Consider the following 42,293-nt stretch of genomic DNA (forward strand, 5'->3'; position numbering starts at 1 on the left):
GCCCGGGGGCGCGTTTGGGCTGTAGGGCTGCTCAGCCAGGTGTAGGACCTGGATGCCCCTGTGCGGGGGGGCTCGGGGAGGTTCTACTACACGTGGTCGGGGGGGCGCTGCGAGGCCCCGCCGGTTCGGTAGCGCCCCGGTGTTCCGGTGCGCTGGAGTAAAGCCTCGTACCTCAAGATTGGTTGAGGTCAAGCCCGTCACCACGACGCGTCGTGCATCTCGGCGAAGCCCGCGCCGTCCCCCTGGCCCCCGGCCCGGCCCTCGTCCGCGAAACCGCAGGTCAGGACCGCTATAAGGAGAGTTCTACCGGGCCGGTGGTGTAGCGCGCTCCACCATGAGGACACCAGCAGGACGGCTCGTGACGGCCCCCCACCCGCCGGTTGACTGCTTCTCGCAGACGGAAACGAGCAGGCGGGACGTAACGATGACATCGGCTTGGCACCCCACGGCGGACACGCGCGGCGGTACGGATCCGGGCGCGCGCCCCGGACCGGACGCGTACCCCGGCTCGGACACGTACCCCGGACCCGACGCGTACCCCGGCTCGGACGCCTACCCCGGGCAGGGCGGCCCCGGCACGGCAGCCCCGGCCGCCGCCGGACACGCTCCCCCGGCCCTGCGCCTGGAGTCGGTCACCAAGACGTACGGCACCGGCGCGGGCGCGGTCACCGCCCTGAGGGACATCTCCTTCGCGGTCCCCCGGGGCACGTTCACCGCCGTCATGGGCCCATCGGGCTCCGGCAAGAGCACCTTCCTCCACTGTCTCGCCGGGCTCGACCGCCCCACCTCGGGACGGGTCTTCCTCGGCGACACCGAGGTGTCGGGGCTGAAGGAGGCCGCCCTGACCAAGGTCCGCCGGGAGCGGATCGGCTATGTCTTCCAGGCGTACAACCTGATGGCGGCCCTGACCGTGCGGCAGAACGTCACCCTGGTCCCCCGGCTCGCGAACACACCCGTCGACGAGGCCTGGCTGCGCGAGGTGCTGGAGCGGGTCGGGATGGCCGGCCACACCGAGCGCAGGCCCGCCCAGCTCTCCGGCGGCCAGCAGCAGCGGGTGGCCATCGCCCGCGCCCTGGTGACCCGCCCCGACGCGGTACTCGCCGACGAACCGACGGGCGCGCTGGACTCCCGTACCGGACGGGACGTCCTGCGGCTGTTCCGGCAGATCGTCGACGACACCGGCCAGACGGTCCTGATGGTCACCCACGACCCGGTCGCCGCCTCGTACGCCGACTCCGTGGTCTTCCTCGCCGACGGACGGCCCGCGGGCGCGCTGAACCGGCCGACCGCCGAGCAGGTCGCCGACCGGATGACCCACCTCGGGGACCGGTGAGAAGCGCCGTGTTCGACATCGCCTGGAGCACCATCAAGAACCGCAGGGGCGGCTTCGTCGCCGCCTTCGTCGCCCTGTTCCTCGGCTCGGCCCTCATCACCGCCTGCGGGGCGCTGCTGATGTCCGGTCTGACCTCGGGCATCGAGCCGCAGCGCTACGCCGGCGCGGCTGTCGTGGTCGGCGGGGAGCAGTCCAAGGACGTCCCCGAGGACTTCGACCCGGTGTACGCGGAGCGGGCCGGGGTGCCCGAGTCGCTGACCGCCGCCCTGGCGAAGGTCCCGGGCGTCCGGGCCGCCGTCGGCGACCGCACCGTCGCACTGAGCGCGGCCGACGACCGGGGCCGCCCCCTCGACCTCGGCGATCCGCTGTACGGACACGGCTGGTCGTCCGCCGTACTCGCCCCCTTCGACCTGACCGAGGGCGGCGCGCCCCGCACGGACCGCCAGGCCGTCGTCGACGCGCGCCTGGCGTCGGAGGCCGGGCTCGCGGTCGGCGACACGGCGCGCCTCTCGGTGGGGACGACCCCGGCGACGTACGAGATCACCGGCATCGTCGCCCCCGTCGACCGGCAGGTGTCGGTCTTCTTCACGGACGAGCGGGCGCGTGAGCTGTCGCCCCGCCCCGAGCGGCTCACCGCGGTCGGCGTGTTCGCCGAGCCGGGTACGGACCCGGAGACGCTCGCGGACCGGATCGCGGCCGCCGCGCCCGGTACGGATGTGCACACCGGGGACCGGGTCGGCGATCTGGAGTTCCTCGACGTCGGCCAGTCGCGCGGCTTCCTGGTCGCACTGTCGGCGGCCTTCGGCGGTACGGCGCTCGCCGTCGTGGTCTTCGTGGTCTCCTCCACCCTCGGCCTCGGAATCCAGCAGCGCCGCCGCGAGCTGGCGATGCTGCGGGCGATCGCCGCCACCCCCCGGCAGATCCACCGGCTGATCGGCGCGGAGACCCTGCTGGTGTCGGTGACGGGTTCGGTGCTCGGCTCCGTTCAGGGGTTCTACGTCGCCGACTGGCTGCGGGCCGCCTTCGCGCGGGCCGGGGCGCTGCCCGCCGACTTCGAACCGGCCCCGAGCGTCCTGCCCGCCGTCGCCTCCGTTCTGCTGTGCGTCATCGGCGGCCGGCTCGCGGGCTATGTCGCGGCCCGCCGGATCGCCAGGATCAAACCGGTGGAGGCGCTGGGCGAATCCCTGGTCGAACCCCCCGGCCTGGGCCTCGGACGGCTGATCGGCGGTACGGCGCTGATCGTCGCCGGTCTCGTCATGGCGATCGTGCTGCCGCTGGTGATCCCCGGCCGGGCCGCCGTCGCCGGCGCGGGCGGCGCCCTGATCGTCCTGATGATCGGCGGGGCGCTGATCGGTCCCGTCCTGGTGAAGTTCACGGCGCGGCTGCTCGCGCCGCTGCTCTCCCGGTCCCAGGTCAGCGGCTATCTCGCGATCGCCAACAGCACCGCCAACTCGCGCCGGCTGAGCGGCGCGGTCGTCCCGCTCGCGCTCGGGGCCGCGATGGCCCTGCTCCAGATATCGCTGCTCACGACCGGGCAGGAGGAGGCGAAGCGGCAGGCCACCGAGGGGGTGACGGCCGACTATGTACTGACGGCCGACCGTACGGGTACCGGTCTTTCCCCGGAGCTGACGGGCACCGTACGCGCCCTGCCCGGGGTCACGGCCGCGACCCCGGTGGCCCGCTCCCAGATCCTGCTGAACTACCGGGAGAGCGACGGGATGCGGGCGGAGCCGTTCGGCGCGCAGGGCGTCGACCCCGCGGGGCTCGGCCGCACCCTCGACCTCGACGTCCGCGAGGGCGATCTGAAGGGGCTCACGGCGGACACCGTGGCCCTGAGCCGGATGGCCGCGGGGACCGCCGGGCTCGACGTCGGCGACACCGCCGACCTCCATCTCGGCGACGGCGTACAGAAGAAGCTCAAGGTGGTGGCCGTGTACGGCAACGGGCTCGGGTTCGGCGACGTCACCCTCACCCGTGAGCTGCTGGCCCGGCACACCACCACAGGTCTCGACACGACGCTGCTGGTGACGGCCGGTGGCACGGCCGCCGACCGGGCCGGGGTCGGTACGGCGCTCGGCGATCTGGAGCGGCGGACACCGGCGCTGGAGGTACGGACGCCGGACGAGTTCGCGGCGGCGCAGCAGGGCGCGCACGCCCAGCAGTCGTGGACGAATCTGATCGCCAACGGCGCGCTGCTGCTGTACGTCCTCATCGCGGTGGTCAACACCCTGGTGATGGCGGTGTCGGCCCGCGGCCGGGAGTTCGCGATGCTGCGGCTGATCGGGACGACCGCGCGGCAGACCCGGCGGATGACGGCCCTGGAGTCGTGGATCGTCGTCGCCGCGGCGCTGGTCCTGGGCGTCCTGATCGCCCTGCCGCCGATGGTGGGCAGCGCCCTGGCCCTGACCGGCCGGCCGGTGCCGCATGTGGACGCGCTGGTGTGGGTCGCGGTGGCCGGGTTCGTGGCCCTGCTGGGGCGGCTCTCCGTCAGCCTGCCGACCCGGTCGGCGCTGCGGGCCGCACCGGTGGACGCGGCGTCCGTACGGGACTGACGGCGCAAGGCACGGGACTGATGGCGCAAGGTACGCCCGGGGCGAGGTGGCGAGGGCCCTGGACCGTACCGCCGCCGACGCCTCCGGAGCCGTAACGCCACACCCTCACAGGACCCGCTCCCGCCCATCCGTCTGCGGGCGGGGGCGCGGGCCGGGACCGGACGGGAGCACGCGCCCGCCGGAACCGGACCGGGGGCGGGGGGCCGCTGCCACGGCCCCCCGCCCCCTTCAGTCGTGGACAGGGCCCCGGGCTCAGGGCCGAGCCGTCGAAGGGGAGTTCAGATACGTCAGGACCGCCAGCACCCTGCGGTGACCGCTGTCGCTCTGCGGCGGCAGGCCCAGCTTCAGGAACACATTGCCGATGTGCTTGCTCACCGACCGCTCGGTGACGGTGAGCGTCGCCGCGATCGTCGTGTTGTCCCGGCCCTCGGCCATCAGCTGGAGGACCTCGCGCTCACGCGGGGTGAGCGAGTCGAGGGGGTCGTTCCTGCGGCGCGTCATCAGCTCCGACACCACCTCGGGGTCGAGCGCCATCCCCCCGGCCGCGACCCGGTCGAGCGCGTCGAGGAACTCGTCGACCCGGCCGACCCGGTCCTTGAGCAGATAGCCGACGCCCGCCGCGCCGTCGCCCAGCAGTTCGGCCGCGTACGTCTCCTCCACGTACTGCGACAGGACGAGGACCGGCAGTCCGGGGATCTCCCGGCGCGCGGCGAGCGCAGCCCGCAGCCCCTCGTCGCGGAAGCCGGGCGGCATCCTGACATCGAGGAGCGCGATGTCGGGGCGGTGTTCGAGGAGCGCGGGAAGGACCTCGGGGCCGGTCGACGCGACCGCGGCCACCTCGTGTCCCGCCGAGGTCAGCAGCAGGACGAGGCCCTCCCTGAGCAGGGCGTTGTCCTCGGCGATCACCACACGCACGGCAGCTCCACTTCGATCACGGTAGGCCCCCCGGCGGGGCTGTCGACGTCCACGGTGCCGTCGAGCGCGGCGACCCGGCGGCGGATACCGGTCAGCCCGCTGCCCGCCGACTCGTCGGCGCCGCCCGCGCCCTCGTCGCGTACGGACACGGTCAGGCCGCGCGGGATCCTGGCCAGCCGGACGGCGGCCGACGGCGAGCCGCTGTGCTTGGCGGCGTTGGTGAGGGCCTCGGCGACGACGAAATAGGCGGCGGCCTCGACGGCGGCGGGCGCCCGGGTACCGGCGGCACCGTGGGCGTCGAGATCGTCGACGGTCACCGTGACGGCGAGTCCGCTGCCCGCCGCGAGCGCGCTGACCGCGCCCACCAGACCCCGGTCGGTGAGGATCGGCGGATGGATGCCGCGGACCACGTGCCGCAGCTCGGCCAGCGCCTCCTCGGCCTGGTCCTGGGCGTCGTCGAGCAGCCTGCGGGCCAGTACGGGATCGGTCTCGTACGCCCTGCGGGCCATGCCGACGCGCATGGAGAGGGCGACCAGCCGGGCCTGGGCGCCGTCGTGGAGATCGCGTTCGATCCGGCGGAGTTCGGCGCCGTGCGCGGCGACGGCGTCGGCGCGGGTCTCGGTGAGCCGGTCGACGCGGCGGGCGAGTTCGGCGCTGCGATGGGCCTCGGGGGACGGTTCGAGCAGGGCGCGGGACCATGATTCGTCGAGGTCGGCGAGGCGTTCCAGCAGGGGCAGGACCCGGGCCCGGCGGCCGAGCGTCCCGCTCCAGAAGCCGTCGATCATCAGGCCGAAGTACCAGAGGATGATCAGCGGGAAGATCGCGACCCAGCCGAAAACGGCGTTGGCCACCAGCCAGCGCAGATCACGGTAGGTGCCCGGATCCCGGGCGACGGTCCGCACCCGGTCGCCGACGGAGCCGCGGACCGGAAGGTACGCCTCCGCCACCGGCTCCCCGGTCGACACGGCGATCCACCGCCGCTGGAGACCGGCGATCCGCCGCAGGACGGCGATCGTCTCGGGCAGGACGGGAGCGCCGACGACGAGGACGGTGGCGGCGACGCTGAACCCCAGGGCGATGAAGTACAGGATCGACGCATAGGCCAGCAGGACCGTACGGCCCAGCCGGATCGTCGCCCGGAACGCCCGGCCCACCGTCTCCTCCACGCCGACCAGGTTAGACGACGGGATCCGCGGGGGCCGGGGTCCGCGGGCCGGGGATCCCCGGTGGAGCGGGCTCCACCACGCGCCGGGGGGGCGGGCCGGGTCGCCCGGGGCGGCCCCGGCCGGGCATCGTGGAGTCGACGACCCGTCCGACCGGAAGGCCCCAGATCCCGATGAAGCCCGTGCTGTGGTTCCTGCTCTCCGCCTCGCTGGCCGCCGGTTTCGTCAACGACTTCGTGGTGGACGGCACGGCGCGGAACGTGGTGGACGTCGTGGCGGTCGTGGTGATGGTCCTGACGGGACTCGCGCTCTATCTGACCCGTTCGACGAGGAAGACGAAGAAGGCGAAGGAGACGAAGGGCGTATAGGGGCCGCGGACCCCGGAGGACCCCCGTCCGGGCGCGGCGAAGAGCCCCTTCCGTGCACGGGGAGCAGCGGAAGGGGCTCTTCAGGGCCCAATGGGGAAGCGCGTTACCGCTCGAAGGCCCTGTGGGGTCGTCCACGGACCCGGGGGGGGACGGTGAGCGCCGTGGACGACGTTCGGGGTGGTGGGCGCGGCGCCGTCAGGGGCGCGCGCCGGGGTCCGGCGGACCGGTGGGGCCGTCCGGCGCCGAACGGCCACCGGTGTTCTCCCCCGCGGCCGCCGTGGCATCGGTCGCCGGGGAGTGACCGGTCCTGACGGGCGGTGCGACCCTGGTCGTCATCGTGTCCTGGGGTGCCGTGAGGAACTGGTGGAGCGACTTCAGGAAGAGGAAGAGCGTGTCCTCCCCGGGACCGTCGGACACGGCACCGGTACCGGTACCCGCCGCCCCGCACCAGTCGGGCGGAGGGGTGCGGTAGTCGATCCGCCGACTCTCGGAACGGCGCCGGTCGGGGGACGCCCCCGTACCGCCGCGCCCGGGGCGGCCGCGCTCCGGCCGTCCGCTCGGAGGTCGTCTCATCGCCGTGTCCCCTCGCCGTACGCCCAGGCCGCCCAGTCGTCCGCCGGGCCCCAGTAGCCGGGCTCGGATGGACCGGGGGCCGCCGGGCCGTCGGATCCGCCGTACCCGGGCGGTACGGAGACATAGCCTTCGGGCATCCCGGGCTGCGTCTTGTGGGGGTACGGGGGCTCCCCGTAGGGCTGCCCGGGGACCTGCACGGGACCGGCCTGGTACGGAGGCGGCTGCATCGGGTGCTGGGGATGCGCCGCATGGGGCTGATGGGCGCCCTGGTGGCCGTAATGCGGCTGCTGGGTCTGATGGGGGTGTCCGTACGGGGACGGCTGCGCGTACGGGTAGTGCTGCTGGGCGTGCTGGGTACCGTGGGCGACGGGCCCCTGGGCGTACCCCTGCCCCATGGCGTGCTGGAACTGGAAACCCGGCTGCGCCGGGGGCACGTACGGCCGGAAGATCTCCGGCTCCGGCCGGGACCGGCCCGAGCCGTCCGAGCCGTCCGGCGCGGGACCGTCGAGCAGCCCCGGCGACGCGGCGGAACCGGCCGCGGCGCCCGCCGGCACCTTCTCCTGCTCCAGGGTGACGGAGACATCCGCCGTCTCCTTCTCCCGCTCCGCCGCCGCGGCGGTCGTGGCGGCGGACCCCTGCGGTACGGCCCCCGGCAGCAGGAGTTCGACGCTGCCTGCGCCCGCCTTCCGGCGCTGGTCGGCCCACTCCTCCAACTGGGCCTGGCAGGCCATGTCCAGATGGGAGATGCCCTGGCCGTCGACGACGACCCGGTCCTTGTCGGCGATCGACTCCAGCGCGTCGATCAGCTTGGGCATCCGCAGGAAGGTCGCGTTCCCCTTGAGTTCGAGCCGGGCGGCGTCGCCGTCCGTCGTCGTACGAATGGTCATATGGGACATCCGCAGCGCCGTGAGGATCACCGCGACGGCCAGTCCGCCGAGGACGCCGTCGAGCAGGTTGGTCGCCACGATCGCGCCCGTTGTGACGAACATGACGAGCCCCTCCCCGCGGTCCTTCTTCCACATCGTCACGAAGGACGGCGGGTTGAAGAGCTTCCAGCCGGCGTGGAGCAGGACGCCCGCGAGGACGGAGACCGGGATCAGCCCGAGCAGCCCCGGCAGCAGCAGGCCGAAGCCGAGCAGCCAGACACCGTGCAGGACGCGGGAGACCTTGGTCCTCGCGCCCGCGTTGACATTGGCCGCGCTGCGGACGATGACCGCGGTGAGGGGCATCGCGCCCAGCGCGCCGGAGACGGTGTTCCCGACGCCCTGGGCGATCAGCTCCTTGTTGTAGTGGGTGCGCGCCCCCGTGTGCATCCGGTCCACGGCCGCCGCGCTGAACAGGCTCTCGGCGGAGGCGATGACGGTGAAGGTGACCACCATCATCAGCACCTTGGGATCGGCGAGTCCGGAGATGTCGCCGAAGCCGGGGATGTTCACCGCGTCCAGCATGTTGCCGAAGGCGACCTTCTTGACGTCGAAGCCGGGCAGGGCCGCGATGACGCAGCCCAGGACCACGGCGACCAGCGGTGCGGGCACCTTCCCCAGCGGCTTCGGCACCTTGTACCAGAGGAAGCAGATGACCACGGCCAGCACGCCCAGGAGGAGCGCGCCGCCCTTCGCGGCGTCCTCGATGACGTCCTTGGCCAGGTCTGGCAGGCCCATGACATTCTTCGGCGCCGTACCGTGCTGCTTGGAGTCCACCAAGGCGTAGATCTGGCTGAGGATCAGCGGTACGCCGATCCCGGCGAGCATCCCCTGGACGACGGAGAGCGAGATCGACTGGAAGACCCGGCCCATCTTGAGCGTGCCCAGGATCATCTGGAGGATGCCGCTGACCATCACGACGGGCCCCATGAGGCCCACACCGTGCTCGGTGACGAACTCCAGGCACAGCACGGCGAGTCCGGCCGCGGGTCCGCTCACCTGCAGACTGCTGCCGGGCAGAAAGCCGACGACGAGACCGCCGACGATACCGGTGATGATGCCCAGGGCCACCGGGACGCCCGAGGCCGCCGCGACGCCGATGCACAGGGGCAGGGCGACGAGGAAGACGACGATGGACGCCATGAAGTCGGCGCCGAGGTCGCCGGATCGTCTCGGGGACGCCGGGGAGCCCACGGAGGGGCGGCCACTGCTCCTTCGCGCGTGCCGTCCCGCACCGGGACGTATTCGTTCAGTGGACACAGTGTTCCTTTCGCCGCATCGGGCGGGCCGGGGCGCCGGGAGCGGGGGCTCCGGAGGGTCCGCGTCCGGTGAACCGATACGAGTGGGGGGAGTGAGAGGTCCGGGTGGGCTCGCCCGGAGCAGCAGCTGCTAGTTGCGGTGGAACACTCCGTGCAGCTGGTCGAGTTCGAGCACCTCGGCGGTGTCGACGCGGTAGTACCAGCCGTGCAGCTTCAGCCGGCCCGCGTCGAGCGCCGCCCGTACGACGGGATAGCCGCGCAGGGTCTCCAGCTGGGCCGTCACATGGCGCTGGACGTAGGAGGCCAGGGTCGCGTCGTCCGGCGGGGTGCCCAGCATCGGGGCCAGCGCCGGACGGGCGAAGGCGACCCACTGGGAGACGCTGGGCAGTTCGGTCAGGTCCTGGTCGTTGGCGAGGGCGCCGACGGCCCCGCAGTGGGAGTGGCCGCAGACGACGATGTCCTGGACCTTGAGCACCTCCACCGCGTACTCGACAGTGGCGGACTCGGCGGACTCGCGCTTGGGCTCGTAGGGAGGAATGATGTTGCCCGCGTTGCGCAGTTCGAAGACCTCGCCGGGGACGGCGCCGGTGATCAGGGCCGGGATGACCCGGGAGTCGGAGCAGCTGATGAAGAGCGTCCCGGGCTGCTGACCGGCCGCGAAGCCGCGGAAGGTCTCGCTCTCGGGGGCCACACGGTGGCGGAAGTTCCGGGCATTGGTGAGCAGTCGCTTCATATCTGGCTCCTCGCAGAGCCCGGCCGCACACCGGAACGCTCCTGGCATATGCGGGGGTGGTGAGGCACATACCAGTCACAGGCCCACGGGGCGGCTGGGACGGCTGAGACACCCGGAGGTGGGTGTCTTGGCCGTGAAGCATGCGCCCGGGCCATGAACCATCCGTGAGATCACGGTGAGAGAGTTCTCACTGCGATCATGAGGGGGGATTGAGGGGCTGACAACGATGTCCGACGGGTGGGCCGCCCTCTGGACAGGGACGCCACCGCCCTGCCCGAGGTGCCGGCCGCCGGGCTCAGCGGGGTAGTCGGGGTAGTCGGGGCACCCGCGCCGCCGATGCCGTACGCGCTCCCGTACTCAGGCCCGGAGCCGGTAGCCGACCCCGCGGATGGTCTCCACCCGGTCGGGTCCCAGCTTGCGCCGCAGATAGCGGACGTAGACGTCCACGATGTTGGACCCGGGGTCGTAGTCGAACCCCCAGACCCGGCTGAGCAGCTGTTCCCGCGTCAGTACCTGGTCGGGGTTGCGCAGAAAGACCTCGGCCAACGAGAACTCGCGCGCCGACAGCTCGGCCACCCGCCCCTCCACATGCACCCGCCGGGTCCGCAGATCGAGGACCATGTCCCCGACCCGGAGCACCGACGCCTCGGGGCCGCCCTCACCGCGCAGTCTCAGCCGCACCCGGGCCAGTAACTCCTCGAACGCGAAGGGCTTGGAGAGATAGTCGTCGGCACCGCCTTCGAGGCCCGCGACCACGTCGGAGACGCTGTCGCGGGCGGTGAGGATGACCACGGGCAGTGTCACCCGCAGTTCGCGCAGCTTGCGCAGGACGGTCAGCCCGTCCACGGCGGGGAGCCCGAGGTCGAGGATCATCAGATCGCAGTCCCCGGCGCGGGCGTGCTCGTACGCCGAGAGGCCGTCACCGACGACCGCCGTGACGAACCCGTTGCTCCGCAGCCCCTTTTCGACGAAGGAGGCGATTCCGGCCTCGTCCTCCGCTATCAATATCCGTTGCATGGTGTCCTTTCTGCCAGGAGAAGTACGCCGGCACATCCAGTACGAAACGGGCCCCGCCCGTCTCGGCGTCCTCCACCCACGCCGTGCCGCCGTGCGCCTGGGCGATCTCGCGCACGATGGCGAGCCCCAGCCCGATACCCGTACCGGCCTGGGCGGGTGAGGTGACTCGGCCGGCCTGGACGAACCGGCCGAAGATCCGCTCCCGGTCCACGGGGCCCACCCCGGGACCGGTGTCGCGCACCCAGAGCAGGATCCGGCCCTCGCGAACCGCCGACCCCATCTCGATGAGATCGCCGTCGAGGGTGTGGCGGACCGCGTTGGCGGCCAGCTGGATCAGGCCCTGGGTGAGCCGTTGTCCGTCGACGAGGACGGTGGCCTCGGAGACCGCGGCGACCCGCCAGTGGCGGTTCCCCAGGGCCCGGGCCTTGGCGACCACATCGACGATGAGGTCGGTCAGATTGGTCTCCCCGACCGTGAGGAAGTCCGGCCGTTCGGCCCTGGCGAGGAGGAGCAGGTCGTCCACGATCCGGCTCATCCGGTCGAGTTCGTCGACGACGAGGGCGCGGGTGACGTCCCACTCGGCGGCCCACTCCCCGGCGCCGTTTTCCATCAGCTCCAGATGGCCGCGGACGACGGTGATGGGGGTCCGCAGTTCGTGTCCGACCTCGTCGAGGAAGCGCCGCTGGGTGGTGAACGCCCGCTCCAGCCGGTCCAGCATGTGGTTGAAGGTATGGGCGAGGGCGGCGACGTCGTCGTCCCCGCGGACGTCCAGCCGCTGGGTCAGATCGGACTCCCCGATCCGGGCGGCGGTCTGCCGCACCAGCCGGACCGGGGCCAGGATCCGGCCCGCCACCAGCCAGCTCGCGAGACCGGCGCAGATCAGCGCCCCGAACCCGGTGGCCAGCAGCAACTTCGCCATCTGCCGCTCCTCGCGCAACTGACGGTCCCGGAACTCCAGCACCACCAGCCGTACATCGCGCGGGTCCCCGGCGACCTTCACCGGTACGACGCCGTACCGCACCTTGCCCACCGGGGAGTCGAGCCAGCCCACGGCGGTGTCCCGGCGGCCCTCCGACGACAGCCGCTCGATCACGGCGGGGTCCTTGTCGAGCCGGATCGGCGGCTCGGACGCGCTGCGCAGATCCGCCCGGCCGTCGACGATGCTGAAGAAGGTCTCGTCCCGGTTGGGGATGTTCTCCCGGAGGAACTCCTTGAGCAGGGAGGCGCCGTCGCTGTACGGGCGGCCGTCCGGCTGCACCCTGGTCTCCGCGAAGACCCGCAGCCGGTTCGCCTCCCACTCCAGCCGGGCGTCGACCTGCCCGTCGAGCCGGGCCTGCCAGACCACGGTGATACCCACGACCGGGGCCGCCAGCGCCGCGCCGACCAGGAGCATCATCCAGCCGACGATGCGCGAGCGCGCGCTCGCCGTACGCCGCCGCATCCCTAGTCCTCCTCATCGGCGTCGCCCGGTGACCGGTACCCGTCCCCGCCCTCCCCCGGTCCTTCGTCACCGTCGTTCTCGGCGTCGTCCTCCTCGCCGGCGCCCGGGGTCGGGCGCACGGGTCTGTCGTCGTCGCTGCGGGGCGGCGAGAGCGGCGGTACGGGTCTGCCACCGGGCTGGCGCGACGCCGACGGCTGCTCGGCGGCCGGACCGTACGACGACCCCGAAGGACCCGACGACCCCGCGGCCCCGGCGCCCGGGGCCGGACCGGAGGCCACGGGCGACGGACGCCCGCCGCCCGCCGAGCCGTTCGGCCCGCGCCCCGCGGCCGGCCGCAGGCCCGCCGTCGCCGACGGAAGGAGGTCACGACTCGTCTCCTCGTGCCCGGCCGAGTGGTCGACGATGACGACGGGGCCCAGATCGAGCGGATCGGGCTCGCTCGTCAGCACCCGCCCGGACACCGTCCCGGCGCCCGCGAGTACCGCCACCGCGGTGACCACCACATGGGCTCGCCTCAGTCTCATGCGGAGAGTGTGCGTCCTAGATCGAACTGGTGAGTGAAAGAGGAGAGCATTCTCATCTCCCGCTCCACGCCCGCCACTAGGCCGCGCCGTTGCGAGAACCACCCCGACCCCTCCCCTGCCCCACGGTTGTGCCGGGTCCCCGGCGATCACGGTCACCGGGAGATACGGCGCCGGACGCCCGAGGACTCAAGTACCGGCGGGGATCGCCGCCGCCCGCCCCGACGAACGGCCCGGCCGAGGTCCGACGCACGGCCCGGCCGAGGTCCGACGACCGCCCCGAGGGCCCGCGAGCCGGTCGGTACGGGGCCGGTTGCCGTGGACCGGACCCCGGGTAGGAGAAGATCCATGACCGTACTCGGCGCCGTCTTCCGCCCCCAGCTGCCGCCCGAACGCCTCCGCCCGCTCGCCGTCGCCGCCGACCGCGCCGGGCTCGACGAACTCTGGCTCTGGGAGGACTGCTTCCTGGAGAGCGGCATCGCCACCGCCGCCGCGGCCCTCGCCTGGACCGAACGCCTCCGGGTCGGCGTGGGACTGCTTCCCGTGCCCCTGCGCAATGTGGCCCTGACCGCGATGGAGGCGGCCACCCTCCACCGGCTGTTCCCCGGCCGGGTGATCCTCGGGGTCGGCCATGGAGTCCAGCCGTGGATGGAGCAGGTCGGCGCGCGGGTCGCGTCGCCCGTCACCCTCCTCCACGAGTATCTGGACGCGCTGCGCGCCCTGCTGGCCGGGGAACGGGTCACCGTCCGGGGCCGCTATGTCTCCCTCGACTCCGTCGCTCTCGACTGGCCTCCGCCCACTCCACCGGCCGTACTCGCCGGGGCGCTCGGCCCCCGGTCCCTGCGGCTGACCGGTGAGGCCGCGGACGGCACGATCCTCGTCGCCGGGGTGTCCCCGGACGACGTACGGCGGGCCCGGGACCTGATCGCCGATGGCCGGCTGGCCGCCGGCCGCGCGGACCCGGCGGCCGCCCGCCACCAAGTGGTCGTCTACCTCCACACCGCGACCGGCCCCGACGCCGCCGCCCGGCTCCGGGCCGAACTGGACCGCCAGGGCCCCGATCCGGCGGGGTTCGGGGTCGCCGGGGACGCCGCCGCCGTCGCGGAGGCCGTCCTGCGGCTGGCCGACGCCGGGGCGGACACCGTGGTCCTCCAGCCCACCGCCGACGAACCCGACCCCGAGGGCTTCCTCCGCTTCACCGCCGAGGAGGTGCGCCCCCTCGTCCCCCGCCCACCCGCCGGGGAGCGGTCCGGTACCCGGGGAAATGAATGAGCACTCATTCACCGGGCGGGCGGCCCGACGGACGCCCATCGCCCGGCGGGGTCAGGACACGATGTCCTTACGGGCGAAGGTGCGGAACGCCAGGGCGAACAGCACCAGCGCGTACGAGACGGAGACGGCCGTGCCCTTGATCATGCCGCCCCACTCCAGCTGCGGCTGAAGGGCGTCGATCCAGGCGAACTGCCAGTGCGCCGGGAGGATCTCGCGCCAGTCGCCGAGTGCGGTGACGGCGTCGAGCACATTGCCGACGATCGTCAGCCCCACCGCTCCGCCGACCGCGCCCAGAGGGGCGTCGGTCTTGGTGGAGAGCCAGAACGCCAGTCCGGCGGTGACCAGCTGGGAGAGTGCGATGAAGACCACGACGATCGCCAGCCGGGGCAGGGTGTCGGCGGAGTCGAGGGAGCCGCCCGTGGGCAGCTTCAGCGGTCCCCAGCCGTACGCGACCGTGCCCACCGCCAGGGCGACCACCGGCAGCAGGACGATCGCCGCCGCGCTGAAGCCGAGGGCGACCACCAGCTTGGACCACAGCAGCCGGAAGCGCGGCACGGGCGCCGCCAGGAGATACCGGAGCGACGACCAGCCGGCCTCCGATGCGACGGTGTCGCCGTGGAACAGCGCCACCGGGATCACCAGCAGAAAGCCGGCCGAGACGAAGAGGCAGGTGGCGGCGAAGTTGGCGCTCGACGCCGTGGCGGTGTCCATCAGGGTGATCCGGCCGTTCTCACCGCCGTCCGGGCTTCCGCCGATGGCGAAGGCGGCGACGAGCACGAAGGGCAGCGCTCCGAGTACCGCGGCCATCACCAGAGTCCGGCGGCGCTTGAGCTGGCGTACGGCTTCGACGCGCAGCGGCAGCGTGCGCCGGGCCCGGTAGCCGGGCGCCGCCGTGGGGTGGGCGAGCCCGCTCATGCGGATCCTCCGATCAGGGTGAGGAAGGCGTCCTCGAGGCGGCGGTGCGGGCCGACGCCGGTCAGGGGGGTGTCGAGCCGGACGAGTTCGCCGATCAGTTCGGTCGCGGTGGCGCCGTCGAGCCGGACGAGCAGTCCTTCGTCGACACGCCGGACCGAACCGATCCCGGGCAGGGCCGCGATCTTCTCGACCAGGGGATCGGATACGTCCCCGGCGACGGCGACGAGCAGGGTGTCGCTGCCACCGGTGATCTCGGCGACCGGCCCTGCCTGCACCAGCCGGCCCCGGTCCATGACGACCAGATGGGTGCAGGACTGCTCGACCTCGGAGAGGAGGTGGCTGGAGACGATGACCGTACGGCCCCCGGCCGCGTACCGGATCATGACATCGCGCATCTCGCGGATCTGGGGCGGGTCGAGACCGTTGGTCGGTTCGTCGAGGATCAGCAGATCCGGCAGGCCGAGCATGGCCTGGGCGATGGCGAGCCGCTGGCGCATGCCCTGGGAGTAGGTGCGCACCGCCCGGGCGAGGGCGTCGCCGAGTCCGGCGATCTCCAGCGCCTCCTCCAGATGGGCGTCTTCGGCGGGGCGTCCGGTGGCCCGCCAGTACAGTTCGAGGTTCTCACGGCCGGAGAGATGGGGCAGGAATCCGGCGCCTTCGACGAAGGCGCCGACCCGGGAGAGCACGGGCGCCCCGGGGCGGATCGGGTGCCCGAAGACCCTGATCTCGCCCTCGTCGGGGCGGATGAGGCCCATCAGCATCCGCAGGGTGGTGGTCTTGCCCGCGCCGTTGGGGCCCAGGAGCCCCAGGACCTGCCCCTTCTCGACCCGGAAGGAGAGCTGTCGGACGGCGTAGCGGTCGTGGGCCCCGGCGTACCGCTTGGTGAGGTCGGTGATCTCCAGGGGGACATCGGCGAGTGACGGGTCGGCGGGCGGGGCCGTGGTCCGGCGGCGGGCCGTGAGGAGCAGGGCCGCGGCGATCAGTACGGCGGCCGTCGGAAGGCCCCAGGTCCACCACGGCAGGCCCGCGGCCTCGGACTCCACCCCGGGTGCGGTGGGCACGGTCAGGGGGCCGCCGGATTCGGCGAGGGCCACGTTGTAGGTGGCCGGGGTGGCCGGGGACGCGTAGCCCAGGTCGGTGGCGGAGAGCACCAGGCGCAGCCGGTGTCCGGCGTCGACGCGGTGGTCCACGGCGGGGAGGGTCAGTTCGACCTCCTTGCCCCGTTCGGCGCCGTCGACCCGGACAGGGGCGACCAGTTGGGAGGGGAGGACCTGGGTCCGGCCGTCGGGTCCGACGTCGTACACCTTGCCGAAGAGCACGGCCTCGCCGGTGGACGAGGTGACCCGGAGCCGGACGGTCGGGGCGCCGGTGATCCGGAGCGGTTCGGTCAGCGGCGCCGATTCGAACCGGGCGTGCTGGCCGGGGAAGTCGAGTCCGAGACCGACACCGAGGGAGGAGAGTTGGCCGAGTCCGCCGCTGAGTCCGGGGACGGCGGAGACGGCGGGCGGGGCGCCGCCGGCCGGGTTGGTGAAGTTCTGCGGTGTTCCGGTGAGTTCGACCTTCCGGGGTTCGCCGTCGAGTCCGGGGTAGCGTCCGGCGGTCGCTCCGCGCAGCCGGGCGGCGCCGTCGGTGGAGTCCACTCCCCCGGTGCGGCTGACCCGGAAGGCGGGCCCGGTCGAGACGCTCTCGTCCTGTTTCAGATAGCGGTCGAACCAGGAGGTGACGCGTTGTTCCACGCGCTTGTCCTCGCGGTCGCCGCCGTCGTGGCCGCCGCTGATCCAGTCGACGGCGACGGGCGCGCCGTTGGCGCGGATCCGCTGGGCCATGGCGTCCGCCTGGCCGAGCGGGAACAGGGAGTCCGACTGTCCTTGGACGACGAGGGTGGGTACCTTGATCCGCTCGCCGACGGCGGACGGGCTGCGGTCCTCCAGCAGCTTCCGGGCCGCGGCGTCGGGTGTGCCGGAGATCGCGATCCGTTCGTACATGGCGCACAGCTCGGGCTGGAAGCGTCCGCAGCCGACGGGGGCGGGTCCTCCGGTGCCGCGGGCCGCGGGCGGGCGGCCGGTCCCCGGCTCCCGGTCGGTGCCGGGGTCGGCGGGTGCGGTGTCGGGCCGGGGGGCGGCGCCCCCGGCGTCGGTGGATCCGGTGGAGAAGAAGATCCCGGCCCACAGCTTCTTGAAGACGCCGTCGGGGAAGAGGGCGTCCGCGAGGTTCCAGTAGGTGATCGAGGGCGCGACGGCGTCGACGCGCCGGTCGTGTCCGGCGGTGAGCAGGGCGATCGCGCCGCCGTAGGAGGCCCCGGCGATCCCGACCCGGGGGTCGCCTTCGGCGTCCTTGCGTACCTCGGGGCGGGCGGCCAGCCAGTCGATCAGCCGGGAGACATCTTTGACCTCGTGGTCGGGGTCGTTGAGTCCGATACGTCCGGTGGACTTGCCGAAGCCCCGGGCGGACCAGGTGAGGACGGCGTAGCCGTCCCGGGCCAGCCGCTCGGCCTGGGCGCGGACGTCGTCCTTGGCGCCGCCGAAGCCGTGTCCGAGGAGGACGGCGGGCCGGGGCGTCGTCCGGTCGCCCGAGACGAAGTAGGAGGTGTCGATCTGCGCCCCCGGCATCCGCTGGGTGCGGTCCTCGCGGTGCACGGCCGGTGCCGTGTCGTCGGCGACGGCCGCATAGGTGCCCCCGCCCGCGAGGGCGGCGAGCGCGACGGCGCCGGCCAGCCACTGGCCGCGGGTGCGGGGCCGGGGAAGTCGGATCTTCATGGGGAAACCCTAAGCGGGCCGTCCGACCGGATTCACCGGCGCCGGGGGGAGTCCGGCGCCCTCCCCCGGAAGTACGCGGCGGCCGGACGTACACCGGACGCGGTACGCGCCGCCCCGCTGCGTGCCGTACCGGCGCCCGGCCCCGGGGCTCGTCGGGGCCGGGCGGGCGTCGGTGGGCCGGGCGGGCGCGGCTCAGCTGTTGCGCGGGAAGCCGAGGTCGACGCCGGTGTGGGGCTCGGACGGGTCGGGCCAGCGGGTGGTGACGACCTTGCCCCGGGTGTAGAAGTGCACCCCGTCGTTGCCGTAGATGTGGTGGTCGCCGAAGAGGGAGTCCTTCCAGCCGCCGAAGGAGTGGTAGCCGACGGGGACCGGGATCGGGACGTTGACGCCGACCATGCCCGCCTGGATCTCCAGCTGGAAGCGGCGGGCGGCGCCGCCGTCGCGGGTGAAGATCGCGGTGCCGTTGCCGAACGGGGAGGCGTTGATGAGCCGTACGCCCTCCTCGTAGGTGGCGACGCGCAGCACGCAGAGCACGGGGCCGAAGATCTCGTCGCGGTAGGCGTCGGAGTCGGTGGCGACCTTGTCGAGGAGGGAGAGCCCGATCCAATGGCCGTTCTCGTATCCCTCGACGGTGTGGCCGGTGCCGTCGAGCACGACATCGGCGCCCTGGGCCGCCGCGCCCGTCACATAGGAGGCGACCTTGTCGCGGTGTGCCCGGGTGATCAGGGGGCCCATCTCGGACGCGGGGTCGGTGCCGGGGCCGATGGTGATCTTCTCGGCGCGCTCGCGGATCTTCTCGACGAGTTCGTCGGCGACGGAGTCGAGGGCGACGACGGCGGAGATCGCCATACAGCGTTCGCCCGCGGAGCCGTACGCCGCCGAGACCGCGGCGTCGGCGGCGGCGTCGAGGTCCGCGTCGGGCAGGACCAGCATATGGTTCTTCGCCCCGCCCAGGGCCTGGACGCGCTTGCCGTTGGCGGAGGCGGTGGTGTGGATGTAGCGGGCGATGGGGGTGGAGCCGACGAAGGAGACCGCGGCCACGTCCGGGTGCGCCAGCAGGGCGTCCACCGCGACCTTGTCGCCGTGGACGACGTTCAGGACACCGTCCGGCAGCCCGGCCTCTGCGGCCAGTTCGGCGAGGAGGTTCGCGGCCGACGGGTCCTTCTCACTCGGCTTGAGGACGAAGGTGTTGCCGCAGGCGACGGCCAGCGGGAACATCCACATCGGCACCATCGCCGGGAAGTTGAACGGGGTGATCCCGGCGACCACGCCCAGGGGCTGCCGGATCGACGCGACGTCGACCCGGCTGGAGACCTGGGTCGACAGCTCGCCCTTGAGCTGGGTGGTGATCCCGCAGGCCAGTTCGACGATCTCCAGTCCGCGCGCCACCTCCCCCAGCGCGTCGGAGTGCACCTTGCCGTGTTCGGCGGTGATCAGGGCGGCGATGTCGTCGCGCCGGGCGTCCAGCAGGGCGCGGTAGCGGAAGAGGATCTCGGTGCGGCGGGCGAGCGACGACGTGCCCCAGGCCGCGAACGCCTCGCGGGCCGTCGCGACGGCCGCCGCGACCTCGTCGGCCGAGGCCAGCGCCACCCTGGTGGTGACGGCACCGGTCGCGGGGTCGGTGACCTCGCCCCAGTTGCCGGACGCGCCCTCGACGGTCTTGCCACCGATCCAGTGGTTGACGGTCTTCGTCATGACGAAAGGCTCCTTCACAACCTTCGCGGGTACCGGCGCACGGGCCGGGCGGTCGGGGCGGAGGCGCGGCCGTCCTGTCACAGATGGCGCCGCCGGGCCGTGATCTGCCGTTCGTACTCCTCCCGGGCCCTGATCGCGGACGGACGGTTCGCCGTCTCCGCCACAGGAACATCCCACCACGCCTGTGCGGGGGGCGCGCCCGACACAGTGTCTGCCGTTTCGGTCTCCACGTAGACACCTGTCGGCACATCCGACCAGCGGGCTTCGGCCAGGGCTTCTTGCAGGTCACGTACGGTACGGGCGCGGATGACCCGCAGTCCGAGCGAGGCCGCGTTGGCGGCCAGGTCGACGGGGAGCGGCCCGCCGGTGTAGGTGCCGTCGCCGGCCCGCAGCCGGTAGGCGGTGCCGAACCGTTCGGCGCCGACGGACTCCGAGAGGCCGCCGATCGAGGCGTAGCCGTGGTTCTGCAGGATGATCACCTTGATCGGGACGTTCTCCTGGACGGCGGTGACGATCTCGGTGGGGTTCATCAGATACGTACCGTCGCCGACGAGCGCCCAGACGGGACGGTCCGGGGCGGCGAGCGCCACGCCGATGGCGGCGGGGATCTCGTATCCCATGCAGGAGTAGCCGTATTCGACGTGGTACTGGTCGGTGGAGCGGGCCCGCCACAGTTTGTGGAGGTCGCCGGGGAGCGACCCGGCCGCGTTGATCACGATGTCGTCCCCGGTGACCAGGGCGTCGAGCGCGCCGAGTACCTGGGTCTGGGTGGGGCGCGCGCCGTCCGCGCCGGAGCCGCCGTGGCCGGGGCCATCGGAGCTTTCGGAGCCGCCGGAACCGGGGTCGGAGCCGGAGCCACCGAGGGCGTACGCGGTGTCCACCAGGCGCTCCCAGCGCTCCTTCGCCGCCCCGTACGCCTGCTCGTACGCCTCGGGTACGCGGTAGCCGCCCCCGGCCGTGAGAGCGTCCGTCAGCTCCTCCAGGGCCGCGCGGGCGTCGGCGACGACCGAGAGCCCGGCCATCTTGTGGGCGTCGAAGGAGGTGACGTTGATGTTCAGGAAACGGACGGCGGGATTCTGGAAGAGGGTGGAGGAAGCGGTGGTGAAGTCCGACCAGCGGGTGCCCACACCGATCACGAGATCGGCGGAGCGGGCCAGCTCATCGGCGGTCGCCGTCCCGGTGTGGCCGATTCCGCCGACGTCGCGGGGGTGGTCGTACGGCAGGGCGCCCTTGCCCGCCTGGGTGGCGGCGACGGGGATGCCGGTGGCATCGGCGAACCCGCGCAGCGCCTCCTCCGCCTCGGCGTGGCGGACCCCGCCGCCCGCCACGATCAGCGGTCTCCGGGCCGCCGCCACGGCCCGGGCGGCGCCGCCGAGCGCCCCGCGGTCGGGGCGGGCCCTGGGCACCCGCCAGACGCGTTCGGCGAGGAAGTCCTCCGGCCAGTCGTACGCCTCGGCCTGGACGTCCTGCGGCAGCGCGAGCGTCACGGCACCGGTCTCGGCGGGGTCGGCGAGGACCCGCACGGCCGCCAGGGCCGCCGGGATCAGGGCTTCCGGGCGGGTGATCCGGTCGAAGTAGCGGGAGACGGGCCGCAGCGCGTCGTTGACCGACACATCGCCCGCGTACGGCACTTCGAGCTGTTGGAGCACCGGATCGGCGGGGCGGGTCGCGAACACGTCGCCGGGGAGCAGCAGGACCGGGAGCCGGTTGACGGTGGCGAGCGCGGCGCCGGTGACGAGATTGGTGGCACCCGGGCCGATGGAGGTGGTGACGGCATGGGCGGAGAGCCGTCGCGACTGGCGGGCGTAGCCGACCGCGGCATGCACCATGGCCTGTTCGTTGCGGCCCTGGTAGTAGGGCATCGCGGTCCCGGGTCCCGTACCGGACTCGACGAGCGCCTGACCGATCCCGGCCACATTGCCGTGGCCGAAGATGCCCCAGGTGGCGGCGATCAGCCGATGGCGGCGGCCGTCGCGTTCGGTGTACTGACGGCCGAGGAAGGCGACGAGCGCCTGGGCGACGGTGAGCCGGCGGGTGGTCATCGGGGTTCCTCCTCGGGGGGCGGCGCGGTCGGCCCGGAGGCGGCGGCCGGTGACCCGGGGGCGGTGCGAGGCGCTTCGTACAGCGGCAGTCTGGGGTCGACGGCCTGCCCGGGCCAGGTGTCCCGGATCCACCGGTGGTCCGGATGGTCGCGGATCAGCCAGGCGCGCCCGGGTCCGGGGCCCGCCATGGCGTTGAGGTAGTACATGGTCCGGCCGGGCGGGGCGATCGACGGGCCGTGCCAGCCGTCGGGGACGAGGACGGCGTCGCCGTCGCGGACCTCGGCGAGCACATCCGTACCGCCGGGCCGGGACGGGGAGACGCGGTGGTATCCGAGCCCGCCGTCCTCGATCTCGAAGTAGTAGATCTCCTCCAGTTCGGACTCGGCGCCCGGATGGTGCTCGTCGTGCTTGTGCGGCGGATAGGAGGACCAGTTCCCGCCCGGGGTCAGCACCTCGACCGCGATCAGCCGGTCGCAGTCGAACCCGCCCGCCGCGGCGAAGTTGTTGACCTGGCGGGAGCAGGATCCCGAGCCGCGCAGCTCGACCGGTACCTCCGGCGCGGGGCCGTAGCGAGCGGGGAGTCGTCGCTCGCACTTCGCTCCTGCCAAGGCGAAGCGGCCTCCCGCACCGGAGGCGATCTGTGCCCGGGCGTCACGGGGGACGTAGGCGAAGTCGGAGACCCCGCTGAACACGTTTTCCCGGCCCAGCAGTTCGAAAAACTCACCGTCGGCGGTGACCGTGCAGCTTCCGCTCAGGGGCAGCACGATCCACTCGGCGTCCCCGGTGGTGAAGGAGTGCGTGGCGCCGGGGGCCAGTTCGAGCACCCGGAGCCCGGTGTACTCGCGGCCGGGCCCGCCGGGGTCGAGCCGCAGGGCGTACGGTCCGTCGGCGGCCGTTCCCGCCGGTACGAACCGCTCCCCGTTCCGCTCGCCCTCGTCGGTGCTCATCGGTCCCCGCTTCTCCCTGTCCGGATGGTCCGCCGTGCCGCCGTGCCGCCGTGCCGTGGTGCCGTGGTGCCTGGTGCTTGGTGCCGTGCGCAGCTCCGTGCCGTGGTGCCGTGCGCTGTGCTGTCGTGCCTGGTGCCGTCGTGCCGTGCGCCGTGCCGTCGTTCCAGTGTTCCGGGTGCCGCCGCGGCCCGGTGACGCGCCCCCGGGCTCCCGGCGGGCCCGGCCGGGCGCCGCGGCGGTCAGAGCAGGCCGACGGCCGTGTCGACGGCCTTGGCGACATCGCCGTCGACGGGGTAGAGCAACGAGCGTCCCACCACCAGTCCCTGCACCGTGGGAAGCCGCAGCGCGGCCCGCCATCTCTCGTACGCGCCGTGCTGATCGTCCCCGATCTCGCCGCCGAGGATGACGGCGGGCAGGGTCGACGTCTCCAGCACCGCCGCCATGTCGTCGGGGTCGTCGGTGACGGGGACCTTCAGCCAGGTGTACGCCGAGGTGCCGGCCAGGCCCGACGCGATGGCTATCGACCGGGTGACGGCCTCCGCGCTCAGATCGGTCCGCAGCCGGCCGTCCACCCGGTGGCAGATAAACGGCTCGACAAAGACCGGAAGCTGGCGCTCCGCCATGTCGTCGATGGTGCGGGCGGTGGTGTGCAGGGTGTCCAGCGACCCGGCGTCCCCGTAGTCGATACGGAGCAGCAGCTTCCCGGCGTCGAAGCCGAGCCGGGCCAGATCGCGGGCGCGGTGGCCGGTGAAGCGGTCGTCGAGTTCGAAGGAGGCGCCCGCGAGTCCGCCGCGGTTCATGGAGCCGACGACGATCTTGTCTTCGAGTGCGCCGAGCAGCAGCAGGTCGTCGAGGATGTCGGCGGTCGCCAGGACACCGTCGACGCCGGGCCGCGCGAGCGCGAGGCAGAGCCGTTCCAGCAGGTCGGTCCGGTTGGCCATGGCCAGCCTGCTGTCGCCGACCGCGAGGGCGCCGCGAGCGGGGTGATCCGCCGCGATGATCATCAGCCGGCCGGAGTCGCCGAGGAGCCCCGGCCGCCGCCGGCGCCGGGCCGCGGCTTCGGCGACGGCCTCGGGGTGGCGGGTGCGGATCCCGGTCAGCTCGGCGATGGAGACACGGCTCATGACGGGCTCCCGGGGCGGGTCGCGGAAGCGCCGGCCGATTCGGCGGCGGGTCGGGGCGCGGGCCGCTCCGCCGGCGGCTCCGCGCGGCCCGGGGGCTCGGGCCGCTCGGCGTCCTCGTCCCGGCGCTCGCGTTCCGCCGGGACCGGGCCGCCGGAGAGGACCTGCTCGACCTCGTCCGCGTACGGCATCGCGCTGGAACAGGCGAGCCTGGCCGCGACGATCGCCCCGGCGGCGTTGGCGTAACGCATCACCCGCTCCAGCGGCCAGCCCGCCAGCAGTCCGTGGCAGAGCGCGCCGCCGAAGGCGTCGCCCGCTCCCAGGCCGTTGACGACCTCGACGGGCACCGGTGGGACCTCGGCCCGGGTGCCGTCGTTCCGCAGCGCGAGGACGCCGTCGGGGCCCCGTTTGACCACCGCGAGCTCCACCCCGGCGGCGAGCAGCGCCCGGGCGGCGGCCTCGGGGTCGCGCTCCCCCGTGGCGATCTCGCATTCGTCGACATTGCCGACGGCGACGGTGGCGAAGCCGAGGGCCTCCCGGTAGTACGGCCGCGCCGTCTCGGGGTCCCGCCAGAACATCGGCCGCCAGTCGAGGTCGAAGACCGTGATCCCGGCGCGGTCGCGGTGGGCGAGCGCCGTCTGGGTGGCGCCCCGGCTGGGCTCGGCGCTCAGGCCGGTGCCGGTCACCCAGAAGACCCGGGCGCGCCGGATCGCCTCCAGGTCCAGCTCGTCCGCCCGGATCTCCAGGTCGGGGGCCTTCGGCCGCCGGTAGAAGTAGAGGGGGAAGTCGTCCGGCGGGAAGATCTCGCAGAAGGTGACGGGGGTCGGGTACTCGGCGACGGCGGTGACCCAGCGGTCGTCCACCCCGAAGTCGCGCAACGCCCGGTGGAGATAGTCCCCGAACGGGTCCAGGCCGGTGCGGGTGATCACGGCGGTACGGCGCCCGAGCCGGGCCGCGCCGACGGCCACATTGCTCGCGGAGCCCCCGAGGAACTTGCCGAAGGTGTCGACCTCCGCCAGCGGGACGCCGGTCCGCAGCGGATAGAGGTCCACCCCGATCCGCCCCATGGTGATCACCTCATGAGGTGCGGCGCCCATGTCGTACGGCGGCGGTACGTCCGGCGGTGGCACGTCCGACTGAGGCACGTCCGACTGAGGCACGTCCGACTGAGGCACGTCCGGCGGTGGCACGTCCGGCTGAGGCATGCGCGTCCCTTCGGTCCTCCGACTCGGCGCCCGGCCCTCAGATCCAATGCTCCCCGCCGGGCCCTGTCAATATTTTGTCCTGACATTCGGACGAAGGCTTGACACCCTTTCGGCATGGCCGGAAAGCTCGGTCGTATGACCAGCCCCGTCGCTCCCCCGCATCGCATCCGGGTCGGCTCGGCCCCCGACTCCTGGGGCGTGTGGTTTCCCGAGGACCCCCGGCAGGTGCCGTGGCGGCGCTTCCTCGACGAGGTCGCGGCGGCGGGGTACGAGTGGATCGAGCTGGGCCCGTACGGCTACCTTCCGGCCGACCCCGCGGTCCTGGCCGATGAGACGGGGCGCCGGGGGCTGAGGGTGTCGGCCGGCACGGTCTTCACCGGGCTGCACCGCGGGCCCGCGGTCTGGGACGAGACCTGGGCCCATGTCTCGGACGTCGCGGCCCTGACCCGGGCGACGGGCGCCCGCCATCTGGTGGTCATCCCGTCGTTCTGGCGGGACGACAAGACCGGGGAGGTCCTGGAGGACCGCACCCTGACGGCCGCACAATGGCGCGATCTGACCGCTCAGACGGAGCGGCTGGGGCGGGAGGTGCGGGAGCGGTACGGGTTGACGATCGTGGTCCATCCGCATGCCGACACCCATATCGACGGCGAGGAGAACGTCCAGCGGTTCCTGGACGCCACCGATCCGGAGCTGGTCTCGCTCTGTCTCGACACCGGCCATTACGCGTACTGCGGCGGCGACAGCGTCAAGCTCATCGAGACCTACGGCGAGCGGATCGGCTACCTCCATCTCAAGCAGGTGGATCCGGCCGTGCTCGCCGAGGTGGTGGCGGACGGGGTGCCGTTCGGGCCGGCGGTCGCGCGGGGGGTCATGTGCGAACCGCCGGGCGGCGTACCGGAGCTGGAGCCGGTCCTGGCGGCCGCGCGGGCGCTCGACGCCGACCTGTTCGCGATCGTCGAGCAGGACATGTATCCGTGCCCGCCGGACAAGCCGTTCCCGATCGCCCGGCGCACCCGGCGGTTCCTGCGCTCCTGCGGGGTCTGACGGACTTCCGAAGGTCTTTGCGAACAGTAGGTATCACCCCATATCGCCCCGTTCAACGATTTATGGCGATGATCAGATATATCTCCATTACGCGGGCCTTACGTCACAGCTGATCAACATCACGGCATTCCCCCTCCCGGAGAAGGGGTCCGCGGGACCAGGCTCGGTGCTCGCCAAGCGCATCCGCCGCAGGTCCTTCGTGGTCCCCCAACCCCGACTGCGGCGCCCGCAAGGAGGTGTCGCACAGATGTCGGACAGAAGGCTCTGGTCGTACAAGGAGATCGCCGCGCACATCCGGGTGCAGCCGGACACCGTTCGTTCCTACCGCAAGCACGGGCATCTCCCGCAACCGGACCTGGTCGAGGCCGGGAAGCCCTACTGGTACGCCGACACCGTCCGCGCCTGGGTGGCGAATCGGCCGGGCAACAATCGCGGCCGCCGCTGAACCGGACGGGACGGAAGCACGGGGCAGGTCCGCCACGCCCCGAACGGGTACGACGCCGGGCCGCGCGCCCGGCGTCGTACCGTCGGATTCCGCGCCGCTTCCCGCACCTCTTCCCGCGCCCCATTCCGCGCCACTTTCCGCGCCGCCTAGCGGGGCACTGCGCGGGGGCGCGGGATCCGGTCGGACCACGGATACGACATCACCCGGAAGCGACAGCACCCCGAAAGGGATTCCATACCCCCTAGGGGTATAGTATGGTGTGCAGCACGGGCCCCGGGGCCACCAACCGCCCCAGCCCGCCCGGAAGCGACCACGCCGTCCGACCGCCCACGAGGAGAACGCCATGAGCACCCAGCCCGACATCGAGATCATCGAGACGGCCCCCGCGTCCGGCTGCTGCGGCGGCGGCTCCTGCGGCACGGACGCCGCCCCGGCCGAGTCCGCGGGCGCCGTCACCACCGTCTACAAGGTCACCGGCATGACCTGCGGCCACTGCGAGGGCGCCATCTCCGCCGAGGTCTCCCAGATCGCGGGCGTCACCTCGGTGACCGCCGTCGCCGCCTCCGGTCTGGTCACCGTGGTCTCCGAGGCCCCGCTCGACGAGGCCGCCGTACGCGCCGCCGTGGACGAGGCGGGCTACGAGGTGGCGGGCACCGTCTGAGCCGGACGGCACCCCGGGCCGGGGCCGTACGGGACCGTTCCCCGCGAACGGTCCCGTACGGCCCTCCCGCGCTTCCCGGACCGCCGGGCGGTATCAGCGATATTTCGGACACGTGCGAACGTGATCCGCCTCTCATCGCGAGGCCGTTCCACGGCCCTCGAACGGCGTCTTCCGGGCTCGCCGCACCACTCCACAAGACCTTCACATGACTGAATCAGGCCAGGTCAGGGCCATGATCACCGACTTTGGATCGGCCCGCCCCCGGCCGCCGGAACAGCCCGCCCGACCGACCCCTGCCCCTGTCGCGCGACTACATGTGAGGCACAAGACCTTCACAAAGAGACCTAGATCACAGATATTGAGGGGTAACCATTGAGGCCCGTCCAGGGTCTAAATGGACGATGCCAGGAACGTCTTGGGGGACGTTCATGGGATGTCTTGGGGGACATCTCAGGCAAGCGTTGGCCGGGGCACGTACCCGGGGAGCTTTGAGCGGCCCTCCCGTCGTGCGTACCCCGGCATACCGCGCGCAATCCGCGGTCGCAGACACCCGGCCGGATCCCGTGGGGGGAATCCGCTCCGGGGATATGGGAAGCGCCCCGCTCGCCGACCCGTGGGGGGATCGGCGGTGGGGCGCTTTCCGCTTTGCTGCTCCGCTCGGCCGCAGGGCCTCGCCGCTCGCCTTCGTGGCTCGGCCTGGCCGCTCGGCTTTGTGGCTCGACGCGTCAGCGGGCCTCGACGGGGACGAAGTCGCGAAGGACCTCACCCGTGTAGATCTGCCGCGGACGGCCGATCCGGGAACCCGGCTCCTTGATCATCTCGTGCCACTGGGCGATCCAGCCGGGCAGCCGGCCGAGCGCGAACAGCACGGTGAACATCTCGGTCGGGAAGCCCATGGCCCGGTAGATCAGACCGGTGTAGAAGTCGACGTTCGGGTAGAGCTTGCGCTCGACGAAGTAGTCGTCGGCGAGCGCGTGCTCCTCCAGCTTCAGGGCGATGTCGAGCAGCTCGTCCGACTTGCCGAGGGCCGAGAGGACATCGTGCGCCGCCGCCTTGATGATCTTCGCCCGGGGGTCGAAGTTCTTGTAGACGCGGTGCCCGAAGCCCATGAGCTTCACGCCGTCTTCCTTGTTCTTCACCTTGCGGATGAAGGAGTCGACGTCGCCGCCGGACGCCTGGATGCCCTCCAGCATCTCCAGCACCGACTGGTTGGCGCCGCCGTGCAGGGGGCCCCAGAGGGCGGAGATGCCCGCCGAGATCGAGGCGAACATATTCGCCTGCGAGGAGCCGACCAGGCGGACCGTGGAGGTCGAACAGTTCTGCTCGTGGTCCGCGTGCAGGATGAGCAGCTTGTCCAGCGCCGCGACCACGACCGGGTCGGGCACGTACTCCTGGGCGGGGACCGAGAAGGTCATCCGCAGGAAGTTCTCCACATACCCGAGGTCGTTCCGCGGGTAGACGAAGGGGTGGCCGATCGACTTCTTGTACGCGTACGCCGCGATCGTGGGCAGCTTGGCGAGCAGCCGGATCGTGGAGAGGTGGCGCTGCTTCTCGTCGAACGGGTTGTGGCTGTCCTGGTAGAACGTGGACAGGGCGCTGACGACCGACGACAGCATCGCCATCGGGTGGGCGTCGCGCGGGAAGCCGTCGAAGAACCGCTTCACGTCCTCGTGCAGCAGCGTGTGCTGGGTGACCTCGTTCTTGAACTCGGAGAGCTCGTCGACCGTGGGCAGCTCGCCGTTGATGAGCAGATAGGCCACCTCGAGGAAGGTGGAGCGCTCGGCCAGCTGCTCGATGGGGTAGCCGCGGTAACGCAGGATGCCCTGCTCGCCGTCGAGATACGTGATCGCGGATTTGTACGCGGCCGTGTTGCCGTAGCCGCTGTCCAGAGTCACGAGTCCCGTCTGGGCCCGGAGCTTCCCGATGTCGAAGCCCTTGTCACCGACGGTGCTCTCGACCACCGGGTAGGTGTATTCACCGTCCGCGTAACGCAGTACTACAGAGTTGTCGCTCACGTCATCCCTCACCGACGTAGTGCCTCTTCTTCGAGGTGCCCTGACTGTCTCTACCATCCCCCATTTGGCGCATCAGAGTGCACTCGGGGTCGACCTTTGGGGCTATTGGCGGCACTCAGTGCCGCCAACCTGCTCATCCTGCCCCGTTCGCCCGATTTCCGGAAGTCGGGGTGTCATTTCCCACCCCACCGGAGCGACGGCTCCCCCGGGCGGACGAGTGCGCCCCGTCAGCCGGCCGAGAGCCGATGGGCGAGCGCCGTACACCGTCTGCCTGCGGAAACCGTCCGTACCGCCTGCCCGATCGCCCGGCGGGAGCCGACCAGCACGACGAGCTTCTTGGCCCGGGTGACCGCGGTGTAGAGCAGATTCCGCTGGAGCATCATCCAGGCGCCGGTAGTGACGGGGATCACCACGGCCGGGTACTCGCTGCCCTGGGAGCGGTGGATGGTGACGGCATAGGCATGGGCCAGCTCGTCCAGTTCGTCGAAGTCGTACGGCACCTCCTCGTCCTCGTCCGTGAGGACGGTGAGCCGCTGGTCCTCGATGTGGAGGGCCGTGACCACGCCCACCGTGCCGTTGAAGACCCCGTTCTCGCCCTTCTCGTAGTTGTTGCGGATCTGGGTGACCTTGTCGCCGACCCGGAAGACCCGTCCGCCGAAGCGTTTCTCGGCCACATCGGGGCGGGCGGGGGTGACGGCCTGCTGGAGCAGGCCGTTCAGCACCCCGGCGCCCGCGGGGCCGCGGTGCATCGGGGCCAGCACCTGGATGTCCCGCCGGGGATCGAGACCGAATCTGGCCGGAATCCTGCGCGCGGCCACATCGACGGCCAGCTTGCCCGCGTCCTCGGTCTCCTCCTCCACGAAGAGGAAGAAGTCGGACAGACCGGTGGTGATCGGCTGCTCGCCGGAGTTGATGCGATGGGCGTTGGTGACGACTCCGGACTGCTGGGCCTGGCGAAAGATCTGGGTGAGCCGGACATGCGGCACCGGGCTCCCGTCGGCGAGCAGATCGCGCAGCACCTCCCCCGCGCCGACGCTCGGCAACTGGTCCACATCGCCCACCAGCAGCAGATGCGCCCCCGGTGCCACGGCCTTCACCAGCTTGTTGGCGAGCAGCAGATCGAGCATGGACGCCTCGTCCACCACGACCAGGTCGGCGTCGAGCGGGCGGTCCCGGTCGTAGGCGGCGTCCCCGCCGGGCCGCAGCTCCAGCAGCCGGTGGACGGTGGACGCCTCGGCGCCGGTCAGCTCGGCGAGCCGTTTGGCCGCGCGCCCGGTGGGGGCCGCCAGGACCACCTTCGCCTTCTTGGCCCGCGCCAGCTCGACCACCGAGCGGACGGTGAAGGACTTTCCGCATCCCGGGCCGCCGGTCAGCACCGCGACCCGGCTGGTCAGCGCCAGTCGTACCGCCGCCTCCTGGCCGGGCGCCAGCTCGGTGCCCGTACGGTCGGCGAGCCAGGACAGGGCCTTGTCCCAGGCGACGTCCCGAAAGGCCGGGAGACGGTCGTCGGGGGCCCTCAGCAGCCGCAGCACCTGGGCGGCGAGGGACAGCTCGGCCCGGTGGAACGGGACCAGGTAGACGGCCGTGAGCGGCTCCCCGCCCTCCGGTCCCGGCACCCGTTCCCGTACGACTCCCTCCTCGTCGGCGGCCAGCTCGGCGAGGCACTCGATGACGAGTCCTGTGTCCACCTGGAGGAGTTTCACCGCGTCGGCGATGAGGCGTTCCTCCGGCAGGAAGCAGTGGCCCTGGTCGGTGGATTGCGACAGCGCGTACTGGAGGCCGGCCTTGACGCGCTCGGGGCTGTCGTGCGGGATGCCGACGGCCTGGGCGATCCGGTCGGCGGTGAGGAAGCCGATGCCCCAGACGTCGGCGGCGAGGCGGTACGGCTGGTTCTTGACGACGGAGATCGAGGCGTCCCCGTACTTCTTGTAGATCCGTACCGCGATGGAGGTCGAGACACCGACGCCCTGGAGGAACACCATCACCTCTTTGATGGCCTTCTGCTCCTCCCAGGCCGCGCCGATGAGCCGGGTGCGCTTGGGGCCGAGGCCGGGGACCTCGACGAGCCGCGCGGGCTCGCGCTCGATCACGTCCAGCGTGTCCGTACCGAAGTGTTCGACGATCCGCTCGGCGATCCGGGGCCCGATGCCCTTGATCAGACCCGAGCCGAGATAGCGGCGGATGCCCTGGATCGTGGCGGGCAGGACCGTCGTGTAGTTCTCGACGGTGAACTGCTTTCCGAACTGCGGGTGGGAGCCCCACCGGCCTTCCATCCGCAGCGACTCGCCGGGCTGCGCGCCGAGGAGGGACCCGACGACGGTGAGGAGATCGCCGGAGCCGCGGCCGGTGTCGACGCGGGCGACCGTGTAGCCGTTCTCCTCGTTCGCGTAGGTGATCCGTTCGAGGACCCCTTCGAGCACTGACAGATTGGACATGCCACGACGCTACCTCCGCGGTCCGACAACGCGGGCGGCCTGTGGACAACGGGGTTGGGGCGGCTGTGGACGGGTGTCACCCGGTGACGTGCTCGGCGTACCGGGCGGCGGTCTCGGCCAGCACCTCGGCACCGTCCCTGGCCCACAGCGCGTCGCTGAAGACCTCGACTTCGACAGGGCCCCGGTAGCCGGCCGCGTCCACCCGCTCCCGCCAGCGCCGCAGTTCGACACAGCCGTCGCCGAGCTGTCCCCGTCCGGTGAGTACCCCTTCGGGCAGCGGCGTGGTCCAGTCGGCCAGCTGGAAGCCGTGGATACGGCCTTCGGCGCCCGCGCGCGCCACCTGGGCGGGGGCCGTCTCGTCCCACCAGACGTGATAGGTGTCCACGACGACGCCGACCCGGTCGGGCGGGAAGCGTCCGGCGATGCCGAGTGCCTGGGCGAGTGTCGAGACCACGCAGCGGTCCGCCGCGTACATGGGGTGGAGCGGTTCGACGGCGAGACGTACTCCCGCGTCCCGGGCGTGGGGGACGAGTGCGGCCAGCGCGTCGGCGACCCGTTCCCGGGCGCCCGGGAGGTCGCGGCTGCCCGGTGGCAGGCCGCCGGAGACCAGGACCAGGGTGTCCGTGCCCAGCTCCGCCGCCTGGTCGATCGCCGCCCTGTTGTCGTCGACGGCACGGGCCCGCCCCGCGGGGTCGGCCGCCGTGAGGAAGCCGCCGCGGCACAGGCTCGTGACCCGCAGCCCGGTGTCCCGGATCAGCCGGGCCGCCGCGGTCGTCCCGTACGCCGTCACCGGCTCGCGCCACAGCCCGGCGCCGGGGATGCCCAGGCGGGCGCAGCCCTCGGCCAGTTCGGGCAGGGACAGCTGTCGTACGGTCATCTGGTTGACGCTGAGACGGCTGAGGTCGGGGCGGGCTCGGGTGGTCGGCGCGTCCGGGACCGGGGTCGGGGTGGGGCTGGGGGTCACTCGGGCTCCGCTCCGTCATGGGTGAGCAGGGACGCCATCCGGGCCGCGGCACGTTCGGGGTCGGGGAACAGGCCGAGCCGGTCGGCGAGTCGGTGGGCGCGGGCGAGATGGCCGGGCGTGCGGGCGGTGTGCAAACCGCCGACCATGGTGAAGCGGGGCTGGTGTCCGGCGAGCCAGGCCAGCAGCACCACCCCGGTCCTGTAGTGCCGGGTCGGCGGTTCGAAGAGGTGCGCGGCGAGCTCCACCGTGGGGTCGAGGACGGCCCGGAAGGCCGCCGTACCGGCCGTGTCGAGGGCGTGGAGGGCGCGGGCCGCCAGCGGGGCCAGGGGGTCGAGGACACCCAGCAGGGCGTCGCTGAAGCCGTGTTCGTCGCCCGCGATCAGTTCGGGGTAGTGGAAGTCGTCGCCGGTGTAGCACCGCACCTCTGGTGGGAGGCGGCGGCGGAGCGCGATCTCCCGGTCGGCGTCGAGCAGGGAGACCTTGACGCCGTCGACCTTCCCGGGGTGGGCGCGGACGATGCCGACGAGGGTGTCGGCGGCCGTGTCGAGGTCGTCGGCGCCCCAGTAGCCGCGGAGGGCGGGGTCGAACGCGGGGCCGAGCCAGTGGAGGATCACCGGGCGCTCCGACTGCCGCAGCAGTGCGCCGTACACGTCCTGGTAGTCCTCCGGGGACCGTGCGGCGGCGCGCAGGGCCCGGGAGGCGAGCAGGACGGCGCGGGCGCCGCAGCCCTCGACATGGGCGAGCTGCTCCTCGTAGGCCCGGCGGATCGCGGGAAGGCCGGCCGGTCCGGTCAGCTGGTCCGTACCGGCGCCGCAGACGAGGGCGCCGCCGGTCGCGGCGGCGTCGGCGGCCGTGCGGCGGATCAGCTCGGCGGCGACGGGCCAGCCGAGTCCGGCGCCCCGCTGGGCCGTGTCCATGGCCTCGGCGACGCCCAGGCCGCAGGACCACAGATGGTGGCGGAAGGCGAGGGTGGCGTCCCAGTCGAGTACGGCGGGGCAGGTGGGTCCGGTGGGCGGCGCGAGGGCTCCGGTGGGCGGCGCCGCCGCGACGACGTGGGCCGCGGCGAAGACCTTTCGGGAGGCGGACCGGGGGGTGTACGGGCCGGGGCCGGGGGCCGGGGGTGTCGCGGTCACAGTGTCAGCTCCGGTACGTCGATCCGGCGCCCCTCGGCCGATGAGCGCAGCCCCAGTTCGGCGAGTTGGACCCCGCGGGCGCCCGCCATCAGGTCGCTGTCGTACGGCTCCCCCAGGGCGACGTGGCGCAGGAACAGCTCCCACTGCGCCTTAAAGGCGTTCTCGAAAGGCTGGTTGTCGGGAACCTCCTGCCAGTGGTCGCGGAAGGAGTCGGTGGCGGGCAGATCGGGGTTCCAGACCGGCCTGGGGGTGGTGGAGCGGTGCTGGATCCGGCAGCGGCGGGGACCGGCGACCGCGGAGCCGTGGACTCCGTCCACCTGGAACTCGACGAGTTCGTCGCGCATGACGCGGACCGCCCAGGAGGAGTTGATCTGCGCGACGATTCCGCCGTCGAGCCGGAAGACGGCGTACACGGCGTCGTCGGCGGTCGCCTCGTACGGCTTGCCCCGCTCGTCCCAGCGGCGTGGGATATGGGTGCTGACCTCGGCCATCACACTGGTGACCCGCCCGAAGAGATGGTCGAGCACATAGGCCCAGTGGGGGAACATGTCGACGGTGATCCCACCGCCGTCCTCGGCGCGGTAGTTCCACGAGGGCCGCTGGGCCGACTGCCAGTCGCCCTCGAAGACCCAGTAGCCGAACTCGGCCCGCACCGACAGGATCTCGCCGAAGAAACCCCCGTCGACGAGGCGCTTCAGCTTCAGCAGACCCGGCAGGAACAGCTTGTCCTGGACCACTCCGTGGCGGATTCCGGCCGACCGGGCGAGCCGGGCCACCTCCAGGGCTTCGGTGAGGCCGGTCGCGGTCGGCTTCTCCGTGTACACGTGTTTGCCCGCGGCGACGGCCCGCAGGAGCGCGTCGGGTCGGGCGGCGGTGATCTGCGCGTCGAAGTAGACGTCGACGGTCGCGTCGGAGAGGACGGAGTCGAGATCGGTGTCCCAGTGGCGCAGGCCGTGGCGGTCGGCGATGGCGCGGAGCGCCGGTTCGCGGCGGCCGACGAGGACGGGTTCGGGCCACAGGGTCCGGCCGTCGCCGAGGTCGAGGCCGCCCTGCTCCCGCAGGGCGAGGAGGGACCGGACCAGATGCTGGTGGTATCCCATGCGGCCGGTGACGCCGTTGACGGCGATCCGTACGGTTCCGCGTTTCATGGCGTTGCCTCCGGGCTCATCGGTCCCGACGCCGGGTGCGCGGGGCTGTCAGCGGGCCGGACGCGGTGCCGTGGTTCCCGGCCGTGGTCCGGCGGGTGCCGACGCCGCGGCCGAGGGCCTCGGATCGTGTCCGTATCGCGGTGGTTGGGCCGGTCGCGGACGGCTGGATTCCGGCAGGTCGTGGCGGAGGAGTGATCCAGCAAGCGCTTTCTTCGCGGGAGGACGCTAGCCTGCCGACAGCGGCCCGGACAAGGGTCACGGCCCGTATCCCGCGGAGGGTAGCGATGACAATCACTCTGGCGGATGTCGCCGCACGGGCGCGGGTGTCCCCGGCGACCGTGTCCCGGGTCCTCAACGGCAACTACCCCGTCGCCGCGGCCACCAGGGAGCGGGTCCTGCGGGCCGTCGACGAACTGGACTACGTACTGAACGGCCCGGCGAGTTCACTCGCCGCGGCCACCTCCGACCTCGTCGGCATCATGGTCAACGACATCGCGGACCCCTTCTTCGCCATCATGGCGGGCGCCGCGCAGGGCGAGATAGGCGGCAAGGGGTCGGGGCGCGGAGGCGGCGAGAAGCTGGCCGTCGTCTGCAATACGGGCGGCTCGCCCGAGCGCGAACTCACCTATCTCACCCTGCTCCAGCGGCAGCGGGCGGCGGCGGTGATCCTCACCGGCGGCGCGCTGGAGGATCCGGCGCACACCGCCGCGATGTCCGCGAAGCTGGCCCGGCTGGCGGACGCGGGCACGAGGATCGTGCTGTGCGGCAGGCCCCCGCTCGCGGACGGCGGTGCCGTACTGGCGGCGCTCGCCTTCGACAACCGCGGGGGCGGCAGACGGCTGACGGAGCATCTGCTGTGCCTCGGGCACCGCAGGATCGGCTATGTCGCCGGGCCCGCCGAACGCACGACGACCCGGCACCGGCTGGAGGGCCACCGGGCGGCGCTGCGGGCCGCCGGGGTCGAGGGGGATCAGGAGCGGCTGACCCTGAACGGGCCGTACACCCGGCGGTCGGGATACGAGGCGACGCTGGAGCTGTTGCGGCGGGAGCCCGGTCTGACCGCCGTGGTCGCGGCCAACGACACGGTGGCGCTGGGGGCCTGCGCGGCGCTGCGGGAGCGGGGGCTGCGGATTCCGGCGGACGTCTCCGTCGCGGGCTTCGACGACCTGCCGTTCTCGGTGGACGTGGTTCCGGCGCTGACGACGGTCCGGCTGCCGCTGTTCGAGGCGGGGGCGCGGGCGGGACGGCTGGCGATGGGTACGGAGGAGGCTCCTCCGGGGGGTATCTCGACGGTCGAGGCGGAGTTGCTGGCCCGGCCGTCGACGGCGCCGCCGCCGGGCTGATCCGAAGGCTCTTCCGCGGTCCGGCTCGATTCCGGCGGGAGGGGTTTGCGGCACCGCGAGGCGGGAAAACCATTGACTGAGTCAAAGGAAAGCTCGCGGAGGCGGAGCAGGGTCACGGGGAGGTGGACGGCGTGGCGATCCAGGAGATGCGCGCTTTCAACCGGTTCTATACGAATCTCATCGGCGCTCTGGACTACGGCAAGCATCTGTACACGCCGTACACGCTCACGGAGTCGCGGGTGTTGTACGAGCTGGCGCACAGCCCTCGGACGGACGCGGCCGACCTGCGGATCGAGCTGTCGCTGGACGCGGGGTATCTCAGCAGACTGCTGGGGAAGTTCGAGCGGGACGGGCTGGTGGAGCGGGCGCCGTCGCGCGAGGACGTCCGGCGGCAGCGGATCACGCTCACGGGGCGTGGCCGGGAGGCCGCGACCCTGCTCGACGAGCGGTCGCGGGAGGCGGTCGGCGCGCTGGTGTCCCGGGTGCCGCCCGAGGAGCGCGAGCGGCTGGTGGCCGCGATGCGGACGGTACGGGAGACACTGGCGGCGACCCGGCCCGCGGGGGCCGGGGACCCGGTGCTGCGGGAGCCCGCACCGGGGGAGCTGGGCTGGACGGTGGCCCGGCACGGCGCGCTGTACGCGGCGGAGTTCGGGTGGAACACGGAGTTCGAGGGCCATGTCGCCCGGATCGTGGGGGACTTCGCCCGGGATCGCGCCCCGGAGCGGGAGCGGATGTGGATCGCCGAGCTGGACGGCCGTCCGGTGGGCTCGGTGATGTGTGTACGGGACGAGGCGGAGGGCACCGCCCGGCTGCGGCTGCTGCTCGTGGAGCCCGGGGCGCGGGGGCACGGGATCGGTGAGCGGCTGGTCGGCGCGGTCGTCGGCTTCGCCCGTGACGCGGGTTACCGGGATCTGGTGCTGTGGACCAATGACGTGCTCTCGGAGGCCCGCCGGATATATCGGCGGGCCGGGTTCACCCTGGTCGCGGAGCGACCGCACCGTTCGTACGGGGTGGATCTCGTCGGCCAGGACTGGCGACTGGACCTCGCGGATCGGGAGGCGGTGCCCGGATGAGCCGGACGACGCCCCGGGCGGGGCGGCGACCGCGCCCGGGGGCCGGGACGGAGTCGGGCGGGCCGCACGGTTCCGGCGGACCGGGGTGGGCCTTCGCGTTCTCGACGCTCGGGGTGCCGGGGATGCCGCCGGCGGAGGTGGCCGCGCTCGCCGCGGACACCGGCTGCCGTGGAGTCGAGCTGCGGGCCCATCCGGAGGAGCCGGTCCATCCGGGGCTCGGGCGGCGCGACCGGGCGGCGGTGGCGGGCGCGTTCGGGCGGGCGGGGGTCGGGATCCTGGCCGTCTGCGGCTATCCCCGGGTCGCGGCGGCGGGGCCGGACGGCCCCGTTCTGGACGAGATCGCCGAGCTTGTGGGCCTGGCCCGGGATCTGGGGGCGCCGTACGTCCGGGTCTTCCCCGGGGCGGAACCGCGCGAGGACACCGGCGCCCCCGAGGGCGGCGCCGACGGCGCTGTTGATGGGATGGCGGCGCGGCGGCTGGCATCGGCGGCGCGGGGCGCGGCGCCCCTGGGGGTGCGGATTCTGCTGGAGACGCATGACTCGCACCGCACGGGCGAGTCGGTCGCCCGGGTCCTCGCGGGGGCCGGGCGGCTGATCGCCGGGTCGGGCCCGGGGACGGTGGACGGCCCCGGGGCGGTGGACGGCCCGACGGCCCCGCTCGCCGAGGCGGCGCCGGGCCGGGGTCCCGCCGACCAGGGGCCCGGGGCCGTCTGGGACGTGCTGCACACCTGGTTGGGCGGGGAGCCGGTGGAGGCGACCCGTCGGGCGCTCGGGCCGTCGCTGGGCTATGTCCAGGTGAAGGACGTGGCGTCGCGGGAGGACCTGGCGCCGCTGGCGCTGGGCGCGGGGGTGCTCCCGCTCGGGGACGTTGTCGCCGGGCTCACCCGACCGACCTGGCTGAGCTGGGAGTACGAGAAGCGCTGGGCTCCGGGGGCGGCGGAGTTGCCGGGGCTTCTGGTGCCGGGGCGGGAGTATCTGGAGGGGCTGCTCGGGAGAGCGATGTGACCGCGATACCGCCGACGAGGAGGGCGGCGGACACCCAGCCCAGTGGGGTGATCCGCTCACCGAGGAGGAGCGCCGCGGACGACATGCCGAAGAACGGGACCAGCAGGGAGAAGGGGGCGACGGACGAGGCGGGGTAGCGGCGCAGGAGATAGCCCCAGGCGCCGAAGCCGAAGACGGTGGCACCCCAGGCGATGAAGAGGACGGAACCGACACCGCCCCAGTCCAGACCGCGCAGGGCGGCCGCGCTCGCGCCGGGGCCTTCGAAGACGAGGGAGAGGGCGAGCAGGGGCAGTACGGGGACGGTCGAGACCCAGATCATGAAGTTGAAGGCGTCCGGCGGTGCGGCCTTGCGGGTGAGCACATTGGACACGCCCCAGCACGCGGCGGCCACGATGACCAGGCTGAAGGCGGATACGGGGGCCGAGGCGCCCCGGTCGACCGCGGCGACGCCGATCCCGGCGAGGGCGATGGTCATCCCGGCGATCCGGACCCCGCCGGGGCGCTCGCGCAGGAACACCGCGGCGATCAGGACGGTGAAGACGGCCTGGATCTGGAGGACGAGGGACGCCAGCCCCGGGGGCATGCCGCGGTCCATCCCGATGAACAGCAGACCGAACTTGGCCACGCCCAGGGCGAGTCCGACCCCGATGATCCACTTCCAGGCGACCTTGGGGCGGCCCACGAAGAAGACCGCGGGTACCGCGGCGACGAGGAAGCGGAGGGCGGAGAGCAGCAGGGGCGGGAAGTGCCCGAGGCCGACGTCGATGACGACGAAGTTCACGCCCAGGACGGCGGTGACCCCGACGGCGAGCGCGGTGTGTGCAGGTCGCATAAGGGGAGGATCACCCGACCAAACCATGTAGCACCAGCACCGATTTCTTTATGGTGGGATTCAGTACTGCTTAATTTTCATGGCCGGGCGGCCGACCGGCCCGCGAGGAGCCGAGGGGCGCCGGGGCCGGAAGGAGGTGCGGCGCATGCTCGATCTGGGACGACTGCGGGCCTTGCACGCGGTCTGGACGCACGGTTCGGTCGCCGCGGCGGCCATCGCTCTCGGCTACACCCCGTCCGCGGTCTCGCAGCAGATCACCAAGTTGGAGCGGGAGACCCGTACGCCCCTGATGGAGCGGCGCGGCCGGGGTGTCGCCCTCACCGACGCGGGGGTGCATCTGGCGGGCACGGCACAGGAGTTGCTGGCGATCGTGGAGCGCGCCGAGACGGTGCTGGAGGAGCACAGGGGGAAGCCCTCGGGGCGCCTGACGATCGCCGCGTTCGCCTCGGCGGCGCGGGGGCTGCTGCCCGGGGTGCTCGCGGCGCTGGAGCGGGCGCATCCGGGTCTCGACGTCCGGATGACCGAGGTCGATCCGCATCTCTCGGTCGATCTGGTGGCCCGGGGCAGTACCGATCTCGCGGTCGCCCACGACTGGGACATCGCACCGCTGCCCGCACCCGAGGGCGTGGAGCAGGTGGTGATCGGGGACGACATCTGCGATCTGCTCGTCCCCGAGGGGCACCGGCTGGCCGGCCGGACGGGGGTGCGGCGGGAGGAGCTGACCGGCGAGCGGTGGATCTGCCAGCCACCGGGGACGGTCTGCCACGACTGGCTGATCCGTACGCTGCGTACGGCGGGGTGCGAGCCCGACCTCGCCCATCAGGCGGAGGAGAACCACACCCAGGTCGCCCTGGTGGCCGCCGGGCTCGGTATCGCCATGATGCCCCGCCTGGGGACGGGCCCCCTTCCGGCCGGCGTGGTGGCGGTGGGCCTCGATCCGGTGCCGCGGCGGCGGGTGTACGCGATCTGGCGCACCCGGGCGGCTCGACGGCCCGCCATCGGCGCGATGGTGACGGCACTTCAGGAGCATTTCGCCCTGCTGGACACCTCGCGACCCGACCCCGGGATCGCCGCCGCCGGCCGATCCGGCGGGCGGACCGGGAGACGGCCGGACGTCGTGGGCGCGGGAGGCGGCTGAGCCCTTCACCGGGGACGGTTCCGGCCGGTCCCGACAGGCCTCGAAGAGGGCCCCGAGCCGGGTCCGCGGCGGACCCGGAGAAGCCTCGGGGTACGGGGTCGGCGAACCCCTAAGGGGTCTCACCTAAGGGTGATGACGACGGAGCACAAAGGTCCAAACCATTAATCAAGAGGTCCACACCACCCCATCCACAAAACCTTCACATCTTTCACAATCTTTCACCAGCGTGCCCGTCGGCACGCCGATGACCATTCATTTTTATACTCGCGGGTCTTATTGCCCTACCTACACATTGGCAGTTAGTTTCAGCTCCGTCCGAGCGATTCTGGACGTTTCCTTCAACTCCCTTGCCAGCAAGGCCGGAAGGAGCACCCCCATGCACGACCAGCACCACCAGCACTCCCAGCACCCCCAGGCCCGGGTCTCCAGGCGTACGCTCCTCGCCGCGACCGCGGTCGCCTCCGCCGTCGTGACCGCCGGCGCGGCGCCCGCAGTGGCCGGGACGGCGCAGCACAGACCTGACCGGGACGCCCGGCTGAAGAAGCTCATCGCCCGGATGAGTCTCGAACAGAAGGTCGGTCAGCTCTTCGTCCACTGGTTCTCGGGTTACGACGCCCACAACCCCGAGCCCGCGCACGCCGCCGACAACCTCCGGCGGAACGGCTACAACACGCCTGCCGAGATCGTGAAGAACTACCACCTCGGTGGTGTCATCTACTTCGGCTGGTCCAACAACGTCCGCAACCCGCGGCAGCTGGGCGGCCTCTCGAACGACCTTCAGAAGGCCGCGCTCAGCCAGCCGAACTCCGTACCGCTCGTCCTCTCCATCGACCAGGAGCACGGCGGTATCGTCACCCGGGTCGGCCTGCCCGCCACCCAGCTTCCCGGCGCGATGGCGCTCGGCGCCTCCGGTTCCCGCGGCGACACCCGTACCGCCGCCTACATCGCCGGTACGGAACTCGCGGCCATGGGTATCCGCGAGAACTACGCCCCGGTCGCCGACGTCAATGTGAACCCGGCCAACCCGGTCATCGGTGTCCGTTCCTTCGGTTCGGATCCCACGGCCGTGTCCCGGCTGGTCGCCGCGCAGGTCGACGGCTACCAGTCGGCGGGCGTAGCCGCCTGTGCCAAGCACTTCCCCGGCCACGGCGACACCGGCCAGGACAGCCACACCGAGCTTCCCGTGATCACCCACACCCGGGCGGAGTGGGAGCGGCTGGACGCGCCGCCGTTCCGGGCGGCCATCAAGGCCGGGATCGACTCGATCATGACGGCCCATCTCCAGGTGGCCGCCCTGGACCCGAGCAACGACCCCGCCACGCTCTCGAAGCCCATCATCACGGGCATCCTCCGTGAGGAACTCGGCTTCGACGGCGTCATCGTGACGGACGCGCTCAATATGCGGGGCGTCCGGACCAAGTACGGCGACGAGCGCATCCCGGTGCTCGCGCTGAAGGCGGGCGTGGACCAGCTGCTCTTCCCCGAGTCGCTGCCGATCGCCTGGAACGCCGTGGTCAAGGCCGTCCGGGACGGCGAGCTGACGGAGGCGCGCATCGAGGAGTCGGTGCTCCGCATCCTGCGGCTGAAGGAGAAGCGGGGTCTGCTGAAGGACCCGCTCGTCTCCCTCTCCCGGCTGGACCGCGTCGTCGGCAACCGGCACCACCGGGCCGCCGCCGACCGGATCACCGACGACACCACGACCCTGCTGGTCAACCAGGGCGACGCCCTGCCGCTCAGCAAGCGCCGGCAGAAGAACGTGCTGGTCGTCGGGGTCAACCCGGCCTCGCCCACGGGTACGGACCGGCCGGCGACGACCGTCGCGTCGGACACCCTGTCCGGGCTCGGGTTCACCCCCGCGGCCATCGGGTTCACGGGGAACGCCGCCATCACGCCCGCCGCGATCGAGGCCGCGGCCGCGGACGCGCGCGGCCGGGACGCGGTCGTGGTCCTCACCTCGAACGTGGGGGCCACCAGCCCGCAGCGCACCCTGGTCGCGAAGCTGGTGGAGACCGGTGTCCCGGTCGTCCATCTCGCGGTCGGCAACCCGTACGACATCGCCCAGCTGAGCGGGGTCGCCGCCTCGGTCGCCTCGTACGGCTGGACCGAGATCGAGGTCCGCTCCGCGACCCGTGTGATCGCGGGCAAGGTGGACCCGGAAGGACGCCTCCCGGTGCCCGTGCTGCGCGCGGACAACCCGGCGCAGGAGCTCTACCGCGTCGGCCACGGACTGTCGTACGACGACTGACGGCACCACCCGTCCCCGGCGGGGAGCGGCGGGCCGGCCGGATCATGACCGGTCGGCCC

At 72.5% G+C, this 42,293-nt stretch carries 32 protein-coding genes and 1 pseudogene; 12 read left to right on the forward strand and 21 right to left on the reverse strand.

All coding sequences use genetic code 11. The features are described 5' to 3' along the window. Positions 1 to 424: 424 nt before the first annotated feature. Complete coding sequence (locus ACFXG1_RS18510; RefSeq protein ID WP_384721252.1) at positions 425 to 1,333, forward strand: ABC transporter ATP-binding protein; 909 nt, start codon at positions 425 to 427, stop codon at positions 1,331 to 1,333. Between the two features lie 8 nt (positions 1,334 to 1,341). Beyond that, on the forward strand, positions 1,342 to 3,885 hold the full coding sequence (locus ACFXG1_RS18515; protein ID WP_384743595.1) for an ABC transporter permease: 2,544 nt from the start codon (positions 1,342 to 1,344) through the stop codon (positions 3,883 to 3,885). Between the two features lie 252 nt (positions 3,886 to 4,137). Here the strand turns inward: ACFXG1_RS18515 and ACFXG1_RS18520 are convergent, their stop codons facing one another. Both ACFXG1_RS18520 and ACFXG1_RS18525 read right to left on the reverse strand, forming a co-directional pair. After that, positions 4,138 to 4,800, reverse strand: a complete 663-nt coding sequence (locus ACFXG1_RS18520) for a LuxR C-terminal-related transcriptional regulator (RefSeq protein ID WP_384719905.1) — start codon at positions 4,798 to 4,800, stop codon at positions 4,138 to 4,140. Then, entirely contained in the window at positions 4,788 to 5,966 is a 1,179-nt protein-coding gene (locus tag ACFXG1_RS18525; RefSeq protein WP_384719907.1) for a histidine kinase, read from the reverse strand. Before ACFXG1_RS18525 ends, ACFXG1_RS18520 begins: the two co-directional genes overlap by 13 nt. Positions 5,967 to 6,136: 170 nt before the next feature. Here ACFXG1_RS18525 and ACFXG1_RS18530 point away from each other — a divergent pair, with 170 nt between their 5' ends. Continuing rightward, entirely contained in the window at positions 6,137 to 6,331 is a 195-nt protein-coding gene (locus tag ACFXG1_RS18530) for a hypothetical protein (RefSeq protein WP_384719909.1), read from the forward strand. Positions 6,332 to 6,526: 195 nt separating this feature from the next. On the opposite strand, the gene ACFXG1_RS18535 is transcribed toward ACFXG1_RS18530, so the two are convergent. The 6 genes from ACFXG1_RS18535 to ACFXG1_RS18560 form a co-directional block, all read right to left on the reverse strand. Continuing rightward, positions 6,527 to 6,904: a hypothetical protein gene (locus ACFXG1_RS18535; protein ID WP_384719911.1), complete on the reverse strand. Its 378-nt coding sequence runs from the start codon at positions 6,902 to 6,904 to the stop codon at positions 6,527 to 6,529. Then, complete coding sequence (locus ACFXG1_RS18540) at positions 6,901 to 9,087, reverse strand: SulP family inorganic anion transporter (protein WP_384743600.1); 2,187 nt, start codon at positions 9,085 to 9,087, stop codon at positions 6,901 to 6,903. Before ACFXG1_RS18540 ends, ACFXG1_RS18535 begins: the two co-directional genes overlap by 4 nt. 129 nt (positions 9,088 to 9,216) lie before the next feature. Beyond that, a complete protein-coding gene (locus ACFXG1_RS18545) occupies positions 9,217 to 9,819 on the reverse strand; it encodes a carbonic anhydrase (RefSeq protein WP_384719308.1) in 603 nt (200 codons plus the stop codon). A gap of 357 nt (positions 9,820 to 10,176) precedes the next feature. Beyond that, positions 10,177 to 10,836: a response regulator transcription factor gene (locus ACFXG1_RS18550; protein ID WP_384719311.1), complete on the reverse strand. Its 660-nt coding sequence runs from the start codon at positions 10,834 to 10,836 to the stop codon at positions 10,177 to 10,179. Further along, entirely contained in the window at positions 10,739 to 12,277 is a 1,539-nt protein-coding gene (locus tag ACFXG1_RS18555) for an ATP-binding protein (RefSeq protein WP_384743604.1), read from the reverse strand. The genes ACFXG1_RS18550 and ACFXG1_RS18555 overlap by 98 nt, the downstream gene beginning before the upstream one ends. 2 nt (positions 12,278 to 12,279) lie before the next feature. Beyond that, complete coding sequence (locus tag ACFXG1_RS18560; protein ID WP_384743608.1) at positions 12,280 to 12,801, reverse strand: hypothetical protein; 522 nt, start codon at positions 12,799 to 12,801, stop codon at positions 12,280 to 12,282. A 345-nt stretch (positions 12,802 to 13,146) separates the two neighbouring features. Here ACFXG1_RS18560 and ACFXG1_RS18565 point away from each other — a divergent pair, with 345 nt between their 5' ends. Further along, entirely contained in the window at positions 13,147 to 14,070 is a 924-nt protein-coding gene (locus ACFXG1_RS18565) for an LLM class flavin-dependent oxidoreductase (RefSeq protein ID WP_384743611.1), read from the forward strand. Between the two features lie 51 nt (positions 14,071 to 14,121). On the opposite strand, the gene ACFXG1_RS18570 is transcribed toward ACFXG1_RS18565, so the two are convergent. The 7 genes from ACFXG1_RS18570 to iolC form a co-directional block, all read right to left on the reverse strand. Further along, entirely contained in the window at positions 14,122 to 14,985 is an 864-nt protein-coding gene (locus ACFXG1_RS18570; RefSeq protein ID WP_384743614.1) for an ABC transporter permease, read from the reverse strand. Continuing rightward, entirely contained in the window at positions 14,982 to 17,741 is a 2,760-nt protein-coding gene (locus tag ACFXG1_RS18575) for an alpha/beta fold hydrolase (protein WP_384743617.1), read from the reverse strand. The genes ACFXG1_RS18570 and ACFXG1_RS18575 overlap by 4 nt, the downstream gene beginning before the upstream one ends. 192 nt (positions 17,742 to 17,933) lie before the next feature. Then, positions 17,934 to 19,436, reverse strand: coding sequence for a CoA-acylating methylmalonate-semialdehyde dehydrogenase (gene mmsA, locus ACFXG1_RS18580; RefSeq protein WP_384743620.1), 1,503 nt, complete (start codon positions 19,434 to 19,436; stop codon positions 17,934 to 17,936). Positions 19,437 to 19,513: 77 nt separating this feature from the next. Beyond that, positions 19,514 to 21,478 (reverse strand): 3D-(3,5/4)-trihydroxycyclohexane-1,2-dione acylhydrolase (decyclizing), encoded by a 1,965-nt coding sequence (gene iolD / locus ACFXG1_RS18585; RefSeq protein WP_384719381.1) that lies wholly within the window; start codon positions 21,476 to 21,478, stop codon positions 19,514 to 19,516. Further along, entirely contained in the window at positions 21,475 to 22,425 is a 951-nt protein-coding gene (iolB, locus tag ACFXG1_RS18590) for a 5-deoxy-glucuronate isomerase (RefSeq protein ID WP_384719378.1), read from the reverse strand. The genes iolD and iolB overlap by 4 nt, the downstream gene beginning before the upstream one ends. 239 nt (positions 22,426 to 22,664) lie before the next feature. Continuing rightward, entirely contained in the window at positions 22,665 to 23,549 is an 885-nt protein-coding gene (locus ACFXG1_RS18595) for a deoxyribose-phosphate aldolase (protein WP_384719376.1), read from the reverse strand. Next, on the reverse strand, positions 23,546 to 24,643 hold the full coding sequence (gene iolC / locus ACFXG1_RS18600; protein ID WP_384743638.1) for a 5-dehydro-2-deoxygluconokinase: 1,098 nt from the start codon (positions 24,641 to 24,643) through the stop codon (positions 23,546 to 23,548). The genes ACFXG1_RS18595 and iolC overlap by 4 nt, the downstream gene beginning before the upstream one ends. A 243-nt stretch (positions 24,644 to 24,886) precedes the next feature. On the opposite strand from iolC, the gene ACFXG1_RS18605 reads away from it, so the two are divergent. From ACFXG1_RS18605 to ACFXG1_RS18615, 3 genes are all read left to right on the forward strand, one after another. Beyond that, positions 24,887 to 25,798 carry a sugar phosphate isomerase/epimerase family protein gene (locus ACFXG1_RS18605; protein ID WP_384720525.1) on the forward strand — a complete coding sequence of 304 codons (912 nt, stop codon included), beginning with the start codon at positions 24,887 to 24,889 and terminating at the stop codon, positions 25,796 to 25,798. Between the two features lie 247 nt (positions 25,799 to 26,045). Beyond that, the gene (locus tag ACFXG1_RS18610; RefSeq protein WP_384720528.1) at positions 26,046 to 26,243 is read left to right on the forward strand and encodes a helix-turn-helix transcriptional regulator; all 198 of its coding nucleotides are present in this window, start codon (positions 26,046 to 26,048) and stop codon (positions 26,241 to 26,243) included. A 343-nt stretch (positions 26,244 to 26,586) separates the two neighbouring features. Continuing rightward, positions 26,587 to 26,904, forward strand: a complete 318-nt coding sequence (locus ACFXG1_RS18615; RefSeq protein ID WP_384720531.1) for a heavy-metal-associated domain-containing protein — start codon at positions 26,587 to 26,589, stop codon at positions 26,902 to 26,904. A 725-nt stretch (positions 26,905 to 27,629) separates the two neighbouring features. On the opposite strand, the gene ACFXG1_RS18620 is transcribed toward ACFXG1_RS18615, so the two are convergent. The 5 genes from ACFXG1_RS18620 to ACFXG1_RS18640 form a co-directional block, all read right to left on the reverse strand. Next, positions 27,630 to 28,919 carry a citrate synthase gene (locus tag ACFXG1_RS18620; RefSeq protein ID WP_384711479.1) on the reverse strand — a complete coding sequence of 430 codons (1,290 nt, stop codon included), beginning with the start codon at positions 28,917 to 28,919 and terminating at the stop codon, positions 27,630 to 27,632. A 227-nt stretch (positions 28,920 to 29,146) separates the two neighbouring features. Further along, positions 29,147 to 31,354, reverse strand: coding sequence for an ATP-dependent RecD-like DNA helicase (locus ACFXG1_RS18625; RefSeq protein ID WP_384743627.1), 2,208 nt, complete (start codon positions 31,352 to 31,354; stop codon positions 29,147 to 29,149). A 76-nt stretch (positions 31,355 to 31,430) separates the two neighbouring features. Further along, positions 31,431 to 32,231: a sugar phosphate isomerase/epimerase family protein gene (locus tag ACFXG1_RS18630; RefSeq protein ID WP_384711504.1), complete on the reverse strand. Its 801-nt coding sequence runs from the start codon at positions 32,229 to 32,231 to the stop codon at positions 31,431 to 31,433. Between the two features lie 83 nt (positions 32,232 to 32,314). After that, positions 32,315 to 33,451: a DUF993 family protein gene (locus ACFXG1_RS18635; RefSeq protein ID WP_384711486.1), complete on the reverse strand. Its 1,137-nt coding sequence runs from the start codon at positions 33,449 to 33,451 to the stop codon at positions 32,315 to 32,317. After that, the gene (locus ACFXG1_RS18640) at positions 33,448 to 34,599 is read right to left on the reverse strand and encodes a Gfo/Idh/MocA family protein (protein ID WP_384711489.1); all 1,152 of its coding nucleotides are present in this window, start codon (positions 34,597 to 34,599) and stop codon (positions 33,448 to 33,450) included. The genes ACFXG1_RS18635 and ACFXG1_RS18640 overlap by 4 nt, the downstream gene beginning before the upstream one ends. 284 nt (positions 34,600 to 34,883) lie before the next feature. On the opposite strand from ACFXG1_RS18640, the gene ACFXG1_RS18645 reads away from it, so the two are divergent. From ACFXG1_RS18645 to ACFXG1_RS18655, 3 genes are all read left to right on the forward strand, one after another. Beyond that, entirely contained in the window at positions 34,884 to 35,942 is a 1,059-nt protein-coding gene (locus tag ACFXG1_RS18645) for a LacI family DNA-binding transcriptional regulator (RefSeq protein WP_384711492.1), read from the forward strand. A 131-nt stretch (positions 35,943 to 36,073) separates the two neighbouring features. After that, complete coding sequence (locus ACFXG1_RS18650) at positions 36,074 to 37,015, forward strand: GNAT family N-acetyltransferase (protein ID WP_384711495.1); 942 nt, start codon at positions 36,074 to 36,076, stop codon at positions 37,013 to 37,015. Between the two features lie 122 nt (positions 37,016 to 37,137). Then, on the forward strand, positions 37,138 to 38,019 hold the full coding sequence (locus ACFXG1_RS18655) for a sugar phosphate isomerase/epimerase family protein (protein WP_384743632.1): 882 nt from the start codon (positions 37,138 to 37,140) through the stop codon (positions 38,017 to 38,019). On the opposite strand, the pseudogene ACFXG1_RS18660 reads toward ACFXG1_RS18655, so the two are convergent. Beyond that, positions 37,925 to 38,851 (reverse strand): annotated as a pseudogene (locus tag ACFXG1_RS18660) (EamA family transporter); the annotation flags it as partial. The gene ACFXG1_RS18655 and the pseudogene ACFXG1_RS18660 overlap by 95 nt on opposite strands. Positions 38,852 to 38,996: 145 nt before the next feature. Between ACFXG1_RS18660 and ACFXG1_RS18665 the strand changes: the two are divergent. Beyond that, positions 38,997 to 39,989 carry a LysR family transcriptional regulator gene (locus ACFXG1_RS18665; RefSeq protein ID WP_384711501.1) on the forward strand — a complete coding sequence of 331 codons (993 nt, stop codon included), beginning with the start codon at positions 38,997 to 38,999 and terminating at the stop codon, positions 39,987 to 39,989. 376 nt (positions 39,990 to 40,365) lie between these two features. Next, positions 40,366 to 42,234 carry a glycoside hydrolase family 3 protein gene (locus tag ACFXG1_RS18670; protein ID WP_384743635.1) on the forward strand — a complete coding sequence of 623 codons (1,869 nt, stop codon included), beginning with the start codon at positions 40,366 to 40,368 and terminating at the stop codon, positions 42,232 to 42,234. Positions 42,235 to 42,293: the final 59 nt, after the last annotated feature.

This window comes from Streptomyces sp. NPDC059248 (genome assembly GCF_042753905.1).
GTDB lineage: Bacteria > Actinomycetota > Actinomycetes > Streptomycetales > Streptomycetaceae > Streptomyces.

What these genes read in the sequence shown, in the direction of transcription:
- ACFXG1_RS18640 (WP_384711489.1), bottom strand. Translation starts at nt 34,599, where the DNA reads ATGAAACGCGGAACCGTACGGATCGCCGTCAACGGCGTCACCGGCCGC.
- ACFXG1_RS18560 (WP_384743608.1), bottom strand. Translation starts at nt 12,801, where the DNA reads ATGAGACTGAGGCGAGCCCATGTGGTGGTCACCGCGGTGGCGGTACTC.
- ACFXG1_RS18530 (WP_384719909.1), top strand. Translation starts at nt 6,137, where the DNA reads ATGAAGCCCGTGCTGTGGTTCCTGCTCTCCGCCTCGCTGGCCGCCGGT.
- iolC (WP_384743638.1), bottom strand. Translation starts at nt 24,643, where the DNA reads ATGGGCGCCGCACCTCATGAGGTGATCACCATGGGGCGGATCGGGGTG.
- ACFXG1_RS18610 (WP_384720528.1), top strand. Translation starts at nt 26,046, where the DNA reads ATGTCGGACAGAAGGCTCTGGTCGTACAAGGAGATCGCCGCGCACATC.
- ACFXG1_RS18625 (WP_384743627.1), bottom strand. Translation starts at nt 31,354, where the DNA reads ATGTCCAATCTGTCAGTGCTCGAAGGGGTCCTCGAACGGATCACCTAC.
- iolD (WP_384719381.1), bottom strand. Translation starts at nt 21,478, where the DNA reads ATGACCACCCGCCGGCTCACCGTCGCCCAGGCGCTCGTCGCCTTCCTC.
- ACFXG1_RS18565 (WP_384743611.1), top strand. Translation starts at nt 13,147, where the DNA reads ATGACCGTACTCGGCGCCGTCTTCCGCCCCCAGCTGCCGCCCGAACGC.
- ACFXG1_RS18655 (WP_384743632.1), top strand. Translation starts at nt 37,138, where the DNA reads ATGCCGCCGGCGGAGGTGGCCGCGCTCGCCGCGGACACCGGCTGCCGT.
- ACFXG1_RS18670 (WP_384743635.1), top strand. Translation starts at nt 40,366, where the DNA reads ATGCACGACCAGCACCACCAGCACTCCCAGCACCCCCAGGCCCGGGTC.
- ACFXG1_RS18570 (WP_384743614.1), bottom strand. Translation starts at nt 14,985, where the DNA reads ATGAGCGGGCTCGCCCACCCCACGGCGGCGCCCGGCTACCGGGCCCGG.
- ACFXG1_RS18575 (WP_384743617.1), bottom strand. Translation starts at nt 17,741, where the DNA reads ATGAAGATCCGACTTCCCCGGCCCCGCACCCGCGGCCAGTGGCTGGCC.
- ACFXG1_RS18605 (WP_384720525.1), top strand. Translation starts at nt 24,887, where the DNA reads ATGACCAGCCCCGTCGCTCCCCCGCATCGCATCCGGGTCGGCTCGGCC.
- ACFXG1_RS18545 (WP_384719308.1), bottom strand. Translation starts at nt 9,819, where the DNA reads ATGAAGCGACTGCTCACCAATGCCCGGAACTTCCGCCACCGTGTGGCC.
- ACFXG1_RS18615 (WP_384720531.1), top strand. Translation starts at nt 26,587, where the DNA reads ATGAGCACCCAGCCCGACATCGAGATCATCGAGACGGCCCCCGCGTCC.
- ACFXG1_RS18550 (WP_384719311.1), bottom strand. Translation starts at nt 10,836, where the DNA reads ATGCAACGGATATTGATAGCGGAGGACGAGGCCGGAATCGCCTCCTTC.
- ACFXG1_RS18595 (WP_384719376.1), bottom strand. Translation starts at nt 23,549, where the DNA reads ATGAGCCGTGTCTCCATCGCCGAGCTGACCGGGATCCGCACCCGCCAC.
- iolB (WP_384719378.1), bottom strand. Translation starts at nt 22,425, where the DNA reads ATGAGCACCGACGAGGGCGAGCGGAACGGGGAGCGGTTCGTACCGGCG.
- ACFXG1_RS18510 (WP_384721252.1), top strand. Translation starts at nt 425, where the DNA reads ATGACATCGGCTTGGCACCCCACGGCGGACACGCGCGGCGGTACGGAT.
- ACFXG1_RS18630 (WP_384711504.1), bottom strand. Translation starts at nt 32,231, where the DNA reads ATGACCGTACGACAGCTGTCCCTGCCCGAACTGGCCGAGGGCTGCGCC.
- ACFXG1_RS18535 (WP_384719911.1), bottom strand. Translation starts at nt 6,904, where the DNA reads ATGAGACGACCTCCGAGCGGACGGCCGGAGCGCGGCCGCCCCGGGCGC.
- ACFXG1_RS18645 (WP_384711492.1), top strand. Translation starts at nt 34,884, where the DNA reads ATGACAATCACTCTGGCGGATGTCGCCGCACGGGCGCGGGTGTCCCCG.
- ACFXG1_RS18665 (WP_384711501.1), top strand. Translation starts at nt 38,997, where the DNA reads ATGCTCGATCTGGGACGACTGCGGGCCTTGCACGCGGTCTGGACGCAC.
- ACFXG1_RS18555 (WP_384743604.1), bottom strand. Translation starts at nt 12,277, where the DNA reads ATGCGGCGGCGTACGGCGAGCGCGCGCTCGCGCATCGTCGGCTGGATG.
- mmsA (WP_384743620.1), bottom strand. Translation starts at nt 19,436, where the DNA reads ATGACGAAGACCGTCAACCACTGGATCGGTGGCAAGACCGTCGAGGGC.